Here is a 55236-nt window from a genome sequence, read left to right as displayed (position 1 = left end):
CGATTGTTTCACGTCCACCGAGGCGGCGAGGCACTTGACGGGCGCCTTATCCGGCGGCAGGGGTATTGTCAAGAGGGTTCTGCTCACCTCGGTGGGCGATTTTTATGCCGCCGGCGTGACGTTCAAGCCGTACAGACGCGACATTCAAGACGTACAAGTCATCAGACATGAGGAACGGAGTGGCACACGTGACGCGCAGCGTGTACGTGACCGGGATCGACCGCGGTGACGGCCGCCAGGTCGTGGAGCTGGGGGTCATGGAGCTCCTGACCCGGCAGGTCGACCGGGTGGGCGTGTTCCGTCCGCTCGTGCACGACGGCCCCGACCGGCTCTTCGAGCTGCTGCGGGCGCGCTACCGCCTCTCGCAGGATCCGGCGACCGTCTACGGCATGGACTACCACGAGGCGTCCGCGCTCCAGGCCGAGCAGGGCACCGACGAGCTGGTCTCCGCGCTGGTCGACCGCTTCCACCTGGTGGCGCGCGACTACGACGTCGTCCTCGTGCTCGGCACCGACTTCGCCGACACCCAGCTGCCGGACGAGCTGTCGCTGAACGCCCGCCTCGCCAACGAGTTCGGCGCCTCCGTGATCCCGGTGGTCGGCGGCCGCGGGCAGACCACCGAGTCCGTGCTCGCCGAGACCCGCAACGCCTACCGCGCCTACGACGGCCTGGGCTGCGACGTGCTGGCGATGGTCACCAACCGGGTCGCCCGCGAGGACCGCGACGAGATCGCCGAGCGGCTCGCGAACCGGCTGCCGGTGCCCTGCTTCGTCGTCCCGGACGAGCCCGCGCTGTCCGCGCCGACCGTGTCCCAGATCGCCCATGCCCTCGACGCGAGGATCCTGCTCGGCGACGACTCCGGGCTCGCCCGGGACGCCCTCGACTTCGTCTTCGGCGGCGCCATGCTGCCCAACCTGCTGGGCGCCCTGACCCCCGGCTGCCTGGTCGTGACCCCGGGCGACCGCGCCGACCTGGTCGTCGGCTCGCTGGCCGCGCACAGCGCCGGCACCCCGCCGATAGCCGGCGTGCTGCTCACCCTGAACGAGGTGCCGAGCCAGGAGATCCTGACCCTCGCCGCCCGGCTCGCCCCCGGCACCCCGGTGCTCTCCGTGACGGGCAACAGCTTCCCCACCGCCGAGCGGCTGTTCTCCCTGGAGGGCAAGCTGAACGCGGCCACCCCGCGCAAGGCTGAGCGGGCACTCGGCCTGTTCGAGCGGTACGCCGACACCACAGGGCTGGCCGCGCGCGTGAGCGCCCCCAGCAGCGACCGGGTCACTCCGATGATGTTCGAGCACAAGCTGCTGGAGCAGGCCCGCTCCGACAAGCGGCGGGTCGTACTGCCGGAGGGCACCGAGGAGCGGGTGCTGCACGCGTCCGAGGTGCTGCTGCGCCGCGGGGTGTGCGACCTGACCCTGCTCGGCCCCGAGGACCAGATCCGCAAGAAGGCCGCCGACCTCGGCGTCGACCTCGGCGACACCCGGCTGATCGACCCGGCCACCTCCGAACTGCGCGACTCCTTCGCCGAGAAGTACGCGGCGCTGCGCGCCCACAAGGGCGTCACGGTCGAGCTGGCCTACGACGTCGTCTCGGACGTCAACTACTTCGGCACCCTGATGGTCCAGGAGGGTCTGGCCGACGGCATGGTCTCCGGGTCCGTGCACTCCACGGCGGCCACCATCCGCCCGGCCTTCGAGATCATCAAGACAAAGCCCGAGTCGTCGATCGTCTCGTCCGTCTTCTTCATGTGCCTGGCCGACAAGGTGCTGGTCTACGGCGACTGCGCGGTCAACCCGGACCCGAACGCCGAGCAGCTCGCGGACATCGCCGTCCAGTCGGCGACCACGGCCGCGCAGTTCGGCGTGGAGCCCAGGATCGCGATGCTGTCGTACTCCACCGGCACCTCCGGCTCGGGCGCCGACGTCGACAAGGTGCGCGAGGCCACCGAGCTGGCGCGCAGCAGGCGACCGGACCTGAAGATCGAGGGGCCGATCCAGTACGACGCGGCCGTGGAGCCGTCCGTCGCCGCGACCAAACTGCCGGACTCCGATGTCGCCGGGCAGGCAACGGTTCTGATCTTCCCGGACCTCAATACGGGCAACAACACCTACAAGGCCGTGCAGCGCTCGGCCGGCGCGATCGCCGTCGGACCGGTCCTGCAGGGTCTGCGCAAGCCGGTCAACGACCTGTCCCGGGGCGCGCTCGTCCAGGACATCGTGAACACCGTCGCCATCACGGCGATCCAGGCCCAGACATCCGCCAACTGAGTACAGAGAGCTTTCGAATCACCGTGACCGCGACCCGTGTCCTCGTCCTCAACTCCGGCTCCTCGTCGGTGAAGTACCAGCTGCTCGACATGCGCGACGCGAGCCGGCTGGCCGTCGGCCTGGTGGAGCGCATCGGCGAGCAGACCTCCCGGCTGAAGCACACCTGCCTGGCCACCGGCGACACCCGCGAGCACACCGGGCCGATCGCCGACCACGACGCCGCCCTCAAGGCGGTCGCCGAGGAGCTGGGCCGGGACGGCCTGGGGCTCGACTCGCCGGAACTGGCCGCGATCGGGCACCGGGTGGTGCACGGCGGCATGTTCTTCACCGAGCCGACCGTCATCGACGACGAGGTGCTCGGCGAGATCGAGCGGCTGATCCCGGTCGCCCCGCTGCACAACCCGGCCAACCTGACCGGCATCCGCACCGCCCGGGGGCTGCGCCCGGACCTGCCCCAGGTCGCCGTCTTCGACACCGCGTTCCACACGACGATGCCGGAGTCGGCGGCGCGCTACGCGATCGACCCGAAGATCGCCGACCGGCACCGCATCCGCCGCTACGGCTTCCACGGCACCTCGCACGCGTACGTCTCCCGTCGGACCGCACGGCTGCTGGGCAAGGACCCGTCCGAGGTCAATGTGATCGTGCTGCACCTGGGCAACGGCGCCTCGGCCTCCGCGGTGGAGCGGGGCCGGTGCGTGGACACCTCCATGGGGCTCACCCCTTTGGAGGGGCTGGTGATGGGTACGCGCTCCGGTGACGTGGATCCGGCCGTCATCTTCCATTTGGCCCGGGTTGGGGATATGTCCATGGACGAGATCGACACTCTTCTCAACAAGAGGAGCGGCCTGTTCGGTCTGTGCGGGGACAACGACATGCGGGAGATCCGCCGCCGGATCGACGAGGGTGACCAAGAGGCCGCTCTCGCGTTCGACATTTACATTCACCGGATCAAGAAGTACATCGGCGCCTATTACGCCGTGCTCGGGAAGGTGGACGCGGTCGCGTTCACGGCCGGGGTCGGCGAGAACGCGGTGCCCGTGCGGGAGGCGGCGATCGCGGGCCTGGAGAGCCTGGGCCTGGCCGTCGACCCGGAGCTGAACGCGCGGCGCTTCGGCGAGGCCCGGCTGATCTCGCCGGAAGGCGCGCGGGTCGCGGTGGCCGTGGTCCCGACGGATGAAGAACTGGAGATCGCGACGCAGACCTACGCACTGGTCGGAAAGAACAAGTGAATAGCAGCACCTGAGCGGTGCGGCACTCATTTGTATCTTCCGCCAGACGGAATATTCCGTAGCGAAACAAACCGATAGGATCGCCCCATGCGCCGTTCGAAAATCGTCTGTACTCTCGGCCCCGCGGTCGACTCCCACGAGATGCTCGTCGCCATGATCGAGGCGGGCATGAATGTGGCCCGGTTCAACTTCAGCCACGGCACCCACGCCGAGCACCAGGCGCGGTACGACCGCGTCCGGGCCGCGTCCAAGGAGACCGGCCGGCCCATCGGCGTCCTCGCCGACCTGCAGGGCCCGAAGATCCGCCTGGAGACCTTCGCCGAGGGTCCGGTCGAGCTCGAGCGCGGTGACGAGTTCGTCATCACGACCGAGGACGTGCCGGGCGACCGGCACATCTGCGGTACGACGTACAAGGGGCTGCCGGGCGACGTAGCGCGCGGCGACCAGGTCCTGATCAACGACGGCAACGTCGAGCTGAAGGTCCTGGACGTCGAGGGCCCCCGGGTGAAGACGACCGTCATCGAGGGCGGTGTCGTCTCCGACCACAAGGGCATCAACCTGCCCGGCGCGGCCGTCAACGTGCCCGCGCTGAGCGAGAAGGACGTCGAGGACCTGCGCTTCGCCCTCCGCATGGGCTGCGACCTGGTCGCGCTGTCCTTCGTCCGGGACGCCAAGGACGTCCAGGACGTGCACCGCATCATGGACGAGGAGGGCCGCCGGGTCCCGGTCATCGCCAAGGTGGAGAAGCCGCAGGCGGTGGAGAACATGGAGGACGTCGTGATGGCGTTCGACAGTGTGATGGTCGCCCGCGGTGACCTCGCCGTCGAGTACCCGCTCGAGAAGGTCCCCATGGTGCAGAAGCGCCTGATCGAGCTGTGCCGGCGCAACGCCAAGCCGGTGATCGTGGCGACCCAGATGATGGAGTCGATGATCACCAACTCCCGTCCGACCCGCGCCGAGGCCTCCGACGTGGCCAACGCGATCCTGGACGGCGCGGACGCGGTCATGCTGTCGGCCGAGTCCAGCGTGGGCGCGTACCCGGTCGAGACGGTCAAGACGATGTCGAAGATCGTCCAGGCGGCCGAGCAGGAGTTGCTCTCCAAGGGCCTGCAGCCGCTGGTGCCGGGCAAGAAGCCGCGCACCCAGGGCGGTTCGGTGGCCCGCGCGGCCTGCGAGATCGCGGACTTCCTCGGCGGCCGGGGCCTGGTCGCCTTCACCCAGTCCGGTGACACCGCGCGCCGTCTGTCCCGCTACCGCGCGACCCAGCCGATCATCGCCTTCACCACGGACGAGAACACCCGCAACCAGCTCACCCTCAGCTGGGGCGTGGAGCCGCACGTCGTGCCGTTCGTGAACACCACGGACGAGATGGTCGACCTGGTGGACCAGGAGGTCGCGCGGCTCGGCCGCTTCGACGCGGGCGACACGGTCATCATCACCGCCGGCTCGCCCCCCGGCGTCCCCGGCACGACCAACATGCTGCGCGTCCACCACCTCGGTGGCACCCCGAACAACTGACAAGCCCCCCAAGGGCCTTGTACGGCGCTGAGGGCGCCCCCTGGAGCAGGGGGCGCCCTCAGCTGTGTGCGGCTCCCGGACGGGCTTTGCAGGACCGGTCAGCCGGTCGTGTACACATGCATGCCGGGCACGTGCAGGTTTCCGCCGAACTGTGCCGCCTGGACCACGTGGACGTTGGTGAAGTAGATCAGCGGCAGGTTCAGCGGGGGCGGGCTGTCGGGCGTGAACGTCATCGGGATCAGACCGAACAGGTTGCCCGAGATGCTCTCGGTGTACATCGTGGTGGCGCCGCCCCGGATGGTGGACGTCGAGCCCTTGGCCGCCTGCACGTGGTAGGTCTTGCCGGAGAGCTTGTCGTTCACCGTCTGGTGCAGGTCGCCGATGTCCGTGCCGTCGGAGATGACGTACTTCAGCACCTTCTTGGTGGTGCCGGACGCCGTCTTCACCTCCACGATGCCCTGGTAGTCGGCGCCCTTGAGCAGCAGCGAGCTGGCGCTGAGGTACCAGGGGTCGTCCGCCACCGGCACCTTGTTGTCGACGCCGCTCTCGTCGGTCGTGGCCGCCGGACAGTTCTCCGCCGAGGTGGAGGAGCTCGCCGACGGGCTCGACGTGACCGACCCGGCCGCGTCCTTCACCGTCTTGGTGGCGTCCCCGGCCGTCTTGGAGACCGTGTCGGTGGTCTTCTTCACCGTGTCCCCGACCGTCTTGGTGGCCTTGGAGACGGTGTCGCCCAGGGTGTCGGTGACCTTGGAACCGGACGACGACGTACCCGACGGGGACGAGGAGTCCGAGGACGCGCTCGCCGACGGGGTCGCGGACGGCGTCGGGCTCGCGGACGAGCCGCCGGAGTCCGAGCCACCGCCGAGGATGCCGCCGAGCGTGTCGCCGAGGCTGCCCAGCAGACCGCCGCTGCTCTTGGACGCGGACGGGGTGGGCGTGGCCGTGTCACCGGAGCCCGAACCCGACGAGCCCGAGCCCGAGTCCGAGCCGGAGGTCGCGGTCGGCTTCGGCGTCGCCTTGTCGCCGGAACCTGAATCCGACGAAGAGGTCGTGTCCGAACCCTTGGCGTCCTTCGTGCTCTTGGCGCTGTCGCTCGCCGACGGCGACGGCGTGGCGCTGTCACCGGCCTTGCTGTCCGAGGCGGAGGGCGACGGCGAGGACGAGGCGTCCTTGGAGCCGTCCAGCGCCTTGACGCAGTCCTTGTACTCGTCCGCCGTCAGGCTCTTGGACGTGGTCGACGGGGACGGGCTGCCGCCGTTGCCGGCCGCGAGGGCCAGCGAGGACGTGAAGCCCATGCCCATCAGCACCGCCGTCGGCATCGCCACGGAGGCGATCGCCTTGCCGGCCGGCATGTGGAACCTGGTGAACAGCGGCTTTCGGGGAGCCGCGTGGCGGGGCCCGGTTCTCTCGCGGGACCCGTCCACATCGGTCCCGCGGGTCGCCTCGTCAGCCGGCACTGTGCCTCCCGTTCGCCCCGTTGGCCGGGCTCGTTCCTGACAGGTCGTTCTTCCCGGACGCGGCGAAGCCCTGGTAGGGGACGCCGCCCACCCCGTCCGCGCGCTTTTCCAGCAGCGGCGCGGCCTGCGGGGCACCACCCTCGCCCGGGGCCGCCTCGGCGGGCGGCTGCTCCTGCGGCGGGGCGCCCGGTCCCCAGGCGATGGCCATCGCTCCGCCGACCAGCGAGAGCAGGAAGCCGATGATGAAGCCACCGATATTGGACAGCGGGATGGACACCAGCGCCAGCAGGATCGCCGCGACACCCGCGAAGACCCGGATGTGCCGCTGGAACCAGAGGGTGATGCCGAGGACGATGAGCAGCACACCGATGATCAGGGAACTGGAACCGCCGGGCGTCCCCATCGTCATCGTGAGGTGGCCCAGCTGCAGGTGTGCGTACGGGAAGTACAGGATGAGAAAGCCGCCGAGCATGACGAGGAGTCCGGCCCAGAACGGACGCGTGCCCCGCCAGGCGCGGAACTGCAGCCTCCGGCGGGTGAACTGGCCGGGTGCGGCGGCAGGAGTCTCGGCGCTCATGGAAAACAGCTCCCTGGTACGGCGTTGCTGTGGTGGTGATGTGTGCCGCGTGTGAAAACGCGGCCGTTGTGGGAACGGGCGGGGGCGCCGTCGGCTCCCCCGCCCGTCACAGAGTGCCTAGTAGCACTCGATCCCCGCGCCGTCGCCCTTGTGCAGCGACATGTGGAGACCGCTGAGCTTGAAGGTGCCGGCGGTGGTCGCCCACGCCGTCTGCCTCACGTTGCTCAGGTCCGCCGAGTCGGCCTGCTGGGCGAAGCCGAACGGGTTGGCCTGCTCGCCGTTGCCCTTCATGCCCGGACCCTTGCTGGCGTCCTTGGCGGCCACACCGATGTCGATGTTGTTGAACGTCGCGTCGGCGTTCAGGTCATCGAGGTCGATGTAGAGGTTGTGGGCCTGGACCGCGTCGTGCCCCTTGCCACCGGCCTCCAGACGGAGGGTGACATTGCCGAGGAACGGCACGTTCGGGGTGACCACGGACTGGCACATGTTGGTGATCGTGGCGTCGTTGAACGACGAGACGGCGACGGCGTGGGCCGTCTTCTGCCCGTCGAGCGTGTAGCCGCTGTCGACCGCGCCGTACTGGGCGAAGCCCTCGCCGTGCAGGTGGTCGGCCGTCACCTTGAACTGCTGGCCCGAAACGCTGAACGACGCGGCCAGAGCGCCCTGCGCGAGGGCGACACCTATACACGCCGTGGCGGCAACGCTGGGCACCATGACCACAGCGAACCGCTTCCATCTGGTCCCGCCACGCACCTGGGACTCCATATTTCCTCCTTCTCGGACGTACATCTCCTGGCCCGGGCTCGCCACCGTCCGGCGGCTCGACCAGGCAGGGATGGGAGAAGTGCTACGTCCTCGGGAAGGAGAGCGCCCGCGCTCGGTGGCGCGAACCGCGCCCGAATCACCGGCGATCACCCCCGAGCGACAACCACTGGTCGCGCCTGACACGCATCACGCACAACCTTGCTGGACAGGCTTCGCCGGATGGACGAAGACCCCCCTGCCCTAGAGCCGGCGCCACTGCCGCCGGCTCTGCTCGGTGGGGACCCAGATTCTCCCGTGACCCGACCGGCTGCCGGGGTGCGGGAATGGACCGAGCGTCGCCGATCGTGGTGCATTCTCGGCCCGGACACAAGGGGGTTCGTTACTCGCTAGTAACGGCCGGATAACCGGAGAACGACCGACCGGTCTCGGAGCGCCACGCTCGGTGGCATCCAGGGGCAGAGCAAAGCCGTTGATCTCTGGATGAAACCAGACAGACCAACGGCTCTGACTTACTCCGAGTAACAGTTTGCTCGATTACCAAGATTTGGTAAAGCAGAGTCACCGTGACGACTCGTCGGCAAACCTTTCACCCCGGCATCACAAGCCGTGGTGTTTAGCGACTGGTCAGAACAGGGCGCGCGCAAGGGCCCTTCGTGCGCCCACCACGCGCGGATCCTCCTGCCCCACGACCTCGAACAGTTCGAGCAGTCGGCGCCGCACGGTGTCCCGGTCGTCACCCACCGTACGCTGCACGGTCTCGATCAGCCTCCCGAAGGCGTCCTCGACATGCCCGCCCACCAGGTCCAGATCGGCGGCGGCGATCTGCGCGTCGACGTCCTTCGGCTTCTCCGCGGCCTCCTGACGGACCTGCTGCGGGTCGAAGCCCTGCACCCGCTGCAGCAACTCGGCCTGCGCGAGGCCGAGTTTGGCCTCGGGGTGGGCCGGGTCGTCGGCCAGCACGTTCTGGTAGGCCCGGATGGCGCCGCCCAGGTCGCCCGCGTCCAGTGCCTCGGCGGCGGCGTTCAGCGCCGCGTCGTACGGCCCCGCCTGCTCCTGTACGGGCGCCTGGCCCGGCTGCGCGTCCGGGTCCACGGTCAGACCGGTGAGGCCGAACCGCTGCTCGGCGACCTGCACCAGCTGGTCCAGGGTCTGCCGGATCTGCTCCTCGCCGGCCGCGCCCTGGAACAGCGGCAGCGCCTGTCCGGCGACGACGGCGAACACGGCCGGGATGCCCTGCACCCCGAACTGCTGCATCAGCATCTGGTTGGCGTCGACATCGATCTTGGCGAGGAGGAAGCGCCCGTTGTACTCGACGGCCAGCCGCTCCAGGACCGGGCTCAGCTGCTTGCAGGGCTGACACCACTCGGCCCAGAAGTCGATGACGACCGGCACCTCGGCGGAGCGCTGGAGGACCTCCCTCTCGAAGCCCGCCTCATCGACGTCGATGACGAGATCGGCCGGGGCGACCGCCCCCGCGCCGCCCTGCCGGGCGGCCTCGGCGCGCGCCTGCTCGGCCTTGGCCTTGGCGTCCTGGGCCGCCTTCACCGCGGCGAGGTCGACGACGCCGTTCATGGACATGTTCCGTGGCTGCATGCGTCTATCCTCCCCCGTTACCGCGCCGGAATGAAAAAGTGTCGTGCGCGGGCGCCGGGTCCCCACCCCACGCCCCCGTGGTCACCGCTCGCGTGCGCCTCGTGTACGTCCGTCACAAGCCCGCACGCGCTTTCGCTACGACTCGTAGCGTAATGCCATGCGGACCCCGCGCGACACCACTCCCCGGTGATCTCCCTCACGACCGCACAGATCTCGCCGGTTATGGTCGAGGGATGCAGAGCCGCACTCCCGCCAGCCGTACCGGGCGCCCGCGCAGCGCCGCCGCGGACACCGCGATCCTGGCCGCGACCCGGGATGCGCTGGTGGAGCTGGGCTGGTCCAAGCTCACCCTGGGAGACGTGGCGACCCGGGCGGGGGTTGCGAAGACGACGCTGTACCGCCGCTGGGCCGGCAAGCCCGAGCTGGTGTGCGACGCGGTGGCGGAACTGTTCGACGAGCTTGAGCTTCCCGACCGCGGCAGCCTGGCCGCCGACATCGAGGGCGTGGTCCTGCAGTTCGCGGCGATCCTGGCCCGCCCCGAGGCCAAGAGTGGCCTGATGGCGGTGGTCGCCGAGTCCACCCGCGACGACGCCCTGCGCGAGCGCGTCCGTGCCTCCATCGTGGAGCGCCAGATGCGTCTGGTCCTTCAGGGCCGCGCCCGCGCCCAGAGCCGCGGCGAACTCCCCCCGGAACCCGACCCGGAGGAGTCCGCCCGCACGGTGGACCTGATCTTCGACGTGGTCGCGGGCGCGGTCGTCCACCGCACCCTGGTCAGCGGCAAACCGGCGGACGAGCAGTGGGTGCGGGACTTCACACGGGTACTGCTGCTGGGGCTGACCTCGTCCGCCTGAGCCTGCTCAGAAGCCCGCGGGCTCCGTGTACACGCCCCACTCGTCCCGCAGCACCCCGCAGATCTCACCCAGCGTGGCCTCCGCCCGCACCGCGTCCAGCATCGGCTCGATCATGTTGGAGCCAGAGCGAGCCGCACCCAGCATCGCGTCCAGCGCGGACCGTACGGCCGACTCGTCACGGGTGCCCTTGCGCTCACCGAGGACACGGACCTGCTCCCGCTCCACCTCATGGCTGACCCGCAGGATCTCCAGATCCCCGGTGACGGACCCGGTGTTGACATTGACGCCGACGACCTTCTTGTCGCCCTTCTCCAGCGCCTGCTGGTACCGGAACGCCGACTCGGCGATCTCGCCGGTGAACCAGCCGTCCTCGATCCCGCGCAGGATCCCAGAGGTGATCGGCCCGATCGGGTGCCGCCCGTCCGGGTGCGCCCGCAGCCCCCGCTCCTTGATCTGCTCGAAGATCTTCTCCGCGTCGGCCTCGATCCGGTCCGTCAGCTGCTCGACGTACCAGGAACCGCCCAGCGGGTCGGCCACGTTGGCGACTCCGGTCTCCTCCATCAGCACCTGCTGGGTGCGCAGCGCGATCTCCGCCGCCTGCTCGCTGGGCAGTGCGAGGGTCTCGTCGAGCGCGTTGGTGTGCAGCGAGTTCGTCCCGCCGAGGACGGCCGCCAGCGCCTCCACGGCCGTACGGACGACGTTGTTGTACGGCTGCTGGGCCGTCAGCGACACTCCGGCGGTCTGTGTGTGGAACCGCAGCCACTGCGCCTTCTCGCTCCGCGCGCCGTACACGTCCCGCATCCAGCGCGCCCAGATGCGCCGGGCCGCCCGGAACTTGGCGATCTCCTCGAAGAAGTCGACGTGCGCGTCGAAGAAGAAGGACAGTCCGGGGGCGAAGACGTCCACGTCCAGCCCGCGGCTCAGCCCCAGTTCCACGTACCCGAAGCCGTCCGCCAGCGTGTACGCGAGTTCCTGCGCGGCCGTCGCACCCGCCTCACGGATGTGGTAGCCGGACACGGACAGCGGCTTGTAGGCGGGAATACCGGCGGCGCAGTACTCCATGAGGTCACCGATCAGGCGCAGATGCGGCTCGGGCTGGAAGAGCCACTCCTTCTGCGCGATGTACTCCTTGAAGATGTCGGTCTGGAGGGTGCCGTTGAGCACCGACGGGTCCACGCCCTGCCGCTCGGCGGCGACCAGGTACATGCAGAAGACGGGCACGGCCGGACCGCTGATGGTCATCGACGTCGTCACATCGCCCAGCGGGATGTCCTTGAACAGGACCTCCATGTCGGCGGCCGAGTCGATGGCGACACCGCAGTGCCCGACCTCGCCGAGCGAGCGGGGGTCGTCGGAGTCGCGCCCCATGAGGGTCGGCATGTCGAAGGCCACGGACAGACCGCCGCCACCGGCGGCCAGGATCATCTTGTAGCGCTCGTTGGTCTGCTCGGCGTTGCCGAAGCCGGCGAACTGCCGGATCGTCCAGGTACGCCCGCGGTAGCCGGTCGGATGGAGCCCGCGCGTGAAGGGGTACTCCCCGGGCCAGCCGATCCGCTCGAATCCCTCGTACGTGTCGCCCGGTCGGGGCCCGTACACCGGCTCCACGGGATCGCCGGAGAGCGTGGTGAAGTCTGCGTCGCGCTTGCGCGCGGCGTCGTAGCGGGCCTGCCAGCGCCGGCGGCCCTCTTCCATGGCGTGAGCGTCCATACCATCGAATTTACTTGGACGTCCTAGTAAATGTCGATGGCTGACCGCCGTACGGTGGCCGTACGGCGGTGTGACGCCGGTCGCTCTTACGCCTTGGCGACGGCCGGGGCCCGGTCGGCGACCTTGGCCTCCAGCTCGCGGCTGATCCTCCGCTCGACGAAGAAGGCGGCCGTCGGGATCGTCCCCGCGAGCAGCACCCACAGCTGCTTGCCGATCGGCATCTTCGTCTTGGAGCCCAGGTCGAAGGCGACGACGAGGTAGACGACGTACAGCCAGCCGTGGGCGATGGCGACGACGCGGGTGACGTCGGCGGCACCGCTGATGTCCAGCCCGTACTTCGCGATCATGCTCAGGCACAGCAGCACCAGCAGGACACCCGTGGTGTAGGCCATGACGCGGTAGCGGGTCAGCACGCTCTTCTTCATGCCAACGAGCGTAACCACCCGTTCCGGGAGATCTTGTCCGGGGTCAGTCGTCCTCGAAATCATGGGCCGCGATGCGCAGCGGGCGGAGCATCGCGAAGATCTCCGCGCACTCCTCCGCGTCGTACACGCCGAGCCCGAAGTCCATCGCCATCAGGTCGCGGGTGGCCGCGTCGACCACGTCTCGGCCCTTGTCGGTGATGACGGCGAGGGTGCCGCGGCCGTCGTTCGGATTGGGTCGCTTGGCGACCAGCCCCGACTTCACCAGCCGGTCGACGGTGTTCGTCACCGAGGTGGGGTGCACCATCAGCCGCTCGCCGATCTTGGACATGGGCAGCTCGCCGGCCCTGGAGAAGGTGAGCAGCACCAGCGCCTCGTACCGCGCGAACGTCAGTCCGTAGGGCTTGACCACCGCGTCCACCTCGGCGAGCAGGATCTGCTGGGCCCGCATGATCGAGGTGATCGCGGCCATGGGCGGCACGTTTCCCCAGCGCTGCTTCCAGAGCTCGTCGGCACGGGCGATGGGGTCGAAGGGGAGGCTGAGTGGCTTCGGCACGTCATCAGACCCTACCGGCCGGTCATATTCCGGGCAGCCCCGTCTCGGCTTTCGGTCGCCTCGCGGTCGCCCGCGCCGCGACGGCCAGCACACAGCAGCACAGCACCCCCGCCACACCGGCCCCGGCCACGGCCGTACGCACCCCCACCGTCTGCGCCGCCACCCCGGCCAGCGCCATGCCGACCCCCCGCACGGTCATCAGCCCCGCGCTCAGCACGGTCATGGCCCGCCCGCGCAGCTCCTCCGCAGCGAGGCGGCCAGTCCGGGGCGCAGGGCGAAGCAGAGGTTGGGCAGCAGGGTCAGGCAGAGCAGGGGCAGCGCGACGCGTTCCCTGGCCCGCGGCCCCGGCCTGGCCCCGGCGAGCAGCTCGCCGGCCACCGTGCCCACGGGCAGGGCGCACATCTGGAGGTCCTCCGCGATGCGGGCCTGCCGGCGGTCCGCCGATACGGACACCAGGTGCTGTACGAGAGGACACCGCTGGGCATGGCACTCGGCAACCCGGACGAACCCGCGCGTCGCGGCGCACCGCACCCGCCCCTCACGTGACCGGAACCGCCTCCAGCCTCCGCAGCACCCGCGGCGTACGCGCCTGAGTGACCGGCGCCCGCAGACACCGCCGAGCCGCCGGCGTCCCCGCGGACGGCGCCTTGAAGACCGCGAGCGACCCGGCGACCACCAGCACCAGCGGGCACAGATACGCCACGGTGTCCGCGAAGGACCCGAAGAGCCGCATCAGGGACTGCAGCCCCAGCCCGGTCAGACACACGGTGAGGACGACCGCACGGACCGCCAGCTCGACGATCCAGTTGACCAGGGCCCGCTCGGGCGTGATCCCCCGCTCCAGCCACAACCGGAGCCGGTCGAACGACCACCCCGTCGCCCAGCCGGTCAGCGGCCGCAGCAGCAGGCGGTCCGCGACCGCTCCGAACGCGCCCCCGCGGGCGCGGTACTCGTACCCGGTGAGCAGACGCACGCCCTGCGCGTCGGGCACGTAACGCCAGTAGGCGCTCGCCTCGGCGACCGGGGACAGCGGGTGCGCGGAGGAGAACCGCAGGGCGCACACGCGCGTGCCGTCGGGGCGGTCCCTCTCACCGGCGGCGACGCCGGTGCCGGGCACGGTGAAGAGCGGCAGCACGCGCCAGGTGCAGGTGAAGCGCCGCGGTTCGCCCGCCACGCCCGGCAGGGGGGCGATCGAGGTGAAGCGGAGGTCCCAGCGCAGGCGTGTGACGGGGTCCTGGGTGCGCGCCCACAGCTCGTCGAGGTCGGCGCGTATGTGTGTCTCTCGGTAGAGACCCATGGTGTTCCCCCAGGCCAGAACGTGAAGTTGAGCGATCGCTCGGATGATCAGGAGGGGAAGGTACACCTCCGCCTGCGACCGCTCAAAAGGGGGCCGAACTAGCGCCCCAGGTGCCGCTCGACGGTCTCGACCTTGGAGGTGAGCCCATCGGTCACGCCGGGGCGGATGTCGGCCTTGAGCACGAGCGACACGCGCGGGGCGCGGTCCTCCACGGCGGCGACGGCGCGCTTGACGACGTCCATGACCTCGTCCCACTCGCCCTCGATGGAGGTGAACATGGCGTCGGTGCGGTTGGGCAGGCCCGACTCGCGGACCACGCGGACGGCCTCGGCGACGTACTCCCCCACGTCCTCGCCGACGCCGAGGGGCGTCACGGAGAAGGCGACGATCATGCGTTGACGATTCCTTCCTTGCGCGCGCGGGCCGCGATGACGGCGTCCTCGGCCTCGCGGCGCAGCGCACGCTCGATGATGAAGCCGCCGAACGGGATGACCGAGTAGGCGAAGTAGAGGATCCCCTTGCCCTTGTTCCACTTGGTCCGGTTCCAGGCGTCCGCCAAGAAGATCACGTAGAGGATGAACAGCACGCCGTGGATCGGACCCAGCACGGGGGCGACGTTCACCGCGGAGTCGACCGTGTACTTGATGATCGTGCAGGTCGCGAGAATGAGCCAGGAGATGCCCTCCGGCACGGAGATGAGTCGGAGGCGGCGGATGGCGGAGGCTGTCTTGAGGTCCACTGGTCACCTTCGGTGGGAGAGACGTCCACAGTTTGTGAACGGAAGCACAAGCGAACCCCATTGTGGCAAACGACGCCCGTAGGGGTCCGCTCAGGGTCCGTGTCCACCCACGGGCTCTGTTCCGTCCACCCACGGCGCCGCTACCTTCACTCCGTGGCGATGTTCCGACTCCAGGGCAGCAAGGTGCTCGCCGTCGACATGACCGGGGACGCCGTGAAGGCGAAGAACGGCTCGATGGTCGCGTACGACGGGCAGATGAGCTTCAAGAAGCTGAGCGGCGGCGGGGAGGGGCTGCGCGGGATGGTGACCCGGCGGCTCACCGGCGAGCAGATGACGGTGATGGAGGTGAAGGGGCACGGCACGTGCTGGTTCGCGGACCGGGCCTCGGAGATCAACCTGGTCGGCCTTCAGGGCGACAAGCTGTACGTGGAGGCGAGCAACCTGCTGGCGACCGACGCGGGGCTGCGCACGGGCACGACGTTCACCGGGCTGCGCGGCGCCTCGCAGGGCAACGGCCTGTTCACGACGACCGTCGAGGGGCACGGGCAGGCGGCCATCATGTCCGACGGGCCGGCGGTGGTGCTCCGGGTCAGCCCGCAGAACCCGCTGATCGTCGACCCGGGGGCCTACATCGCCCACCAGGGCGATGTCCGGCAGTCCTTCCAGTCCGGCGTGACGTTCCGCACGTTCTTCGGGGAGGGCGGCGGCGAGGCCTTCCAGATCCGCTTCGAGGGCGACGGGCTGGTGTACGTGCAGCCGAGCGAACGGAACACGATCGCGGGGGATCTGTAGACATGACGTTGCGGGAGATCAACTCCAAGATGGTCGAGGCCACCGTGCTGCCCGGGCAGCGGCTGTTCAGTCAGCGCGGGGCGATGCTCGCCTACAAGGGGGACGTGTCCTTCACGCCGAACATCCAGGGCGGCCAGGGCGGCGTGATGTCCATGATCGGGCGCCGGGTGACGGGCGAGGCGACCCCGCTGATGACCGTGGAGGGCAGCGGCACGGCCTTCTTCGGGCACGGCGGCCACCACGTCCACGTCATCCACCTCACCGGCGACACCCTCTGCGTGGAGGCCGACCGTCTGCTCGCCTTCGAGGGCACGCTCCGGCAGGGCACCATGTTCATGGGCTCGCAAGGAGGGGTGATGGGCCTGGTCAGGGGGCAGGTCACCGGTCAGGGCCTGTTCACCACGACCCTGCAGGGCCAGGGCTCCGTCGCCGTGATGGCGCACGGCGGCGTCTTCGAGCTCCCGATCACCCCCCAGCGCCCCGTCCACGTCGACCCCCAGGCCTACGTCGCCCACCACGGCGAGGTCCGCAACAAGCTGTCCACCGCGCTCGGCTGGCGCGAGATGGTGGGCCGCGGCTCGGGTGAGGCCTTCCAGCTGGAGCTGAGCGGGAGCGGCACGGTGTACGTCCAGGCGTCGGAGGAGAAGCTGTGAGCGCGTACGGAACTCCGGGCGCCGGGCCGGTCGTGTACGACCCGATGAACCTGCCCGCCGACGACAACGTGAACAACTACACGTTCTGCGTCGAGCTCAAGGGCGGGCAGTGGTTCCTGCAGAAGGGGAAGATGATCGCCTACTACGGGGCGATCGAGTTCAACGGCATCGGGCACGGCCGACTCGACCGAATTGTCCGTACCTCGTTCCATTCGCCACTGCACGCGAGCGACTGGGTCGTGGCGGCCGGCTCGGGCAAGATGCTGCTCGCCGACCGGGCCTTCGACGTCAATTCCTACGACCTGGACGACGGGAACCTGACCATTCGCGCGGGCAACCTGCTCGCTTTTCAGCCAAGTCTCGCGCTCAAGCAATCGATCGTGCCGGGTTTTCTGACCCTTATCGGAACCGGAAAGTTTGTGGCCGCATCTAACGGTCCGGTGGTGTTCATGGAACCTCCGATCCGGGTCGACCCGCAGGCGCTCGTCGGGTGGGCCGACTGCCCGTCGCCGTGCCATCACTACGACCATGGCTATCTGACGGGTGTACTGGGCGGTCTACGTGCGATGACGGGCCTCGGCGGGGTATCCGGGGAGGAGCACCAGTTCGAGTTCGTGGGCGCCGGGACGGTCCTGTTGCAGTCGACGGAGACCCTCATGGAGGAGACGGCGACGGGTGTCGTTCCGTCCGAACCAGGGGTGCCCGGAGGTGGCGTTCCGGGGTCGGACGGACACGGTCGGCAACCATCGGGGGCACCGCGCCTTCCCGGACAGCTGGGGGACCTCCAGCGCCGCTTCGGGCTGTGAGCGGTAGTCTGCAGAGGGTGACGTCGAACGCGTGCGCACAGTCACACCACCCCAAGTAGTTCGCCATTCAACTTCTTAGGTAGACTTCATTCATGGAGACCGAGACGGCCACGCGCTGGCTGACCGATGCGGAGCAGTGCGCCTGGCGCACCCACCTGGAGGTCAACAGGCTGTTGACGTACCAGCTGGAGAAGGATCTGCAGCCGTTCGGCCTGACTATGAACGACTACGAGATCCTCGTGAACCTGTCCGAGTCGGACGACGTACGCATGCGGATGAGCGACCTCGCCTCCGCGACCCTGCAGTCCAAGAGCCGGCTGTCGCACCAGATCACGCGGATGGAGAACGCGAACCTGGTGCGCCGCGAGAACTGCGAGTCGGATCGGCGGGGGCTGTACGCCGTGCTGACCGAGCACGGCATGGAGACGATGAAGAAGGTGGCACCGCATCACGTCGACTCTGTGCGGCGCCACTTCATCGATCTGCTCTCACCGGAGGCGCTGACGGAACTGGACAAGGCGTTGAAGCCGATCGCCGAGCATTTGCGGGGGCAGCGAGGGCGTCCCTGAGCCTGGCCGAGAAGCCAAGGGTGCTGTAGCAGGGCGGGGTGGGTCGCGCGGCCGGCGCTGACGGGGTGCCTCCCCGGGAGTGCGGGGAACTGCGCGATCAGCCCGCCACCACCCGCACCCGGCGACGGCGGTACGCCGCCACGGCGGGCAGCACGGCCGCCGCACCCGCCAGCAGGAAGCACACCCCGAGCGGCACCCGTCCGATCAGCAGGCCCGTCACCATCGCGCCCACCGAACTCCCTGCATTCACCCCGGTGTTGACCCAGGCGCCCGCCTGTGTGCGGGCACCCTCGGGTGCTGTTTCGTCGGCCACGAGGTACGCCGTGGTCAGGGTGGGGGCGATGAACGCTCCGGCGATTCCGATGGCCCCGGCGAGGGTCCACAGCCCCGGAGCCAGGCCCGCCACCGCGATCACCAGGCCCAGAGCCACGGCGAACCCGCACAGCCGTACCCGGGCCGGTGCGCGCCACTGGACCGCCCCGTTGACCAGCCCGCCCACCGCGCTGCCCGCGGACAGGGCGCCCAGAACCCAGGGGACGAGGGCACGGTCGTACGCGTGCTCGGTGACGAAGGCCAGGACCAGCAACTCCACGCCGCTGAGCGCCAGTCCGGCGCCCGTGGCCACGGCGACCGGAGCCGGCAGCCCGCCGAGCATGCCCCGTCCCTTCTCGGGGCGCCCGGGGCGGGGTCCCGGCAGGGCGGGGGACGTGACGAAGACGCAGGTGCCGCCGATGATCAGCAGCGCGCTCAGCAGGATCCCGGACGCCGGCGGCGCGAAGCCCAGCAGCACGCCGACCAGGGCGGGGCCGGAGACGTACAGCAGCTCCTCGGCGACGCCGTCCAGGCTGTAGGCGCGGGCCAGCGTGCCCGGGTCCGGGGCCAGTCCGGCCCACACCGCGCGCATGGTCGGCCCCAGCGGAGGCGCACACGCGCCGGCGAGGGCCGCCGCGGCGCCGATGGCCGCCGGCGGTGCTCCGGGCCGCCAGGTCAACGCGGCCAGGACACACAGCAGGGCGCCGTAGAGCACCGCCATGGGCAGCAGGGCCCTGCGCGCCCCGTACCGGTCGATCAAGGCCGCCCTGAGCGGCATCAGGAAGACCGTCGCGCCGAACAGGGCCAGCACGGCGCCGGAGACGGCGTAGGAGCCGGTGGACCGGATGACGGACAGCATGACCGCCAGGGACACCGTGCCGTAGGACAGGCGGGCGGTGAGGGCGGAGGCGAAGGTGCGGCGCGCGTGCGGGAGGCGCAGCACGGCGGCGTACGAGGGCCGCCCAGGGGCATGCGTGGACATGCTGATGTTCCTCTGATGGAGGCGGAAGAGCGGACACCGAGGGACGCGAGGGCCTTCTCGTCGGCCTCGCGATCCGGTGCGCGCTCTACGCCAAGGTGAGGAACATGCGGCTCAAGATAACGGCCCGGTGCGGGAGTTGACCAGGGTCAGCCCTGCGTCAGGCCCGCCACCAGCTGGTCCGCGGCACGGTACGGGTCCAGCTCGCCCGCGACGATCCGCTCCGCGAGCGCGCCGAGGCGGCGGTCGCCGTGCAGGTCGCCGATGCGTTCGCGCAGGGCCGTCACCGCGATGGTCTCCACCTCGCGGGCTGCCCGGGCCGTGCGGCGCTCCGCGAGGACCCCGCGCTCCTCCATCCACGCGCGGTGCTTCTCCAGGGCCTCCACGACCTCGTCGACGCCCTCGGCGCGGGCCGCGACCGTCTTCACGATCGGGGGGCGCCAGTCGCCGGGGCCGCGGGACTCGCCGAGGCCCAGCATGTGGTTCAGTTCGCGGGCCGTGGCGTCGGCGCCGTCCCGGTCCGCCTTGTTGACCACGTACACGTCGCCGATCTCCAGGATGCCCGCCTTCGCCGCCTGGATGCCGTCGCCCATGCCCGGGGCCAGCAGCACCACGCTGGTGTCCGCCTGGGAGGCGATCTCGACCTCCGACTGGCCGACGCCGACCGTCTCCACCAGGATCACGTCACAGCCGGCCGCGTCCAGCACGCGGATCGCCTGGGGCGCCGCCCAGGCCAGGCCGCCCAGGTGGCCCCGGGTGGCCATCGAGCGGATGTAGACGCCGGGGTCGGAGGCGTGCTCCGACATGCGGACGCGGTCGCCGAGCAGGGCGCCGCCGGAGAACGGCGAGGACGGGTCGACGGCCAGGACGCCGACCCGCTTGCCCTGCTTGCGGTACGCCGTGACGAGCGCGGAGGTGGAGGTCGACTTGCCGACACCCGGGGAGCCCGTCAGACCGACCACATAGGCGTTGCCGGTCAGCGGGGCCAGGGCCGCCATGACCTCCCTGAGCTGCGGGGACGCCCCCTCCACGAGGGAGATCAGCCGGGCCACGGCCCGCGGCCGGCCTTCCCTGGCCCGGGCCACCAGAGAGGAGACGTCCTGCATCAAACAGCTCCGTTCGGTTCACAGACGTACAGACACGTACAACGAGGATGCTTATGCCTTCGGTACCCGCACGATCAGTGCGTCACCCTGGCCGCCGCCACCGCACAGCGCGGCCGCACCGACCCCGCCGCCGCGCCGCTTGAGCTCCAGCGCCAGGTGGAGGACGAGACGCGCGCCGGACATGCCGATCGGGTGGCCCAGCGCGATCGCGCCGCCGTTGACGTTCACCTTTTCCGTGGACACGCCGAGGTCCTTCATTGACTGCACGGCGACCGCGGCGAAGGCCTCGTTGATCTCGATGAGGTCGAGGTCGGAGACCTCCAGGCCCTCCTTCTTCAGGGCGTGCCCGATGGCGTTGGACGGCTGGGACTGCAGGCTGTTGTCCGGTCCCGCCACATTGCCGTGCGCGCCGATCTCGGCGAGCCAGCTCAGCCCCAGCTCCTCCGCCTTGGCCTTGCTCATCACGACCACGGCGGCCGCGCCGTCCGAGATCTGCGAGGAGGTGCCGGCGGTGATCGTGCCGTCCTTGCTGAAGGCCGGGCGCAGCTTGCCCAGGGACTCCACGGTGGTGTCGCCGCGGATCCCCTCGTCCTTGCTGAACAGGACCGGGTCGCCCTTGCGCTGCGGGATCTCCACCGGGGTGATCTCGGCCTCGAACAGGCCGTTCTTCTGCGCGGCGGCGGCCCGCTGGTGGGACAGGGCGGCGATCTCGTCCTGCTCGGCGCGGCCGATGCCGAGGCGGGTGTTGTGCTTCTCCGTGGACTCGCCCATGGCGATGCCCTCGAAGGAGTCGGTCAGGCCGTCGTACGCCATGGCGTCCAGCATCTGGACCGCGCCGTACTTGAAGCCCTCGCGGGACTTCGGCAGCAGGTGCGGGGCGTTGGTCATGGACTCCTGGCCGCCGGCCACGACGATGTCGAACTCGCCGGCGCGGATCAGCTGGTCCGCGAGGGCGATGGCGTCGAGGCCGGAGAGGCACACCTTGTTGATGGTGAGCGCCGGGACGCTCATCGGGATCCCCGCCTTCACGGCGGCCTGGCGGGCCGGGATCTGACCGGCGCCGGCCTGGAGCACCTGGCCCATGATCACGTACTGCACCTGGTCGCCGCCGATTCCCGCACGGTCGAGGGCGGCCTTGATCGCGAAGCCGCCGAGGTCGGCTCCGGAGAAGGACTTGAGAGAGCCGAGCAGTCGTCCCATGGGGGTGCGTGCACCCGCGACGATCACCGAGCTGTTCGTTCCAGAAGGCATGAGCTGCGATCCCCTTACCGGCCTGCCCAGGCCGAGGAGTGAACGAGGGTTTACTTCGAATGTACTGAGTGGCACTCCGTGCCGTCATCGGGCTGTCAGTGTGATCGCTCGCACGTTGCGTAACCGGTGCCGTGGCGCTGCACTGAATCCATGCTGACGCGAATCGACCACATCGGGATCGCCTGCCACGACCTCGACGCCACCGTCGAGTTCTACCGGGCCACCTACGGCTTCGAGGTGTTCCACACCGAGGTCAACGAGGAACAGGGCGTGCGCGAGGCCATGCTCAAGATCAACGAGACCTCGGACGGCGGCGCCTCCTACCTCCAGCTGCTGGAACCGACCCGCGAGGACTCCGCGGTCGGCAAGTGGCTGGCGAAGAACGGGGAGGGCGTCCACCACATCGCCTTCGGCACGGCGGACGTGGACGGGGACGCCGCGGACATCCGCGACAAGGGCGTGCGCGTGCTGTACGACGAGCCACGGCGCGGCTCCATGGGGTCGCGGATCACCTTCCTGCACCCCAAGGATTGCCATGGCGTGCTCACAGAACTGGTCACTTCGGCCCCGGTTGAGTCCCCTGAGCACTGACCCCCGTACATAAGGGCCGGTAGGGTTGGGGGCGGTCGTCCCTGAAACGGGGACGACCGCATGCCGGGGTCCGGGTTTCGGGGGACGAGCGTCGGGGCAGCAGCCCGTGCTCCGCCGTTGATCTGACACCATTCCCCGGGGGCCCCGTTCGGCGGAGGACGAGGCTCGTTGGAGAAGCTGACCAGGGGACGGATGGGACCGCGCAGTGCGGGGCTACGAGAGCCAGGAGCGAGAGCCGGCGGCTGACGTCGACCACCTCTCTCGGTTCGAGGCCGAGATGAAGCGGCTGAAGACCGAGCGGGAAAAGGCGATCCAGCACGCCGAGGACCTCGGCTACCAGGTCGAGGTGCTGCGCGCCAAGCTGCACGAGGCGCGCCGCACCCTGATGACCCGGCCCGCCTTCGACGGCGGTGACATCGGCTATCAGGCCGAACAGTTGCTCCGCAATGCCCAGATGCAGGCCGACCAGCTGCGCCAGGAAGCCGAGCGGATGGCCGCCGAGGCCCGCGCGCAGACCCAGCGGATCCTGCAGGAGCACGCCGAGCAGGCCGCCCGCCTCCAGGCCGAGCTGCACCAGGAGGCCGTGACCCGGCGCCAGCAGCTGGACCAGGAGCTGGCCGAGCGCCGCGCCACCGTCGAGTCGCACGTCAACGAGAACGTCGCCTGGGCCGAGCAGCTGCGCGCCCGCACCGAGCAGCAGGCCCGCCGCCTCCTCGACGAGTCCCGCACCGAGGCCGAGCAGGCGCTTGCCGCCGCCCGCGCCGAGGCCGAGCGGCTGACCCGGGAGGCCCGCGAGCGGCTGCAGCACGACGCCGAGGCGGCCCGCGCGGAGGCCGAGCAGCTCCTGCGCCGCGCCCGCACGGACGCCGAGCGCCTGCTGAACGCCGCCTCCACGCAGGCCCAGGAGGCCACCGACCACGCCGAGCGGCTGCGCACCGACGCGGCCGGCGAGTCGGACACCGCCCGCCGGCAGGCCGCCGAGCTGAGCCGGGCCGCCGAGGAGCGGATGGCGGCGGCCGAGGAGGCGCTGCGCAAGGCGCAGGCCGAGGCCGAGAAGCTGCAGACGGAGGCCGAGCAGGCCGCCGCCAAGACCCTCGCGAGCGCCGAGGCCTCGGGCGAGGCACGCACGCGTACGGCGAAGGAGCAGGTCGCCCGGCTGGTCGAGGAGGCCACCAAGGAGGCCGAGACCACCCGGTCCGAGGCCGAGCAGCTGGTCGCTGACGCCCGTGCCGAGGCCGAGAAGGTCCTCGCGGAGGCGTCCGAGAAGGCCCGGGCGATCACCGCCGAGGAGAGCGCGACCCAGCTGTCCAAGGCGGCCAAGACCGCCGAGGACGTGCTCAACAAGGCGTCCGAGGAAGCCAAGCGGACCACCAGGGCGGCCGCCGAGGAGGCCGAGCGGATCCGTACCGAGGCCGAGGCCGAGGCGGACCGGCTGCGCGCCGAGGCGCACGACATCGCCGCGCAGCTCAAGGGCGCGGCCAAGGACGACACCAAGGAGTACCGGGCCAAGACGGTCGAGCTGCAGGAGGAGGCCCGCCGGCTGCGCGGCGAGGCCGAGCAACTGCGCGCCGACGCGGTCGCCGAGGGCGAGTCGATCCGCGCGGAGGCCCGCCGGGAGGCGGTCGCGCAGATCGAGGAGGCGGCCAAGTCCGCCGAGGAGCTGCTGGCCAAGGCCAAGGCGGACGCCGACGAGCTGCGGCAGACCGCGACCACCGACAGCGAGAAGGTCCGCACCGAGGCCATCGAGCGGGCCACCAGCCTGCGCCGACAGGCCGAGGAGACCCTGGACCGGGCCCGCAAGGAGGCCGAGCGGCTGCGCGCCGAGGCCGACGAGCAGGCCGAGTCGGTCAGGTCGGACGCCGAGACCGCCGCGCGCGAGCTGCGCGAGGAGACCGAGCGCGGCGTCGAGGCCCGCCGCGCCGAGGCCGCCGACGAGCTGACCCGGCTGCAGACCGAGACGCAGGACCGCCTGGAGTCGGCCGAGCAGGCGCTCACGGACGCCCGCGAGGAGGCCGCCCGGATCCGCCGCGAGGCCGCCGAGGAGAGCGAGCGGCTGCGCGCCGAGGCCGCCGAGCGCATCCGCACCCTCCAGCAGCAGGCCGAGGCCGAGGCCGACCGGCTGCGCACCGAGGCCGCGTCCGACGCGTCCGCCTCCCGCGCCGAGGGCGAGGCCGTCGCCGTACGGCTGCGCTCGGAGGCCGCCGCCGAGGCCGAGCGGCTGAAGGCGGAGGCCCAGGACACCGCCGACCGGGTGCGTGCGGAGGCACAGGCCGCCGCCGAGCGGCTCGGCACCGAGGCGTCCGAGACACTGGCCGCCGCCCAGGAGGAGGCCGTCCGGCGCCGCCGCGAGGCCGAGGAGACCCTCGGTTCCGCGCGGGCCGAGGCCGACCAGGAGCGCGAGCGGGCCCGCGAGCAGAGCGAGGAGCTGCTGGCCTCGGCGCGCAACCGGGTGGAGGAGGCGCAGGCCGAGGCGGTCCGGCTGGTCGAGGAGGCCGACCGGCGCGCCACCGAGATGGTCTCCGCCGCCGAGCAGCACGCCCAGCAGGTACGGGACTCCGTCGCCGGGCTGCACGAGCAGGCGCAGGAGGAGATCGCCGGGCTGCGGTCGGCCGCCGAGCACGCGGCGGACCGTACGCGGCGGGAGGCCGAGGAGGAGGCGGACCGGGTCCGCGCCGACGCCTACGCCGAGCGGGAGCGGGCGAGCGAGGACGCGAGCCGCGTCCGGCGCGAGGCGAACGAGTCGTCGGAGGCCGCCAAGGCGCTGGCCGAGCGTACGGTCGCGGAGGCGATGGCGGAGGCCGAGCGGCAGCGCGCGGACGCCGGCGACTACGCCCAGCGGGTGCGCACCGAGGCCTCGGACGCGCTCGCCGAGGCCGACCAGGCGGCCGCCCGCACCCGCGCGGACGCCCGTGAGGACGCCAACCGGATCCGCTCGGACGCGGCCACCCAGGCGGACACCCTCATCACCGAGGCCCGCAACGAGGCCGAGCGGCTGCAGACCGAGACGATCGCCGAGGCCGAACGGCTCCAGACGGAGACCGCCGCCGAGGCCGAGCGGGTGCGCGCGGAGGCCCTGGCGGCCGCCGAGCAGCTCCTCGGGGAGGCCACCGACGAGTCCGAGCGGCTGCGCGCCGAGGCCGCCGAGACGGTCGGCTCCGCGCAGGCGCACGCGGAGCGGGTGCGGGCGGAGGCCCAGCAGCTCAGGGCGGACGCGGAGGAGGCGGCCGAACGGCTCGTCAACTCCGCCCGCGAGGAGGCCGAGCGGACGCTCGACGAGGCCCGCAAGGAGGCCAACAAGCGGCGTTCGGAGGCGGCCGAGCAGGTCGACACGCTCATCACCGAGACCACGGCCGAGGTCGACAAGCTGCTCGGCGAGGCGCAGGAGCAGGCGCTGAAGACCACCGCGGACGCCGAGTCGCAGGCCGACACGATGGTCGGCGCGGCCCGCAGCGAGGCCGAGCGGATCGTCGCCGAGGCGACCGTGGAGGGCAACTCCCGGGTGGAGAAGTCCCGTACGGACGCCGACGAGCTGCTGGTCGGCGCCCGCCGGGACGCGACCGCGATCAGGGAGCGCGCGGAGGAGCTGCGCGACCGCCTCACCACCGAGATCGAGGAGCTGCACGAGCGGGCCCGGCGCGAGGCCGCCGAGACGATGAAGTCCACCGGCGACCGCTGCGACGCCCTCATCAAGGCCGCCGAGGAACAGCTGGCCAAGGCGGAGGCGAAGGCCAAGGAACTGGTGTCGGAGGCGAACTCCGAGGCGGGCAAGGTGCGCATCGCCGCTGTCAAGAAGGCGGAGGGGCTGCTCAAGGAGGCCGAGCAGAAGAAGGCCAGCCTCGTCAAGGAGGCCGAGGAGCTCAAGGCCGAGGCGATCCGCGAGGCCCGGCGCACGGTCGAGGAGGGCAAGCGCGAGCTGGAGATCCTGGTGCGCCGGCGCGAGGACATCAACGCCGAGATCTCCCGGGTCCAGGACGTCCTGGAGGCGCTGGAGTCCTTCGAGGCCCCGGCAGGCAAGGAGGGCTCGGTCAAGGCCGGTGCGACGGTGGGCGCCCCCCGATCGGGTGGCAAGGCGTCAGACGGCTAGTCTGAGCGGTGCGTTCCGGTAACGTCTGGGGGCTTTGCCCGAGTCGTTGGCAAGCCGTCCGGCGGTCAGCCACTCAAAAGAGGTGTCATTCTCCAGATCAAACACGTATCCGCTCGATGACACACCGCTTCGGCCCCTAGGATTCCCCCTATCACCTCACCGGTCTCATTGACAGGAACCCCATGAGCGACACTTCCCCCTACGGCTTCGAGCTTGTGCGGCGTGGGTACGACCGCGCTCAGGTGGACGAACGTATCTCCAAGCTCGTCTCCGACCGTGACAGTGCTCTCGCCCGCATCACCGCCTTGGAGAAGCGCATCGAGGAGCTCCACCTCGAGACGCAGAACGCCCAGGCCCAGGTCACCGACGCAGAGCCGTCGTACGCGGGTCTCGGTGCCCGGGTCGAGAAGATCCTGCGCCTGGCCGAGGAAGAGGCCAAGGAGCTGCGTGAGGAGGCCCGGCGGGCGGCCGAACAGCACCGCGACCTCGCCGAGTCCGCGGCCCAGCAGGTGCGCAACGACGCCGAGTCCTACGCCGCCGAGCGCAAGTCCAAGGCCGAGGACGAGGGCGTCCGGATCGTCGAGAAGGCGAAGGGCGACGCCTCGCAGCTGCGTGCCGAGGCGCAGAAGGACGCGCAGTCCAAGCGGGAGGAGGCGGACGCCCTCTTCGAGGAGACCCGCGCCAAGGCCGCGCAGGCCGCCGCCGACTTCGAGACGAACCTCGCCAAGCGCCGCGAGCAGTCCGAGCGCGACCTGGCCTCGCGTCAGCAGAAGGCCGAGAAGCGGCTGGCGGAGATCGAGCACCGCGCCGAGCAGCTGCGCCTGGAGGCCGAGAAGCTGCGCACCGACGCCGAGCGCCGCGCCCGCCAGACGGTGGAGACCGCCCAGCGCCAGGCCGAGGACATCGTGGCCGACGCCAACGCCAAGGCCGACCGGATCCGCTCGGAATCCGAGCGCGAGCTCGCTGCGCTGACCAACCGCCGCGACTCGATCAACGCCCAGCTGACGAACGTCCGGGAGATGCTGGCGACGCTGACCGGTGCGGCTGTGGCTGCCGCCGGCACGACGACCGACGACGAGCCCATTTCTCGTGGGGTGCCGGCGCAGCAGACCCGGTAACGCTTCGGCGTGCGCCGCCTGAGCACGTACGTTCACTGAACATGGGGAAGCCCCCTGTCACTCCGGTGGCAGGGGGCTTTGTCCCGTTTTAGCGTGGCCGCATGATCGAGCTGGAGGGGCTGACCAAGCGGTACGGGGAGAAGGTGGCCGTGGACCGTCTCACCTTCGCGGTCACGCCCGGCGTGGTGACCGGGTTCCTCGGGCCCAACGGGGCCGGGAAGTCCACCACCATGCGGATGATCCTCGGGCTCGATCACCCCACCGCCGGCGACGTCCGGATCGACGGCAAGCACTACGACCAGCTCAGGGATCCGCTGACGTACATCGGAGCGCTGCTGGACGCCAAGGCCGTGCACGGCGGGCGCAGCGCCTACAACCATCTCCTCTGTCTCGCGCAGAGCAACGGCATCCCCAAGCGCCGGGTGGGCGAGGTGCTGGACACCGTCGGGCTCACCGCCGTGGCGCGGAAGAAGGCGAAGGGGTTCTCGTACGGCATGGGGCAGCGGCTGGGGATCGCGGCGGCGCTGCTCGGGGATCCGCGGATCCTGATGTTCGACGAGCCGGTCAACGGGCTGGACCCGGAGGGCATCCACTGGATCCGGAACCTGATGAAATCGCTGGCCGCGCAGGGGCGGACGGTGTTCGTGTCCAGCCATCTGATGAGCGAGATGGCGCTGACCGCCGATCATCTCGTCGTCATCGGGCAGGGGCGGCTGCTCGCGGACACCTCCATGGCCGACTTCATCCGGGAGAACGCGCGCAGTGACGTCCGGATCCGCTCCCCGCAGCGCGAGCGCCTGCTCGATGTGCTGCACGAGGACGGGATCACCGTCGTGGAGGCCGGCGGGGGCGTGCTGGAGGTGGAGGGCGGCAAGGCCGAGCGGATCGGCGAGCTGGCGGCGCGGCACGGGATCGTGCTGCACGAGCTGAGCCCCCGGCAGGCCTCGCTGGAGGAGGCGTTCATGCAGCTGACGGCGCAGGCGGTGGAGTACCACGCGCACGCCGGGCCGGAGGGCGCCCCGCAGGACTGGGGCACCGGCTGGAAGGGAGCCTGACGTCCATGGCAGCGGTGCAGGTCATCCGGTCCGAGTGGACCAAGATGCGGTCGGTGGCGTCCACGGTGTGGACGCTGTCCCTGGCCGTGGTGGTCACCATCGCGCTCGGGATGCTCATCTCCGCGCTCTCCCGGAACCAGTTCGACTCGATGCCGGTGCAGGACCGGCTGACCTTCGACCCGACGTACGTCAGCTTCGCGGGCATGAGCCTGGGCCAGCTCGCCATGATCGTGTTCGGGGTGCTGGTGGTCTCGAACGAGTACAGCACCGGCATGATCCGGGTCTCGCTGGCCGCCGTACCGCAGCGCGGCACCTTCCTGTTCGGCAAGATCGCGGTGGCCGGCGCGCTCGCGCTGGCGGTCGGCATGGTCACGAGCTTCGCCGCGTTCTTCCTCGGCCAGGCGATGCTCGGGCCGCACGGGGCGCGGCTCGGCGACCCGGGCGTGCTGCGCGCGGTCGTCGGCGGCGGGCTGTACATGACGCTGATCGCGATGTTCTCCATGGGCGTGGCCGCGATGCTCCGCTCGCCGATGCTGTCGCTCGGCATCCTGATGCCGTTCTTCTTCCTGATCTCCAACATCCTCGGCAACGTCGACGCCACGAAGAAGGTCGGCCGGTTCCTTCCGGACCAGGCGGGCAGCCGGATCATGCAGGTGGTCCCGACGGCCGACGACACGCCGTACGGGCCCTGGGGCGGGCTCGGGATCATGGGGCTGTGGGTGATCGCCGCGCTCGCCGGCGGGTACGTCGTCCTCAAGCGCCGGGACGCCCAGTAGCGGTTTCGGTCACGGCAGCGGTTTCGGTCACGTACCGTAGCGCTTTGGCTTTACCGTCCTTTGGGCGGAACCGTCAGCGCCCCGATATCCTCCTAACCCTTACGGGGGCGGGTCCCCGCTGTCCTGAACCTTTCGATGGGTGCGGAGCATGATCGAGGCTGTCGGCCTGACCAAGCGCTACGGCGACAAGACCGCCGTGTACAACCTTTCCTTCCAGGTGCGGCCGGGTGCCGTCACCGGCTTCCTCGGGCCGAACGGCTCGGGCAAGTCGACGACGATGCGGATGATCCTCGGGCTGGACAACCCCACGTCCGGATCGGTGACGATCGGCGGCCATCCGTACCGCAAGCTGCCCAACGCGCCCCGCCAGGTCGGCGCGCTGCTCGACGCCAAGGCCGTGCACGGCGGCCGGACCGCCCGCAACCATCTGCTGAGCCTCGCCCAGCTGTCGGGCATCCCGGCCCGCCGCGTGGACGAGGTGCTCGGCGTGGTCGGCCTGCAGGACGTGGCGCGCAGGCGCTCCAAGGGCTTCTCGCTCGGCATGGGCCAGCGCCTCGGCATCGCCGCAGCGCTGCTCGGCGACCCGCAGGTGCTGCTGTTCGACGAGCCGGTCAACGGCCTCGACCCCGAGGGCATCCTCTGGGTGCGCAATCTGATGAAGGCCCTGGCCGCCGAGGGCCGTACGGTCTTCGTCTCCTCGCACCTGATGAGCGAGATGGCGCTGACCGCCGACCACCTCATCGTCATCGGACGCGGCCAGCTGCTCGCCGACATGAGCGTGACGGACTTCATCTCGGCGAACTCCGCCGACTTCGCCCGGGTGCGCACCCCGGACACCGAGCCGCAGCTGCGCGAGAAGCTCGGCACGACGCTCGCCGAGGCGGGCGGCCATGTGCTGCCCGAGCCGGACGGCGCGCTGCGCGTGACCGGGCTGCCGCTGCCCCGGATCAGTGACCTCGCGCACGAGGCGGGTGTCCGGCTGTGGGAGCTGTCCCCGCACCAGGCCTCGCTGGAGGAGGCGTACATGCGGATGACGCAGGGCGCCGTCGACTACCGCTCGTCCATCGACCAGAAGGCGGGCCTGCAGCAGCCGCTGCCGCCGGGCGCCCAGCCGCCCATGCCGGTGCCCGGCCAGGGCCAGCCCGGCTGGTACGCCCCGCCGCCGCCCCAGCAGGGCGGACAGCCCTTCGCGATGCCCCAGGCACCCGCCGGACCGTACGGCGGCCCGCAGGCGCCCGGTTACGGCGCTCCCGTCGCCCCGGGCCCCGGCGCTCCCGTCTCCCCCGGCCCCGGCGCCCCCAACCCGTACGCCCAGCCGGCCGCTCCGGCCCCGCAGGCGCACGAGACGCAGCCCTCGGCCGGGGCGCCCGGTGGCCCTCAGGGTCCCGCCGTGCCGTCGGCTCCCGCCGCCCCGCAGGCCCGGCCGGCCGCTCCGGCGCCGCAGGACCAGCCGCCGCTCCCGGCCGCCGCGGCACCGCCCGCGCCGCGGCAGGCGCCCGCCGCCGCTCCCCCGGCCCCGGCCACCGCCCCCGCCGACCTGACCAAGCCCGAGGACGCCCGATGAGCACCCACCAGCCCCCGATGCCGCAGGCCCCGGCCGCCGCGCCCGACTGGCAGGCGGCGCCCGGCGGGTCGTACCCCGCCTACACCTCGCCGATCCCGGTCGTGCGCACCCACCTCGGGCACGCGCTCGCCTCCGAGTGGACCAAGATCAAGTCGGTGCGGTCGACGATGTGGACGCTCGGCGTGTTCGTGGTGCTCGTCCTCGCGATCGGCCTGCTGGCCGGCTCGGTGGTCAAGTCCAACTCCAGCCCGGAGACCATGTCCGACCAGAACCCGCTCCAGTTCGGGTTCTTCGGCCTGCTCCTCGGCAGCATGTGCATCATCACGCTCGGCGTGCTGACCACGGCCTCGGAGTACGGCACCGGCATGATCCGCACGACGATGACCGCGTGCCCGAGCCGTGGCCGGGTGCTGGCGGCGAAGTCGATCGTGTTCTTCGTCGTCGCCTTCGTCGTCACCCTGGCCACGTCCGGCCTCATGGCCATGATCCACGCGTCCATGCTGAAAGGCGTCGGCGGCGCCCGCACGCCCTCCGGCGGCGACTGGCTGATGGCGACCGTCGGCATCAGCCTCTATCTCGCGCTGCTCGGACTGTTCTCGCTGCTCATCGGCTCGGTCATCCGGCACTCCGCCGGCGCCATCACCATCATGATCGGCGCGGTCCTGGCCCCGCTGGTGATCGCGCTGTTCATGGCCTCACAGTCGCTGTCCAAGGTGCGGGAGTGGCTGCTGGAGTACTCCATCCCGAGCCAGATGAGCTGCTTCTACGACAACTCCCTGAGCAGCTCCGGCCCCACGGGCTGGGACCCCCTGTGGATCATGCTGGGCCTGTCGGCGGCCGCGTTCGCCGGCGCCTACGCGCTGCTGGAGAAGCGGGACGTGTGAGGTCCCGGCCACACTGACCGGCCGCCCCACGGCGGCCGCCCACTCGACGCTCTCAGGGCCTTCCGGGCTCGTGATGGATATCGCCATCCACCATCACCCCCGGAAGGCCCGTTGCGTTGCCGCATACGCGCCAAGAGCCCGGTGCCCACCTCGACAGGGGTCGAGAACCGGCCATTTTCTCTGCGCCCAACCAGTGCCCCGGCTCCAGTCGTGCACACAGAAAAGCCACAGAAGGGCCATAAGCAAGCGGAAGTTGTAACGGCCCGGCCGATCTGCCGCCCGCGCTACGGCCCACCTACGTCCCACCAGCACGTCGGCCGCGAGGCGACTGGCTAGAACCTCGGCGCGTTACGGGACCGCGGCACCCGGGTGGTGCGGCGGTCCTTCGCGTTCCAGCAGGCCTTGTGCCAGTGGCGCCGGTCGTCCACGCCCGCGTGCTCGGGCCAGGCCACCACGTGCGGGACACCGGAGGGGATCAGCTGGTCACAGCCGGGGCAGCGGTAGGTCTTGCCCTCCGCGCTCGACCCGGCGACATGGCGCACGCTCCACTCCTCGCCCTGCCAGGTCTCGGTCGACTGCCAGCCGCCGTACCGGCCGGCGCGGTCGTCCTCGGCGCTGCGGCCCGACGATCCGGCGGTCTTCGGTCGGTTGCGACGCGGGGACACGGAACACCTCTCGGGGCTATACAGGAAGCACGGGCTGCATCCAGCCTACGCGCCGCCATGCGGGGTACCCGTACGGACCAACCCACACAAGTCCCCCTCCACGGCGCCCCATTCTGCAGACAATCCGCAAATCTCTCCGCCAGGCCGTGTCCTGGGCACGTGTCGGACGGTTATGCCGGGTGGGGGAGCTCCGCGTCGGAGCCAAGGAAGCAGGAAACGAGATGTACGTAGGAAGTTTTGTGCTGGGCGCCCAGTTCCCGGGCCAGGGCCCCGGGGAGGCCCTGCACCGGGCGGTCCGCTCGGCGGAGGTCGCCGAGGAGGCCGGTCTCGACGCCGCCTGGCTGGCAGAGCACCACTTCGTGCCGTACGGCACATGCCCGTCCGCCGTCACCCTGGCCGCCCTGCTGCTCGGCCGCACCCGCCGTATCCGGGTGGGCACGGCAGTCAGCGTACTGCCCACCGCCCACCCCGTGGCCCTCGGCGAGCAGGCCGCGCTGCTGCACCTGACGAGCGGCGGACGGTTCACGCTCGGCGTCGGCCGCGGCGGGCCCTGGGTGGACCTGGAGGTCTTCGGTGCGGGCCTGGAGGCGTACGAACACGGATTCCCCGAATCACTCGATCTGCTGCTGCGCTGGCTGCGCGAGCCACGGGTGTCGGCGTCCGGCGAGCGGTTCAGCTTCCGCGAGGTGCCCGTCGTACCGCGGCCGTCGGAGGCGCTGACGGAGACCCCGGGCCCCGAGGTCGTCGTCGCCTGCACCTCCCCGGCGAGCGTACGGCTGGCCGCCGAGCGCGGGCTGCCGATGCTGCTCGGCATGCATGTCGGGGACGAGGAAAAGGCCGAGATGGTGGCCCTCTGGCGGCGCTGCGCCCGCGCGGCGGGCCGGCCGGCCGAGGAGATCGCGGGCGCCGCGCATGTCTCGGCCGGGGTGTGCCAGCTCGCCGACCGGCGCACGGACGCGACGGAGACGCTCCTGAAGGCCATGCCGGGCTGGCTGAAGCAGGGCCTGGAGGCGCATGTGACGGTCGACGGCCGTAAGCGTGCGATGCGCGACCCGCACGCCTACACGGAACTGCTCTGCGGGCTGCACCCGGTCGGCACCCCGCGGCTGGCCGCCGACCGGCTCGCGGCCACCTCGGAGCGCACCGGTATCTCCCGCTTCGCCCTGCTCGTGGAGGGCTCGGGCGATCTCGCCGCGACCGAGGAGAACCTGCGGCGGCTGGGTGCCGAGGTGCTGCCCCAGCTGCGCTGAGCCGCCCCACAACTCCCCGGCCGCCTTGGGGGCTTGCCGCCCCAGTACTGAATGCACCTCCCCGTGGGTGGAGCGGCAAGCATGTGGCTCACAGCGTCTGCCGTACCGGCACTGCCCGTCAGCAGTCCCGGAGCTCCGGCGACTGGTTCAGCAACTGGCTGCGTACCGAGGTGAAGCGGGCCAACGTCTCGTCGACCGAGGCGTCCAGCGGGAACACCGCCACCCGGTGGCAGTTCTGGAAGGCCAGCCGCACACCGAAGTGCCGCTGCAGGGCGCCGCGGATGGCGTCACTCGCGAGCGCACGCAGCAGCTGACCGCGTGCCTGCTCGTCCGGCGGGGGCGTCTGGTTGTCGGCGAACGGTCCGCCGTCGACCTTCAGCTGGGCCACCAGGGAGCTGATCATCTCCCATGCGTAGGGCAGGGAGGTCCGGACGCAGTCGACGAATGCTGCTTCGTCGACCTCGCCTCGCTCGGCCTGTTCGAGTAGGGCCGGTGAGACGTCGAGCGACATGGGTTCTCCTCTCGCACCCCCACGGAGCAGGGGTTGCCGGACAGGTAAGGGAGTTCGCGATATCGAACACTCTCAGTAGATAGGCGGCGACCTCCCGTTTACTACGGTAGGCAACGGTCGGTGACGGCACCAGCAGAATGCGTATATGGAACGGTCCCGTTACGGGCACAATCGGCCAGGGATGAACAAGAGTTTCCAGGGACAATTGGGACGATCGATCGGGAGCGGGGTGGGCGAATCGCGCGCACCTCGGGGCGTCGAGTAGCGTTGCCGACCATGCGTCTCGTCATTGCCCGATGCTCGGTCGACTACGCCGGCCGGCTCACCGCCCACCTGCCCTCGGCGCCCCGCCTGATCCTGGTCAAGGCGGACGGCAGCGTCTCCATCCACGCCGACGACCGGGCCTACAAGCCCCTCAACTGGATGTCGCCGCCCTGCACGCTGAAGGAGGGCACGGGCGACGACGAGGGCGTGTGGACGGTCGTCAACAAAGCGGGCGAGAAACTGATCATCACGATGGAGGAGATCCTCCACGACTCCTCGCACGAACTCGGCGTGGATCCCGGTCTGATCAAGGACGGCGTGGAAGCGCACCTGCAGGAGCTGCTCGCCGACCGCATCGAGACGCTCGGCGACGGCTACACCTTGATCCGCCGCGAGTACATGACGGCCATCGGCCCGGTGGACATCCTGTGCCGGGACGCGGACGGGCAGACGGTCGCGGTCGAGATCAAGCGCCGGGGTGAGATCGACGGCGTCGAACAACTCACGCGCTACCTGGACCTCCTGAACCGCGACCCGCACCTCGCCCCGGTCCGCGGCATCTTCGCCGCCCAGGAGATCAAGCCCCAGGCCCGCGTCCTCGCCACCGACCGCGGCATCAACTGCCAGCTCCTCGACTACGACGCCCTGCGCGGCCTCGAGGACGACAAGCTCCGCCTGTTCTGAGCTTTTACCCAGGGCGCGTCACATCACCGTGCCCGAGCTGCTCGGCGTTCCCGTGCCCGTGCTCTGGGATGCGCTCGCGGGGCTGCTGGACGCCGGTCCGCTGGCCGTGTCCGTCGTGGACGGGGTCGTACCGCCCGTCGGGGTCGGGGTGGGCGAGGTCGGTGTGGGGGACGTCGGCGTGGGCGAGGTCGGTGTGCCCGAGGGTGTCGTCTTCGTCGGTGTCGGTGTGGGCTTGGTCGTATGGGACTTGGACGGCGTCGGTGTCGTACTCCCACTGCCCGTGCCCTTGGTGTGGCTCGGGTCGGCCGAGGGGGACGTGGCCGGCTGGGACGGGGTCGGATCGTCCGTCGTGCCGTACGTGCCGTCGGGGCCCGGGTTCGTCGGGCTGCTGGTGGGCGGGTGGGATCCGCTGCCCGCGGAAGGGGTCTGGTTCGGGTCCGCGCCGAGGGTGCCGTCGTCCGTGCCCTGGCTCGCCGAGGGGTTGACGTCGACCTTGCCGGCCGGGTTCTTGTCGGCGTTGTCGTTGGACGTCATGCCGAGCGTGACGACCGTACCCAGCACGGCGGCCAGCAGCGCCCCGGAGCCGACCGCGACGAGGTTGCGCCGGGCCAGCCGCCGGAAGCCCCCGCCCCGCTCCGTGGCGGCCGGAAGCCGGGTCGTGACCAGGGCGTCGCCGAGGGGCACGTACGGCGGTGGCGCCGACTCCTCGTGCCGTACCTCCGGCAGCTCCTCCCCCGCCGGCGCCGGCATCCAGGGCACCTCGCCCGAGCGGTCGGCGACCAGCGCGAGGGCGCGGCGCCCGGCGACGGTGCCCCGCTTGTCGGCGAGCGCCCCGCGCAGCCCGATGGACGCCTCCAACTCGGCGCGGGCCCGGTCGAGCTGCCCGCCGCACAGCGCGAGGACACCCAACTCATGGTGGAAATAGGCTTGTTCGTGCACTTCGCCGGCCAGCCGGGAGGCCTCAGCGCCGGAGCGCAGGGCGCGTTCCCAGGCGCTGAAGTGCAGCCCGGCGGCGAACGCGGGCGCGGCCGTACGGGCGAGCCGTACCGCGGGGCTCTCCTCCCCCTCGGCGGACGGAGCCGTGTGCGGGACGATCACGGCGAGCGCGGCCAGCACGGCGTCCGCCTCGGCGCACACCCGCTCGGGCGTGACCGACGGATGCCCGGCCCACCAGGCGTAGTGCTCGGCGGCGGCCAGCGCCTGGGCCCGGGCGTCGTCGGCGTACCCGGCGGCCTCCAGCTGGGCCGGCACACCGGCCGCGAGCCGGTAGCGGGCACCGACCGGGGAGACCAGTCCGCACGCGGCCAGCTCGCCGAGGGCGGCGTCGGCGTGCGTGTCGCCGATCAGCGCCGGCAGATGCGCCTGGTGCGGCACCTCGCCGCCCAGGGCGACGGCGAAGCGCAGGGTGGCGCGCGCGGAGGCGCTGAGCCGGGCGGCGAGCAGCGGGGCGGGCGCGGCGGCCTCGCCGAGGGAGGGCAGCGGGACCTCGTCCGCCGGTTCCAGGGACAGCTCGCCCGGTTCGCGTACGTCCTCGAAGACGCCGTACTCGTCCACGGCTCCCGCGCTGGCCCGCAGTCCCTCGCGCTGCCGGAGCAGGGCGCCGGCCTGGACGAAGCGCAGGGGCAGCCCCTCGGACTCGAACCACAGGTCGCCGGCCCAGTTGGCCTCCTCCTCGGTGAGGACCCGGCCGACGGTCCGCTCCAGGATCTCCACGCCGGCCGCGCGGTCGAGGCCGCTCAGGAAGACCTCCTCGACCTCGGAGCCGTCCGTGGGGGCGGGCACGTCGGGGGTGGCGCCGATCAGGAACGCGCACTCGGGGGTGGCGTCGAGGAGCTCGTCGAGGGCGGCGCCGCCGAACTCGATGTCGTCCAGGACGACGACCGCGCCGATCTCGCCGACGAACGCGCGCAGTTCGTCCGGATCGGGGCGGTGGTGCGGGGCGTCGTACACGGCGTGGAAGAGGTCGTACAGGAGGTCGCCCACCGTGCGGCGGAAGCCGTTCAGGCGCACCACGCCGTCGGGGGCGAGGTCCAGGCAGTCCTCGGCGACCAGCTCCAGCAGGGCGCTGCGGCCGGATCCGCCGGGCCCGGTGAGCCGTACCGAGCGGCCCCGGGCCAGCAGCCGGACCAGGCGCTCGCGTTCGTCCTGGCGTTCCAGCAGGGAGAGCACCGGCTGGGCGGGGCCGGGCGGCACGGGCGGCCGGGCGGCACGGGCGGCCTCGGCGCGCTCGGCGACGGTGCGCTTGCGGGGCCGCGCCGGCCGCTCTACGGGCGGGCAGGGCTCTATCTCGCTGCCGTCGACGGGGTTCACGGTCAGCAGCAGATCGCCGGCCACGACGTGCGCCGTACGGGCGAGCGCGGGCGTGCTCTGGCCGAAGTCGGAGGTCAGGGATTCCCGTGGCGGGCGGCGGCTCGCCGCATGTCCGTGCTCCTCGGGTCCCCGGTCGATCGGGTCCATGGGTTCCATGGGTTCATGCCCCCCAAAAGCGTCGTGTGCCCGGATTCCGGCCCCTCCCGGCCTTGTCGCACACCGCGCTGTCGCTTCTGGTCCGGGCCCGCTCGGTCGAGGGTTGCGAGGCGGCGGGCGACCGAACCCTAAACCTTCGCTCAGTATCTCCGACAGGGCGGGGTGCCGTGCGGTCCGAGACGTCACAGTCCGGTGAGGATTGCCCCCGTCGCACCCTTCGGCGGCTGCGTCCGGGTCTCGCCTGCCGCAGCGGTCTCCGTCCGGCTCATGCCCGTCCGTACCTCACACCTGTACGCGCCACCTCACGCCCGCACGCACAACCTCACACCCGGGGCAGTGAGTCGACCCCGATGCCGCCCTCGATGGCGAGGATGCGGTGCAGCCGGGTGGCCACCAGCAGGCGCTGCATCTGCGGCGGGACGCCGCGCAGCACCAGGCGGCGCCCGCAGCGGCCGGCCCGCCGATGGGCACCCATGATCACCCCGAGTCCGGTGGCGTCCCAGGAGTCCAGTTCGGACAGGTCGAGCACCAGGTCGCCGGCTCCGTCGTCGACGGCCGAGTGCAGGGCCGTACGGGCGTCCGCCGCGCTGCGGACGTCGAGGCGGCCCCCGACGACCAGCTCGGCGTGGTCGCCCCTGATGTACATATGCGCTCCCCGTTGAGTGCGGTTGGCGTACTCCGTGACGTTGCAACGTCTGACTGTGTGAGTGGTGGTGCGGTTGCTGTTTGTAAGCGAACCGATACCGAATTCACCCCTGGGAGTGATACTCCCGGGGGTGATGTCCGGCGGATGTCCGTACGGAAGATGCTCAGTACTTGTAGAAGCCCTGCCCGCTCTTGCGGCCGATGTCACCGGCGTCCACCATCCGGCGCATCAGCTCCGGCGGGGCGAACTTCTCGTCCTGGGACTCGGTGTAGATGTTGCTGGTGGCGTGCAGCAGGATGTCCACGCCGGTGAGGTCGGCGGTGGCCAGCGGGCCCATGGCGTGGCCGAAGCCCAGCTTGCAGGCGAGGTCGATGTCCTCGGCGGTGGCGACGCCGGACTCGTAGAGCTTGGTCGCCTCCACCACGAGGGCGGAGATGAGACGGGTGGTGACGAAGCCGGCCACGTCCCGGTTCACGACGATGCAGGTCTTGCCGACCGACTCGGCGAACTCCCGTGCGGTGGCGAGGGTTTCGTCACTGGTCTTGTAGCCGCGGACCAGCTCGACGAGCTGCATCATCGGGACCGGAGAGAAGAAGTGGACGCCGACCACCCGCTCGGGGTGCTCGGTGGCCGCCGCGATCTTGGTGATCGGGATGGCGGAGGTGTTGGAGGCGAGCACGGCGTCCTCGCGCACGAGCTTGTCGAGCGCGCGGAAGATCTCGTGCTTGACCTCCAGCTTCTCGAAGACGGCCTCGACCACGATGTCGGCGTCGGCGGCGGCGTCCAGGTCGGTGGTCGGGGTGATGCGGGCGAGGGCGGCCTCGGCGTCGGCCGCCGCCAGCTTCCCCTTGCTCACGAACTTGTCGTACGAGGCCTTGATGCCGTCGGTCCCCCGCTGGAGCGCCTCATCGGTGACATCACGCAGGACGACGTCCCAGCCCGCCTGCGCGGCGACCTGAGCGATCCCGGACCCCATGAGACCGGCCCCGATGACGGCGAGCTTCCGTGCCACTCCGACTCCCTTGAACGCGCTCCAAGTCTGCTTCTCCGGCGGACCATAGCGCTCCGGCGGCGCTGTGTGAGCGGTTAGTAACGCGTGTCACGGTCTCAGAGCGTGAGACACCCGTCACGTCTCGGTCGGCGAACTCGGCGGTCCTCCTTGGCGCTTCGGAAAGCGCGCTCAGACCGCTCCCCGGACGGCGTGGTTCAGGACCCGTTCGCTCAACAGGTCCTCGATGTCGTCGAGGAGGGCGAGCACCTCTCGGGATACTTCGCGCGGTTCGCGGCCCTTGACCCTTTCGCGGCCGATGACCTGGATGACCGTGCCGTGGATCCAGTCGATCTGAACGACCGTCAGGTGATGGCCTTCATGAAGGCGGCATAACCGGGAAGCAGGCCCAGCGGGCCGGCCGGTCGACCAACCACCCCCTCAGGTTGACCCAAAGCCTGCACGACCTGGCGACGGATCCGGCCGGGATGCGTGCGGTGAGCGGGTACGTCGCCCAGTCCGGCGGGGCCGATCCGCGGATCACCGTCCGGGAGGAGCTGGCCGCCGTGCGGGAGGAGCTGGTCACCCAGGGGCGGATGTACCGCCTGGCGAAGGGCGAGGCCACAGCGCGTGCGGAGGGCCGGCGCGGGCGCTCGGCCTCACCGGGTTCCTCGACCGGAAGGCCGGCGCACTCCCCGGCGGTCAGCGGCGTCGGCTGGACATCGCGATGGCACTCACACACCGTCGACCGGGGCACGGTCGCCGCCGAGGGCACGCCGAGCGCGCTCAAGTGCGGCGCGGCGGCTCGATCGACGCCCCCCTCCAGGACACCTTCCTCGCCATCACCGACCGCGGGCCCGCCCCGGCCGACGCCGTATCTGCTCTTCGGCCCGCTGATCAACATGGTGTCGATGCCGTCGATGCTGCTGTCCGGCCTGATGTTCCCGATGAGCCTCGCGCCCGCCTGGCTGAACGTGCTGCCGGCGTCCCCATCGCCGTCCCCGTCGGCTTCGCGGCGCCGGCGGTGACGGTGGGCACACGAGTGTTCCGGACGGCCGGGGCGTAACTACGCTGGTCGCATGGTCAATCTGACGCGCATCTACACCAGGACCGGCGACAAGGGCACCACCGCGCTCGGTGACATGAGCCGGGTCGCCAAGACCGACCTCCGGATCTCGGCCTACGCCGACGCCAACGAGGCCAACGCGGTGATCGGCACCGCGATCGCGCTGGGCGGTCTGGACGCGGAGGTCGTCAAGGTCCTCACGCGCGTCCAGAACGACCTGTTCGACGTGGGTGCGGACCTGTCGACGCCGGTGGTGGAGAACCCCGGGTTCCCACCGCTGCGGGTCGAGCAGTTCTACATCGACCGGCTGGAGGCGGACTGCGACCGGTTCAACGCCGAGCTGGAGAAGCTGCGCTCCTTCATCCTGCCCGGCGGCACGCCCGGCGCGGCCCTGCTGCACCAGGCGTGCACCGTCGTACGCCGTGCCGAGCGCTCCACCTGGGCGGCCCTGGAGGTGCACGGCGAGGCCATGAACCCGCTCACCGCGACCTACCTCAACCGCCTGTCCGACCTGCTGTTCATCCTGGCCCGCACCGCCAACAAGAGCACCGGTGACGTGCTCTGGGTGCCGGGCGGGGAACGCTAGCTCAGTTGCCGTCGCGGGCCGCGTCGCGGTCCGCGGCGGCCGCCTCGGACTCCGCCGCGTTCACCTTCTTCACCATGTCGGTGTAGCCCGAGGGCGTGCCGGACGCGGACGGCGGCTTCGCGGACGCCCCGTCGTGGTGCGCGCAGCCTGCGGTGAGCGCCACCAGCAGGGCCACCACCGGCAGGGCCACCACCGATGGCACCGCCCGCCGGGCCCGCATCAGCTCGCCGCCTTCCCGCCACCGTTGTCCTGGCACCAGGTCCGGACGTCGTTCAGGTCCTTCTGCCGCTTCTGAAGGTTCGTGACCAGCGACTTGCGGAAGTCCAGCCGGTCCTGGAGGAAGGTGGCGATCTGGGTGTGGCCCGCGGTCTTCGCGTTGTCCACACGCTGCTGCAGGCGGGCGATCGAGCCACGGGTGCCGGGCCCGGCGTCCAGCCGCTTCAGGGCCCGCTCGATCCGACGGTCGATCTTGGGCACCCGCTTGCACAGGGCGTGGGCCCCGTCCCCGGTGGGCCCCGGCGCGGGGGTGCTGCTGTCGGCCGAGGCCACTCCGGCGGTGCCGGCCAGTACGGCCGCCACGGCGCACCCGGCGACCAGGGTGCGCGTCCTTCGACGTGCGTTCATCGGTGTCTCCGTTCCCTTTCCGGACGGGCCCGTCGTCCGTCCGACGCAACGGAGGCTAGGAAAGGTCTTTGGGGAAACTCTGTGACCGGTTTGTCCCGGCTGTACCGATCAGCCAGTCCCGGCGGCCGGGCAGGGTCGCGCCGCCCGACGGCAGCCGTACCTCGAAACGCGCCCCGGTGCCGTCCGGCCCCTCGCTCACGGTGACGCGCCCCCGGTGCAGTGCCGCCTGCTGGGCGACCAGGGTGAGGCCGAGCCCGGAGCCCGCGCTGTCCGGGCCCCGCTGGAACCGCTCGAAGATCCGGGCGCGGGCGGCGGGCGGCACGCCGGGCCCGTGGTCGTCGACGGTGATGCGGACGTGATCGGCGGCGCCGCGCACCCCGACCCGCACCCGTGCCCGGCCCGCCGCGTCCCGGCCGTGGGCGAGGGCGTTGCCGAGCAGATTGTCGAGCAGCAGCCTGAGACCCGGTTCCCAGCCGTGCACGCGGAGACCGGGTGCCGCGTCCAGGGCGATGTCGGCGTCCGGGGCGCGGCGGCGGGCCTCGGCGACGGCCGCGTCGGCGACCTCGGACAGGTCGACGTCCCGGAACGCCTCCGCCTCCACCAGGTCCCCGCGTCCCAGCTCGCGCAGCATCACCAGCAGGCCCTGCAGCCGGGCGTGCTCGCGGCGCAGGTCGCCGAGCACCTCGGTGCGGTCGGGGTCGGGCAGGTCGGGGTGGTCGGCGAGGATGTCCAGGTTGGTGCCCATGCTCATCAGCGGGGTGCGCAGTTCGTGCGCGGCGGCGGAGGAGAAGGACCGGGCGGTGTCGAGGGCCTCGGCGGTGCGGGCGGCCTGCTCGTCGTAGCGGGCGAGCACGGTCCGCACCGTGGCGGCCAGCTCGTCCACCTCCCGCACTCCGGTCCGCTCCTCCGGGATCCGGGCCGTGCTGGTGCGCGGGTCGAGGCCGGCGGTACGGCGGGTGAGGCGGGTGAGCGGCGCGCTCGCACCGGCGGCCAGACCCCAGGCGAGCAGCCCGGACAGGGGTGCGGCGAGTACGGCGCTGAGGATCACCCGGCGCCGGACGAGGCGGAGTTGGGTGCGGTCGGCGGTGTCGGGCGAGAACACCCACAGCGTGCCGGAGGCGGTGGGGCCCTTCAGGGGCCGGGCCAGGGCCCGCCAGCCGCGGGCGCCGTCGCGGACGGTGACGAAGCCGGAGGACCTCTGGGGCAGGGCCACGGACGGGCCGGGCTGAGGTCCGCCGCTGAAGTCCGCGCCCGGTCCGACGACGCGTACGCCGACGTCGAGCGCGGCGCTGAACAGCTGCCGTTCCCGGGTGTCCGCGGCCTTGGGCCTGCCGTTCGCCGTGGCCCGCAGCAGGGCCCGGGCCTGAGGGGCGACGGCCACCGCGCGCTGCCGCAGATGCTGGTCCTCGGCGCGGTGCAGATCGCGGGCGACCAGGTGCAGCAGCAGCCCGCCGGCGGCGAGCACGAGCAGCGGGACGGTGCAGCCGACGGCGAGACCGACACGGGTGGAGAGTCTCACGGCGTGTCCCGCCGTTCCCTGAGCACGAAGCCGACGCCCCGTACGGTGTGGATCAGCCGGCCGCCGCCGTCCGCCTCCAGTTTGCGCCGCAGATAGCTGACGAAGGTGTCGACGGCGTCCGTGCGCACGTCGACGTCGTAACCCCACACCCGTTCCAGGAGCTGGTCGCGGGTGAGGACCAGTCCGGCGTTGCGGGCGAGCACCTCCAGCAGCTCGAACTCGCGCCGGGTGAGGTCGAGGGGGCGGCCGTCCCGCTCGGCGGTGCGGGCGGCCGGGTCGATCACCAGGCCCGCGACCCGCAGGTGCGCGTGGCCCGTGGGCGGACGGCGGCGCAGCAGGGCGCGCAGCCGCAGCACCAGTTCCTGCAGGGCGAACGGTTTCACCAGGTAGTCGTCGCCGCCCGCCTGGAGCCCGGCTATCCGGTCGGCGGTCTCGTCCAGCGCGGACAGCATCAGGACGGGCAGGTCCCGGCCCTCGTCACGCAGCCGGGTGCACACCTCGATGCCGCTCATGCCGGGCATCGACACGTCGAGCACCAGCACGTCGGGCGGCGCGTCCCGGACCGCCGTCAGCGCCTCGGGACCGTCGGCGGCGGTCCGCACCGCGAAGCCGCTCAGCCTGAGTCCGCGCTCCAGCGAGCGCCGGATCGCCGCGTCGTCGTCGACGACCAGCACCGCGCCGGAGCCCGCCGTGTCCGTCATGTCACTCCCCTCATCGCCGGGTCAGCGTACGGCCCTTCACCGGACCCGCGGCAGTGGCGTCGGGCGGATCAGGGGCGGCGCTGGAACTCGCGCCGAGGGCGCCGTCCGGCCGGCTCCCGTTTCGGGAACACCGTGTAGCTGACGGCGATGACCAGGTTGACGGCGAGGACCACGAGCAGCCGCAACTGCCAGGCCCGCAGCGGACCGGTGTCGCGGCCGTCGCCGACGTACCAGGCGGCGGCCTGGAGCAGCGCGAGGCCGACCGCGCAGGCGAGGATCCAGCGGCCCGCGACCTTCCACTCGTGGACGGCGCGTGCCGTGCCGTACCGCGGGGGCTTGACCGGGCGGGGGCCGCCCGCGAACCGGTGGGCCACCCAGGCGTCCGCCCACGTGATGGTGGAGTGGCCGAGTCCGACCGTGAAGCCGATGTAGACGGCGGCCAGTCCGTGCCGCCAGTCGGGTTCGACGCCGTGCTTCAGGTCGATCGCGGTCACGACGAACAGCACCAGTTCCAGCAGGGGCTCGCACAGCAGCAACACCACGCTCGTACGGCGCCTTTTCAGCAGGTACCGCACGGCCAGGCCGGCCGCCAGCAGCACCCAGAACGCCACCTCGCAGGCGATGATCAACCCGACGATCACGATTCGCTCCCCTCGCTCACCCGTCAAGGCTCCCGGCGGCGAGGGCGCGGATCGTCGTCGGCGCGGTCGAAACCGGAGGTAAGCGAAAGTCGCAGTCCAGGACCGTGCCCAGGGAGCAAGCGGGGCGACCGTGGGCCGTGTTGGATGGGGTCATGGCCCTCGCACTTCCCCGCCCCCACCGCGACGACGTGCGGATCGCCGTGGGCGGGCTGCTCGGCGGGGTGCTGCTGTGGGCACTCGGGCTCCATCCGCGCGTGCCCTCGGCCCCGGTCGTGCTGTGGGCGGCGCCGTGGGCCCCACTGGTGCCGCTGGCGGTGACGGCCGCGTGCGAGCCACTGCGCCGCATCCGGCCCCGCCTCGGCCTGCTGGCCGGCACGCTCGCGCTGGCGGCGGACACGGTGACGGTCGGCAACATCGCCACCGTCGTGCTGTACACCGACCTGATGTACGCGGCCGTCCTGTACGGCACTCCGTCCTCAGCCCGCCGCATCCCCTGGATCACCGGGCTGCTGACGGTGCTCGGCGGGGTCGTTCCGGCCGCGCTGTGGCGCGACCCGGCGGCGCTGCTGATCGGTGTGGGCATCGGCGTGGTCGCGCTGGCACCCGCCGCGACCGGCTGGGTGGTGCGCGACCACCGTGACGCCGCCGAGGCCGCCCGGCTGCGCGCCGAACAGACCGCACTGCTCGCCGAGATGGACCGCACCCAGGCGGTGACCGCCGAGCGGGCCCGGGTGGCACGGGAGTTGCATGACATGGTGGCGGGCCGGCTGTCCGCCATCGCCATCCACTCCACGGCCGCGCTGTCCCTGGACGATCCGCGGACCTCCCGGGACGCGCTGCGCGTGATCCGGGAGAACAGCGTGGACGGGCTGGCCGAGATGCGCCGGCTGATCGGCATCCTGCGGGACAGCGGCGGCGACCTGGAGCCGGCCGCCACGCCGACGCTCGACGGTCTGGCCGCTCTGGTCGAGGGCGCCCGCGCGGGCGGCCTGGACGTCCGCCTGGAGGCGGGTCACGGCCGGGTGCCCGCGCCGGTGGAGCTGGCCGCCTACCGGATCGTGCAGGAGTCGCTGACCAACGCGCTCAAGCACGCGGCGCCGGGGCCCGTCCGGGTCGCCCTGCGGCAGGCCGGGGGCACCCTGCACATCCAGGTCACCAGCCCCTACCGGCCCGGCGACACCTCCCGCGCCCCCGGCTCGGGTTCCGGGCTCATCGGGATGCGGGAGCGGGTGACGCTGCTCGGCGGCACCTTCGCGGCCGGTCCCGAGGCCGGCCGGTGGACCGTACGCGCCGGCCTTCCGCTGACCGAAGGAGCCTCTCCATGAACCGGACCGTTCGTGTGCTCGTCGCCGAGGACCAGTCCGCCGTCCGCGCCGGACTCGTCCTGATCCTGCGCAGCGCGCCCGACATCGAGGTGGCCGGCGAGGCGGCGGACGGTGGACGGGCGGTGGAGCTGGCCCGGCAGATCAGGCCGGACGTGGTGCTGATGGACGTGCAGATGCCGGGTCTGGACGGGGTGTCGGCGACCCGGCAGATCGTCGCCGAAGGGCTCGCGGACGTCCTCGTGCTGACCACCTTCGACCTGGATGAGTACGTCTTCGGGGCCTTGCGGGCCGGGGCGGCCGGGTTCCTGCTGAAGAGCACAGAGGCCAGGGACCTGTTGGCGGCTGTGCGTACGGTGGCGGACGGGGAGGGGATCGTCGCGCCGGCTGTCACGCGGCGCCTGATCGCCGAGTTCGCGGCGGGCCCGGTGCGCGAGGCGAAGGCCGATCCTGCGGTGCTGGACGCGCTGACCCGGCGCGAGCGCGAGGTGTTGTCCTGCGTCGGGCAGGGGCTGTCGAACGCGGGGATCGCCGAGCGGCTGGGGATGGCGGAGGGCACGGTGAAGACGCACGTCAGCCGGATGCTGGCCAAGCTGGAGCTGCGCAGCCGGGTCCAAGCGGCGGTACTGGCACAGGAGTTGGGGATCTAGGGGCAACCGCCGGAGAATTGGTCCAGACCTATTGACCTGTGGTCCAGACCTTTCTACTCTCGCAGCACCGTGGGCGTGAAGGCTCAGTCATGCCCCTGACACCCCCAACCCACAACCCCATAACGAGGAGGCGCAGCATGCGCTTCAGACACAGAGCCGCGGCAGGGTTCGCGACCCTGTTGCTCCCCCTGGCCGGCCTCGTCGGACTCGCGAGCCCCGCCCAGGCCGCGACCAACGCCACCGCCACCTACACCAAGACCAGCGACTGGGGAACCGGCTTCGGCGGTCAGTGGACCATCAAGAACACCGGTACCAGCAGCATCAGTTCCTGGACCGTCGAGTGGGACTTCCCCTCCGGTACGTCCGTCACCTCCGCCTGGGACGCGGACGTGACCAGCTCCGGCACCCACTGGACCGCCAAGAACAAGTCCTACGACGGCACCATCGCCCCCGGTGCCTCGGTCTCCTTCGGCTTCAACGGCGCGGGTCCGGGATCACCGAGCAACTGCAAGCTCAACGGCGACAGCTGCGACGGTACGACCGTCCCCGGCGACGCCGCCCCGAGCGCCCCCGGCACGCCCACCGCCTCGAACGTCACCGACACCTCGGCTCAGCTCTCCTGGGGCGCGGCCACCGACGACAAGGGCGTCAAGAACTACGACGTGCTGCGCGACGGCAAGGTCGTCTCCACCGTGACGACGACCTCGTACACGGACAGCGGTCTGACCGCCGGCACCGACTACTCCTACACCGTGCAGGCCCGGGACACCGCCGACCAGACCGGCCCGGTCAGCGGCGCGGTCAAGGTGCACACCACCGGCAGCGGCACCAATCCCCCGCCCAGCGGCGACAAGGTCAAGCTCGGCTACTTCACCGAGTGGGGCATCTACGGCCGCAACTACAACGTCAAGAACCTGGTGACGTCCGGCTCGGCCGCGAAGATCACACACATCAACTACGCCTTCGGCAATGTGACGAACGGCCAGTGCGCCATCGGTGACGCCTACGCCGACTACCAGAAGACGTTCACCGCCGACCAGTCGGTCAGCGGCGCCGCGGACACCTGGGACCAGCCGCTGGCCGGCAACTTCAACCAGCTGCGCGAGCTGAAGGCCAAGTACCCGAACCTCAAGGTGCTGTGGTCCTTCGGCGGCTGGACCTGGTCCGGCGGCTTCGCCCAGGCCGCGGCCAACCCCACCGCGTTCGCCGACTCCTGCTACAACCTGGTGGAGGACCCGCGCTGGGCCGACGTCTTCGACGGCATCGACATCGACTGGGAGTACCCGAACGCCTGCGGCCTGTCCTGCGACACCAGCGGGGCGGCGGCCTTCAAGAACGTGATGGCCGCGCTGCGCGCCAAGTTCGGCAGCAGCAAGCTGGTGACGGCCGCGGTCACCGCCGACGGTTCCGCCGGCGGCAAGATCGAGGCCGCCGACTACGCCGGTGCGTCCCAGTACGTCGACTGGTACAACGTGATGTCGTACGACTTCTTCGGCGCCTGGGACGCGCAGGGGCCGACCGCCCCGCACTCCCCGCTGACCTCGTACAACGGGATCCCGAAGGCCGGGTTCGACACGGCCGACGCGATCGCCAAGTACAAGTCCACGGGGGTCCCCGCGTCCAAGCTGCTCATCGGCATCGGCTTCTACGGCCGCGGCTGGACCGGCGTCACCCAGGACGCCCCGGGCGGCACGGCCACGGGACCGGCGGCCGGCACCTACGAGCAGGGCATCGAGGACTACAAGGTGCTCAAGACGTCCTGCCCGGTCACCGGCACCGTAGCGGGTACCGCGTACGCCCACTGCGGCAGCAACTGGTGGTCGTACGACACCCCGTCGACCATCGCCGGGAAGATGAGCTGGGCCAAGTCCCAGGGCCTCGGCGGCGCGTTCTTCTGGGAGTTCAGCGGCGACACCAGCGACGGCGAGCTGGTGAACGCCATCAGCAGCAACCTGTAGGCGAGCGAACTCCGCTCACAGCCACATTCGCTCCCCCTCGGCTTCGTCTGGGGGAGAGTGAATGTGGCTACGCCACATTCACTCGCTGTCCGGGCGGGGCTGCCTCCAGCCACGCGAGGAATCCGGTCAGCGCGTCTTCGCTCATGGCGAGTTCGAGGCGCGTGCCCCGATGTGTACAGGCGAGGACCACCGCGTCGGAGAGCAGTGCCAGTTCCTCCTCGCCCTCGGGAAGCCGGCGGCCGGCCACCTCGATCTGGGCGCGCTCCAGGGTGCGGCGCGGGCGGAAAGCGTAGGAGAAGACGCGGTACCACTCGATGCGGTCGCCGTTGTAGCGGGCGACGCCGTAGGACCAGCCCTTGCCGTTGGCGTCCGGTTTCTCGGCCACGTCCCAGCGCAGGGAACAGTCGAAGGTGCCGCCGGAGCGCTGGATGAGTCTGCGGCGCAGCCCGAACAGGAACAGTCCCACCACCACGAGCGCGATCACGATCCCGCACACAGTCAGAGCGAGGACCATCGGCACCGACCTCCTCGTCTCCTAGGTAATGGAACGGAAAAAACACCCACATCTACCTCAGCCGCGGCTGGGACCCGAAGGTCCCAGCCGCGGCTGAGTCACATCACCGCACAGCGCTTGGCGTCAGCGGGCCGCCGCCGCACGCAGGCGGACGTCCGCGCGGCGCTCGGCGGCGGCGTCGCCCTCCGCCTTCGCGCGCTCCAGGTCCCGCTCCGTGCGCTGGACATCGATCTCGTCCGACAGCTCGGCGATCTCCGCCAGCAAGGACAGCTTGTTGTCCGCGAACGAGACGAAACCGCCGTGCACCGCGGCGACGACCGTTCCACCGTCACTCGTACGGATGGTCACCGGGCCCGACTCCAGCACACCGAGCAGCGGCTGGTGACCGGGCATGACGCCGATGTCGCCGGACGTGGTGCGCGCGACGACCAGGGTGGCCTCGCCGGACCAGACCTGGCGGTCGGCGGCGACCAGCTCGACGTGCAGCTCAGCAGCCAAGGGTGGCTCCTCGGGTCACCACCCGGCAGGGGCGCCGGGTGTTGGGGTCAATTCTAGTGGGCGTGACGGAGGGGGCGGGACGCACCCGCCCCCTCACATGAACTCAGGGAGTTCAGGAGACGCCCAGCTCCTTGGCGTTGGCCTTGAGGTCCTCCAGGCCACCACACATGAAGAACGCCTGCTCCGGGAAGTGGTCGTACTCACCGTCGATGATCGCGTTGAACGCGGCGATCGACTCGTCCAGCGGCACGTCCGACCCGTCGACGCCGGTGAACTGCTTGGCGACGTGGGTGTTCTGGGACAGGAAGCGCTCCACGCGACGGGCACGGTGGACGACGAGCTTGTCCTCCTCGCCGAGCTCGTCGATACCGAGGATCGCGATGATGTCCTGGAGGTCCTTGTACTTCTGCAGGACCGTCTTCACGCGCATGGCGGCGTTGTAGTGGTCCGCGGAGATGTAACGCGGGTCCAGGATCCGGGACGTGGAGTCCAGCGGGTCCACGGCCGGGTAGATGCCCTTCTCGGAGATCGGACGGGACAGAACCGTCGTCGCGTCGAGGTGGGCGAAGGTGGTCGCCGGGGCCGGGTCGGTCAGGTCGTCGGCGGGGACGTAGATCGCCTGCATCGAGGTGATCGAGTGACCGCGGGTCGAGGTGATGCGCTCCTGCAGGAGGCCCATCTCGTCGGCCAGGTTCGGCTGGTAACCCACCGCGGACGGCATACGGCCGAGCAGGGTGGAGACCTCGGAACCGGCCTGCGTGAAGCGGAAGATGTTGTCGATGAAGAACAGCACGTCCTGCTTCTGGACGTCACGGAAGTACTCGGCCATGGTCAGGCCGGCCAGCGCGACGCGCAGACGGGTGCCCGGGGGCTCGTCCATCTGACCGAAGACCAGGGCGGTCTTGTCGATGACGCCGGAGTCCGACATCTCCTCGATCAGGTCGTTGCCCTCACGGGTGCGCTCACCGACACCGGCGAACACGGAGACACCGTCGTGGTTGTTGGCGACACGGTAGATCATCTCCTGGATGAGCACCGTCTTGCCGACACCGGCGCCGCCGAACAGGCCGATCTTGCCGCCCTTGACGTACGGGGTGAGCAGGTCGATGACCTTGACGCCCGTCTCGAACATCTCGGTCTTGGACTCGAGCTCGTCGAAGTTCGGGGCCTTGCGGTGGATCGGCCAGCGCTCGCCGTCGTAGGTCTCGTCGACGTTCAGCACCTCACCGAGGGTGTTGAACACCTTGCCCTTGGTGAAGTCGCCGACCGGCACGGAGATGGAGGCGCCCGTGTCGGTCACCGGGGCCTGGCGGACCAGACCGTCGGTCGGCTGCATGGAGATGGTGCGGACCAGGCCGTCGCCCAGGTGCTGGGCGACCTCCAGGGTCAGCGTCTTCTTCTCGCCCGCGTTCGCCGGGTCGGAGACCTCGACGTGAAGGGCGTTGTAGATTTCCGGCATCGCGTCGACGGGGAACTCCACGTCGACGACCGGGCCGATGACCCGGGCGACGCGGCCCGTAGCCGTCGCGGTCTCAACAGTGGTGGTCATTATCGGTCACTCCCCGCGGTCGCGTCGGCCAGGGCGCTCGCGCCACCGACGATCTCGCTGATTTCCTGGGTGATTTCGGCCTGGCGGGCCGCGTTGGCAAGACGGGAGAGCGTCTCGATGAGCTCGCCCGCGTTGTCGGTGGCCGACTTCATCGCGCGCCGCGTGGCGGCGTGCTTCGAAGCGGCCGACTGGAGCAGCGCGTTGTAGATACGGCTCTCCACGTAGCGCGGCAGCAGGGCGTCGAGGACGTCCTCCGCCGACGGCTCGAAGTCGTACAGCGGGAGGATCTCCCCCTTGGGGTGAGCCTCCTCGGCGACCTCTTCGAGGCGCAGCGGAAGCAGCCGGGCGTCCAGCGCCGTCTGCGTCATCATCGAGACGAACTCGGTGAACACGATGTGGAGCTCGTCCACGCCACCGTCCGCCGTCTCCTTCTCGATGGCCTCGATCAGGGGCGCCGCGACCTTCTTGGCGTCCGCGTACGTCGGCTCGTCCGTGAAGCCCGTCCACGACTCCGTGACCTTGCGCTCACGGAAGTTGTAGTGGGCGACACCGCGCCGGCCGACGATGTACGTGTCGACCTGCTTGCCCTCGCGCTCCAGGCGCTCGGTCAGCTGCTCCGCCGTCTTGATGGCGTTGGAGTTGAAGGCGCCGGCCAGACCGCGGTCGCTCGTGAGGAGCAGGACCGCGGCACGGGTCGGGTTCTCCGTCTCCGTGGTGAGCGGGTGCTTGGTGTTCGAGCCGGTGCCGACCGCCGTGACCGCGCGCGTCAGCTCGGTCGCGTACGGCGTGGAGGCCGCCACCTTGCGCTGCGCCTTGACGACGCGCGAGGCGGCGATCATCTCCATCGCCTTGGTGATCTTCTTGGTCGCGCTGACGGATCGGATGCGACGCTTGTAGACCCGGAGCTGGGCTCCCATGAGTCAGGTCCCTTCCTTACGTCACTTGGCGGCAGCGGCAGGAACGTCCTCGCCGAGCAGCTTGCCGTCCGAGGTCTCGAACTGCTTCTTGAACTCGGCCACCGCGTCGTCGATCGCCTGGATCGTGTCGTCCGACATCTTGGCGCCCTCCCGGATGGAGGTCATCAGGCCCTGGTGCTTCCGGTGCAGGAAGTCGATCAGTTCCTTCTCGAAGCGGCGGATGTCGGCGACCGGGACGTCGTCCATACGGCCGTTGGTGCCGGCCCAGACGGAGACGACCTGGTCCTCGGTGGCCATCGGCTGGTACTGGTCCTGCTTCAGCAGCTCGACCATGCGCTGACCGCGCTCCAGCTGGGCCTTCGAGGCCGCGTCCAGGTCGGAACCGAAGGCGGCGAACGCCTCCAGCTCACGGAACTGGGCGAGGTCCACACGAAGGCGGCCGGAGACCTGGCGCATCGCCTTGTGCTGGGCGGAACCACCGACTCGGGAGACGGAGATACCGACGTTCAGCGCGGGGCGCTGACCGGCGTTGAACAGGTCCGACTCCAGGAAGCACTGGCCGTCGGTGATGGAGATGACGTTGGTCGGGATGAACGCCGAGACGTCGTTGGCCTTGGTCTCGACGATCGGCAGACCGGTCATCGAACCGGCACCCATGTCGTCGGAGAGCTTGGCGCAGCGCTCCAGCAGCCGGGAGTGCAGGTAGAAGACGTCACCCGGGTAGGCCTCGCGGCCCGGCGGACGGCGCAGCAGCAGCGACACGGCGCGGTAGGCGTCGGCCTGCTTCGACAGGTCGTCGAAGATGATCAGGACGTGCTTGCCCTGGTACATCCAGTGCTGGCCGATGGCCGAACCGGTGTACGGGGCGAGGTACTTGAAGCCGGCCGGGTCGGACGCCGGGGCGGCGACGATGGTCGTGTACTCCAGGGCGCCGTTCTCCTCCAGCGCGCGGCGCACGCCGGCGATGGTGGAGCCCTTCTGGCCGATGGCGACGTAGATGCAGCGGACCTGCTTCTTCGGGTCGCCGGTGCGCCAGTTGTCGCGCTGGTTGATGATCGTGTCGACGGCCAGGGCGGTCTTGCCGGTCTGGCGGTCACCGATGATCAGCTGACGCTGACCACGGCCGATCGGGGTCATCGCGTCGACGGCCTTGTAGCCGGTCTCCATCGGCTCGTGCACCGACTTGCGCTGCATGACCGTGGGGGCCTGCAGCTCAAGGGCACGGCGGCTGTCGGTCTCGATCTCGCCGAGGCCGTCGATCGGGTTGCCGAGCGGGTCGACGACACGGCCGAGGTAGCCCTCGCCGACCGCGACGGAGAGGACCTCACCGGTGCGCGTGACCGGCTGACCCTCCTCGATGCCGCTGAACTCACCGAGGACGATGGCACCGATCTCGCGCTCCTCGAGGTTGAGGGCGAGGCCGAGGGTGCCGTCCTCGAACTTCAGCAGTTCGTTGGCCATGGCCGAGGGAAGACCCTCGATCTTCGCGATGCCGTCGCCGGCAAGGGTGACCGTACCGACCTCCTCGCGCGAGGCCGCGTCCGGCTTGTACGACTGGACGAAGGTCTCCAGTGCGTCCCGGATCTCCTCCGGCCGGATCGTGAGCTCCGCCATCTGGGTTCCCTGCTCTCCTTGTTGGGCCCGAAGTTTCACTTGGGGGGGATGGGGACTCCCCCCTGTAAGAGGTGAATCCTCTGCACGGCCCAACCAGGGCCGTAATTACGTACTGCTTTTCTCGAGATATCGAGTTGTCTCGAATACCGAGCTGTCCCGAATATCGAGTTGCTGCTAGCTCGCCATGCGGCGGGCGGCGTCGTCCAGCCGGTCCGCGAGGGAGCCGTTGATGACCTCGTCACCGACCTGCACCCGGATACCGCCGATGACCTCGGGGTCCACGTCCAGGTTGAGGTGCATCCGGCGGCCGTACAGCTTGGCGAGGGCGGCGCCGAGGCGCTGCTTCTGGCCGTCGGTCAGCGGCACCGCCGAGGTGACGACGGCGACCACGCGGTCCCGGCGCTCGGCGGCCAGCTTGGACAGGGACTCCAGTCCCGCTTCCAGGCTACGTCCACGCGGCGCGGTCACAAGGCGCGTCACCAGACGCTCGGTGACCGGCTTGGCCCGTCCGCCGAGCAGCCGGTGCAGCAGCTCGGTCTTGGCGGCCGCGCCGGCGGCACGGTCGGTCAGCGCGGCGCGCAGCTCGGTGCTGGAGGAGACGATCCGGCCGAACCGGAACAGCTCGTCCTCGACGTCGTCGAGGGTGCCCGTCTTCTCCGCGGCCGTGAGGTCGGCGATGCTCGCCAGCTCCTCCAGCGCGTCCACCAGGTCGCGGGACTGCGACCAGCGGGAGCGCGCCATCCCGGCCACCAGGTCGGCGGCGGACCCGCTGACCTGGCCACCGATGAGACGCTGGACCAGCTCCGCCTTGGCCTCTGCGGGCTGCGCCGGGTCGGTGAGGACCCGGCGCAGGCCGGCCTCGCGGTCGAGCAGCGCGGTGACGGCGGCCAGCTCGTCGGCGAGCGAAGCGGCGTCGACGGACGTGGAGTCCGTCAGCGCGTCGAGACGCTCACCTGCGGCTGCCAGGGCCTCGCGGCTCGCTCCGTTCATCGCGTGGCCTCGGCCTTCTCCTCGAGCTCGCCGAGGAAGCGGTCGATCACACGGCTCTGCCGGGCGTGGTCCTCGAGGGACTCACCGACGAGCTTGCCGGCCAGTTCGGTGGCGAGCTTGCCGACGTCCTGCCGGAGCGTGGCAGCGGCGACCTTGCGGTCGGCCTCGATCTGGGCGTGCCCGGCGGCGACGATCTCCTCGCGCTGCCGCTGGCCCTCGGCCCGCATCTCGGCGATGAGCGCGGCACCCTGCTCCTGCGCCTCCTGGCGCAGGCGCGCGGCCTCGTGCCGGGCCTCGGCGAGCTGGGCCTTGTACTGCTCAAGGACGCTCTGGGCCTCGACCTTCATGGCGTCGGCCTCTTCGATACCACCTTCGATCGCCGCGCGGCGCTCCTCCAGAACCTTGTTGATGTTCGGAAGCAGCTTCTTCCAGAAGAAGAAGAACACGATGGCGAAGGCGATGGTGCCGACGAGCAGCTCGGGACCCTCGGGAACGAGCGGGTTCCCGCCCTTCTCCGGGGCCGCCAGCTGAACCAGGTTGGCGATCACATCAGTGCCTTTCGTCGATACGTGTGGGTACGGAGGTCTTACTTCGTACCGAACACGAACGGCATGACGATGCCGATGAGGGCGAGCGCCTCACAGAAGGCGAAGCCGAGGATCTGGTTGGCGCGGATCAGGCCCGCGGCCTCGGGCTGACGGGCGAGCGCCTGGGTGCCGTTGCCGAAGATGATGCCGACGCCGATGCCGGGGCCGATGGCGGAGAGGCCGTAACCGACGGAACCGATGGAACCGGAGACAGCGGCGAGGGTCTCAGTGGCAGCCATGCTGAATCTTCCTTCTCTTTACGGACCGGTGGGGGTTGGCCACCGGACGACCGGGGGTGTGGTGGGGCTCAGTGGTGCTCGGCGAGAGCGCCCTGAATATAGGAGCAGGCCAGCAGTACGAAGACGTACGCCTGGACGGCCTGGACGAAAAGCTCGAAGCAGATCATGGCCATCGTCATCACGAAGGAGACGCCGGCGGCCGGGATCATCCAGCTGTTCAGCAGGTACCAGGAGGCGACGGTGAACATCACCAGCATCAGGTGACCGGC

General features: G+C 70.9%; 56 protein-coding genes and 2 pseudogenes (1 of these 58 cut by a window edge). 24 read left to right on the top strand and 34 right to left on the bottom strand.

Annotation, left to right across the window (positions count from 1 at the left end; translation table 11 throughout):
* Positions 1-188: 188 nt before the first annotated feature.
* The 3 genes from pta to pyk all read left to right on the top strand — a co-directional run bounded on the left by pta (position 189) and on the right by pyk (position 5014).
* On the top strand, positions 189-2264 hold the full coding sequence (gene pta, locus SRB17_RS40725; protein ID WP_323377422.1) for a phosphate acetyltransferase: 2076 nt from the start codon (positions 189-191) through the stop codon (positions 2262-2264).
* A gap of 23 nt (positions 2265-2287) precedes the next feature.
* Complete coding sequence (locus SRB17_RS40720) at positions 2288-3496, top strand: acetate kinase (protein ID WP_323377421.1); 1209 nt, start codon at positions 2288-2290, stop codon at positions 3494-3496.
* An 87-nt stretch (positions 3497-3583) separates the two neighbouring features.
* Positions 3584-5014, top strand: a complete 1431-nt coding sequence (pyk, locus tag SRB17_RS40715; RefSeq protein WP_153546605.1) for a pyruvate kinase — start codon at positions 3584-3586, stop codon at positions 5012-5014.
* Positions 5015-5112: 98 nt separating this feature from the next.
* Here the strand turns inward: pyk and SRB17_RS40710 are convergent, their stop codons facing one another.
* From SRB17_RS40710 to SRB17_RS40695, 4 genes are all read right to left on the bottom strand, one after another.
* Positions 5113-6471, bottom strand: a complete 1359-nt coding sequence (locus tag SRB17_RS40710; RefSeq protein ID WP_323377418.1) for a hypothetical protein — start codon at positions 6469-6471, stop codon at positions 5113-5115.
* Positions 6461-7048 (bottom strand): DUF6114 domain-containing protein, encoded by a 588-nt coding sequence (locus SRB17_RS40705; protein ID WP_153546601.1) that lies wholly within the window; start codon positions 7046-7048, stop codon positions 6461-6463. Before SRB17_RS40705 ends, SRB17_RS40710 begins: the two co-directional genes overlap by 11 nt.
* Before the next feature lie 117 nt (positions 7049-7165).
* Positions 7166-7813: a DUF6230 family protein gene (locus SRB17_RS40700; RefSeq protein ID WP_153546599.1), complete on the bottom strand. Its 648-nt coding sequence runs from the start codon at positions 7811-7813 to the stop codon at positions 7166-7168.
* A 624-nt stretch (positions 7814-8437) separates the two neighbouring features.
* Complete coding sequence (locus tag SRB17_RS40695; protein ID WP_153546597.1) at positions 8438-9406, bottom strand: tetratricopeptide repeat protein; 969 nt, start codon at positions 9404-9406, stop codon at positions 8438-8440.
* Between the two features lie 233 nt (positions 9407-9639).
* On the opposite strand from SRB17_RS40695, the gene SRB17_RS40690 reads away from it, so the two are divergent.
* A complete protein-coding gene (locus SRB17_RS40690) occupies positions 9640-10257 on the top strand; it encodes a TetR/AcrR family transcriptional regulator (RefSeq protein WP_153546595.1) in 618 nt (205 codons plus the stop codon).
* Positions 10258-10263: 6 nt separating this feature from the next.
* Here SRB17_RS40690 and SRB17_RS40685 read toward each other — a convergent pair whose 3' ends face one another.
* The 8 genes from SRB17_RS40685 to SRB17_RS40655 all read right to left on the bottom strand — a co-directional run bounded on the left by SRB17_RS40685 (position 10264) and on the right by SRB17_RS40655 (position 14978).
* Complete coding sequence (locus tag SRB17_RS40685) at positions 10264-11964, bottom strand: acyl-CoA mutase large subunit family protein (protein WP_153546593.1); 1701 nt, start codon at positions 11962-11964, stop codon at positions 10264-10266.
* 86 nt (positions 11965-12050) lie between these two features.
* Entirely contained in the window at positions 12051-12389 is a 339-nt protein-coding gene (locus tag SRB17_RS40680; protein WP_153546591.1) for a DUF3817 domain-containing protein, read from the bottom strand.
* A 43-nt stretch (positions 12390-12432) separates the two neighbouring features.
* Entirely contained in the window at positions 12433-12942 is a 510-nt protein-coding gene (locus tag SRB17_RS40675; RefSeq protein WP_323377416.1) for a MarR family transcriptional regulator, read from the bottom strand.
* 22 nt (positions 12943-12964) lie between these two features.
* Complete coding sequence (locus SRB17_RS48305; RefSeq protein WP_194294297.1) at positions 12965-13165, bottom strand: hypothetical protein; 201 nt, start codon at positions 13163-13165, stop codon at positions 12965-12967.
* Positions 13162-13395, bottom strand: a complete 234-nt coding sequence (locus SRB17_RS48300) for a hypothetical protein (protein WP_194294296.1) — start codon at positions 13393-13395, stop codon at positions 13162-13164. Before SRB17_RS48300 ends, SRB17_RS48305 begins: the two co-directional genes overlap by 4 nt.
* 85 nt (positions 13396-13480) lie before the next feature.
* Complete coding sequence (locus SRB17_RS40665) at positions 13481-14239, bottom strand: hypothetical protein (protein WP_153546589.1); 759 nt, start codon at positions 14237-14239, stop codon at positions 13481-13483.
* A gap of 98 nt (positions 14240-14337) precedes the next feature.
* The gene (locus tag SRB17_RS40660) at positions 14338-14631 is read right to left on the bottom strand and encodes an MTH1187 family thiamine-binding protein (RefSeq protein WP_153546587.1); all 294 of its coding nucleotides are present in this window, start codon (positions 14629-14631) and stop codon (positions 14338-14340) included.
* On the bottom strand, positions 14628-14978 hold the full coding sequence (locus SRB17_RS40655; RefSeq protein ID WP_323377414.1) for a DUF3817 domain-containing protein: 351 nt from the start codon (positions 14976-14978) through the stop codon (positions 14628-14630). The genes SRB17_RS40660 and SRB17_RS40655 overlap by 4 nt, the downstream gene beginning before the upstream one ends.
* 159 nt (positions 14979-15137) lie before the next feature.
* Here SRB17_RS40655 and SRB17_RS40650 point away from each other — a divergent pair, with 159 nt between their 5' ends.
* The 4 genes from SRB17_RS40650 to SRB17_RS40635 all read left to right on the top strand — a co-directional run bounded on the left by SRB17_RS40650 (position 15138) and on the right by SRB17_RS40635 (position 17798).
* A complete protein-coding gene (locus SRB17_RS40650) occupies positions 15138-15770 on the top strand; it encodes an AIM24 family protein (protein ID WP_153546665.1) in 633 nt (210 codons plus the stop codon).
* Between the two features lie 2 nt (positions 15771-15772).
* The gene (locus SRB17_RS40645; protein ID WP_153546586.1) at positions 15773-16423 is read left to right on the top strand and encodes an AIM24 family protein; all 651 of its coding nucleotides are present in this window, start codon (positions 15773-15775) and stop codon (positions 16421-16423) included.
* Positions 16420-17229, top strand: coding sequence for an AIM24 family protein (locus SRB17_RS40640; protein ID WP_323377412.1), 810 nt, complete (start codon positions 16420-16422; stop codon positions 17227-17229). Before SRB17_RS40645 ends, SRB17_RS40640 begins: the two co-directional genes overlap by 4 nt.
* Positions 17230-17321: 92 nt before the next feature.
* Positions 17322-17798, top strand: coding sequence for a MarR family winged helix-turn-helix transcriptional regulator (locus SRB17_RS40635; protein WP_153546584.1), 477 nt, complete (start codon positions 17322-17324; stop codon positions 17796-17798).
* Positions 17799-17895: 97 nt separating this feature from the next.
* Here the strand turns inward: SRB17_RS40635 and SRB17_RS40630 are convergent, their stop codons facing one another.
* The 3 genes from SRB17_RS40630 to SRB17_RS40620 form a co-directional block, all read right to left on the bottom strand.
* Complete coding sequence (locus SRB17_RS40630) at positions 17896-19092, bottom strand: MFS transporter (RefSeq protein WP_153546582.1); 1197 nt, start codon at positions 19090-19092, stop codon at positions 17896-17898.
* Positions 19093-19238: 146 nt separating this feature from the next.
* Entirely contained in the window at positions 19239-20195 is a 957-nt protein-coding gene (gene meaB / locus SRB17_RS40625) for a methylmalonyl Co-A mutase-associated GTPase MeaB (RefSeq protein WP_153546580.1), read from the bottom strand.
* Between the two features lie 51 nt (positions 20196-20246).
* On the bottom strand, positions 20247-21446 hold the full coding sequence (locus SRB17_RS40620; RefSeq protein ID WP_153546578.1) for an acetyl-CoA C-acetyltransferase: 1200 nt from the start codon (positions 21444-21446) through the stop codon (positions 20247-20249).
* 150 nt (positions 21447-21596) lie between these two features.
* Between SRB17_RS40620 and mce the strand changes: the two genes are divergently transcribed.
* From mce to SRB17_RS40585, 7 genes are all read left to right on the top strand, one after another.
* Positions 21597-22037 carry a methylmalonyl-CoA epimerase gene (mce, locus tag SRB17_RS40615; protein ID WP_055704832.1) on the top strand — a complete coding sequence of 147 codons (441 nt, stop codon included), beginning with the start codon at positions 21597-21599 and terminating at the stop codon, positions 22035-22037.
* 205 nt (positions 22038-22242) lie between these two features.
* Entirely contained in the window at positions 22243-26121 is a 3879-nt protein-coding gene (scy, locus tag SRB17_RS40610) for a polarized growth protein Scy (RefSeq protein WP_323377410.1), read from the top strand.
* 182 nt (positions 26122-26303) lie between these two features.
* A complete protein-coding gene (locus tag SRB17_RS40605) occupies positions 26304-27239 on the top strand; it encodes a cellulose-binding protein (RefSeq protein WP_153546576.1) in 936 nt (311 codons plus the stop codon).
* Between the two features lie 101 nt (positions 27240-27340).
* Positions 27341-28294, top strand: a complete 954-nt coding sequence (locus SRB17_RS40600; protein WP_153546574.1) for an ATP-binding cassette domain-containing protein — start codon at positions 27341-27343, stop codon at positions 28292-28294.
* A gap of 5 nt (positions 28295-28299) precedes the next feature.
* Positions 28300-29070 (top strand): ABC transporter permease subunit, encoded by a 771-nt coding sequence (locus SRB17_RS40595; RefSeq protein ID WP_153546572.1) that lies wholly within the window; start codon positions 28300-28302, stop codon positions 29068-29070.
* 148 nt (positions 29071-29218) lie between these two features.
* Positions 29219-30634 (top strand): ABC transporter ATP-binding protein, encoded by a 1416-nt coding sequence (locus SRB17_RS40590; RefSeq protein WP_153546570.1) that lies wholly within the window; start codon positions 29219-29221, stop codon positions 30632-30634.
* Complete coding sequence (locus tag SRB17_RS40585; RefSeq protein WP_153546568.1) at positions 30631-31518, top strand: ABC transporter permease; 888 nt, start codon at positions 30631-30633, stop codon at positions 31516-31518. The genes SRB17_RS40590 and SRB17_RS40585 overlap by 4 nt, the downstream gene beginning before the upstream one ends.
* Positions 31519-31850: 332 nt before the next feature.
* On the opposite strand, the gene SRB17_RS40580 is transcribed toward SRB17_RS40585, so the two are convergent.
* Entirely contained in the window at positions 31851-32183 is a 333-nt protein-coding gene (locus SRB17_RS40580; RefSeq protein WP_323377409.1) for an ATP/GTP-binding protein, read from the bottom strand.
* Positions 32184-32404: 221 nt separating this feature from the next.
* Between SRB17_RS40580 and SRB17_RS40575 the strand changes: the two genes are divergently transcribed.
* The gene (locus SRB17_RS40575) at positions 32405-33433 is read left to right on the top strand and encodes an LLM class flavin-dependent oxidoreductase (protein ID WP_153546564.1); all 1029 of its coding nucleotides are present in this window, start codon (positions 32405-32407) and stop codon (positions 33431-33433) included.
* A gap of 118 nt (positions 33434-33551) precedes the next feature.
* Here the strand turns inward: SRB17_RS40575 and SRB17_RS40570 are convergent, their stop codons facing one another.
* Positions 33552-33944, bottom strand: coding sequence for an SCO5389 family protein (locus tag SRB17_RS40570; protein ID WP_030656147.1), 393 nt, complete (start codon positions 33942-33944; stop codon positions 33552-33554).
* 276 nt (positions 33945-34220) lie between these two features.
* Here SRB17_RS40570 and nucS point away from each other — a divergent pair, with 276 nt between their 5' ends.
* On the top strand, positions 34221-34892 hold the full coding sequence (gene nucS / locus SRB17_RS40565; RefSeq protein WP_153546562.1) for an endonuclease NucS: 672 nt from the start codon (positions 34221-34223) through the stop codon (positions 34890-34892).
* Between the two features lie 18 nt (positions 34893-34910).
* Here the strand turns inward: nucS and SRB17_RS40560 are convergent, their stop codons facing one another.
* The 3 genes from SRB17_RS40560 to SRB17_RS40550 form a co-directional block, all read right to left on the bottom strand.
* Positions 34911-37349 (bottom strand): ATP-binding protein, encoded by a 2439-nt coding sequence (locus SRB17_RS40560; protein WP_153546560.1) that lies wholly within the window; start codon positions 37347-37349, stop codon positions 34911-34913.
* A gap of 331 nt (positions 37350-37680) precedes the next feature.
* Positions 37681-38004, bottom strand: a complete 324-nt coding sequence (locus SRB17_RS40555; RefSeq protein WP_153546558.1) for an STAS domain-containing protein — start codon at positions 38002-38004, stop codon at positions 37681-37683.
* 163 nt (positions 38005-38167) lie between these two features.
* Positions 38168-39016: a 3-hydroxyacyl-CoA dehydrogenase family protein gene (locus SRB17_RS40550; protein WP_323377407.1), complete on the bottom strand. Its 849-nt coding sequence runs from the start codon at positions 39014-39016 to the stop codon at positions 38168-38170.
* A 189-nt stretch (positions 39017-39205) separates the two neighbouring features.
* Here SRB17_RS40550 and SRB17_RS48710 point away from each other — a divergent pair, with 189 nt between their 5' ends.
* The 4 genes and pseudogenes from SRB17_RS48710 (at position 39206) to SRB17_RS40530 (ending at position 40644) form a co-directional block, all read left to right on the top strand.
* Positions 39206-39388, top strand: a complete 183-nt coding sequence (locus SRB17_RS48710) for a hypothetical protein (RefSeq protein ID WP_153546556.1) — start codon at positions 39206-39208, stop codon at positions 39386-39388.
* Between the two features lie 68 nt (positions 39389-39456).
* Positions 39457-39866, top strand: a pseudogene (locus tag SRB17_RS40540) (ATP-binding cassette domain-containing protein); the annotation flags it as partial.
* 10 nt (positions 39867-39876) lie between these two features.
* Positions 39877-40058: pseudogene (locus SRB17_RS40535) on the top strand (ABC transporter permease); the annotation flags it as partial.
* Positions 40059-40071: 13 nt separating this feature from the next.
* The gene (locus SRB17_RS40530) at positions 40072-40644 is read left to right on the top strand and encodes a cob(I)yrinic acid a,c-diamide adenosyltransferase (RefSeq protein WP_153546554.1); all 573 of its coding nucleotides are present in this window, start codon (positions 40072-40074) and stop codon (positions 40642-40644) included.
* A gap of 1 nt (position 40645) precedes the next feature.
* On the opposite strand, the gene SRB17_RS40525 is transcribed toward SRB17_RS40530, so the two are convergent.
* The 5 genes from SRB17_RS40525 to SRB17_RS40505 form a co-directional block, all read right to left on the bottom strand.
* Positions 40646-40864 (bottom strand): hypothetical protein, encoded by a 219-nt coding sequence (locus tag SRB17_RS40525; protein WP_153546552.1) that lies wholly within the window; start codon positions 40862-40864, stop codon positions 40646-40648.
* A complete protein-coding gene (locus SRB17_RS40520) occupies positions 40864-41268 on the bottom strand; it encodes a hypothetical protein (RefSeq protein WP_153546550.1) in 405 nt (134 codons plus the stop codon). The genes SRB17_RS40525 and SRB17_RS40520 overlap by 1 nt, the downstream gene beginning before the upstream one ends.
* A gap of 55 nt (positions 41269-41323) precedes the next feature.
* Complete coding sequence (locus SRB17_RS40515) at positions 41324-42787, bottom strand: HAMP domain-containing sensor histidine kinase (protein ID WP_323377405.1); 1464 nt, start codon at positions 42785-42787, stop codon at positions 41324-41326.
* A complete protein-coding gene (locus SRB17_RS40510; protein ID WP_153546549.1) occupies positions 42784-43488 on the bottom strand; it encodes a response regulator transcription factor in 705 nt (234 codons plus the stop codon). Before SRB17_RS40510 ends, SRB17_RS40515 begins: the two co-directional genes overlap by 4 nt.
* A 68-nt stretch (positions 43489-43556) precedes the next feature.
* Positions 43557-44129 (bottom strand): hypothetical protein, encoded by a 573-nt coding sequence (locus tag SRB17_RS40505; RefSeq protein WP_323377403.1) that lies wholly within the window; start codon positions 44127-44129, stop codon positions 43557-43559.
* A gap of 152 nt (positions 44130-44281) precedes the next feature.
* Here SRB17_RS40505 and SRB17_RS40500 point away from each other — a divergent pair, with 152 nt between their 5' ends.
* From SRB17_RS40500 to SRB17_RS40490, 3 genes are all read left to right on the top strand, one after another.
* A complete protein-coding gene (locus tag SRB17_RS40500) occupies positions 44282-45454 on the top strand; it encodes a sensor histidine kinase (RefSeq protein WP_153546545.1) in 1173 nt (390 codons plus the stop codon).
* Positions 45451-46101, top strand: a complete 651-nt coding sequence (locus SRB17_RS40495; RefSeq protein ID WP_153546543.1) for a response regulator — start codon at positions 45451-45453, stop codon at positions 46099-46101. Before SRB17_RS40500 ends, SRB17_RS40495 begins: the two co-directional genes overlap by 4 nt.
* A 137-nt stretch (positions 46102-46238) precedes the next feature.
* Positions 46239-48059: a glycoside hydrolase family 18 chitinase gene (locus tag SRB17_RS40490; protein ID WP_153546541.1), complete on the top strand. Its 1821-nt coding sequence runs from the start codon at positions 46239-46241 to the stop codon at positions 48057-48059.
* Positions 48060-48126: 67 nt separating this feature from the next.
* Here the strand turns inward: SRB17_RS40490 and SRB17_RS40485 are convergent, their stop codons facing one another.
* The 9 genes from SRB17_RS40485 to atpB form a co-directional block, all read right to left on the bottom strand.
* The gene (locus SRB17_RS40485; protein ID WP_153546539.1) at positions 48127-48573 is read right to left on the bottom strand and encodes a DUF2550 domain-containing protein; all 447 of its coding nucleotides are present in this window, start codon (positions 48571-48573) and stop codon (positions 48127-48129) included.
* Positions 48574-48696: 123 nt separating this feature from the next.
* Positions 48697-49071: a F0F1 ATP synthase subunit epsilon gene (locus tag SRB17_RS40480; protein ID WP_153546537.1), complete on the bottom strand. Its 375-nt coding sequence runs from the start codon at positions 49069-49071 to the stop codon at positions 48697-48699.
* A gap of 112 nt (positions 49072-49183) precedes the next feature.
* Positions 49184-50620: a F0F1 ATP synthase subunit beta gene (gene atpD, locus SRB17_RS40475; protein ID WP_153546535.1), complete on the bottom strand. Its 1437-nt coding sequence runs from the start codon at positions 50618-50620 to the stop codon at positions 49184-49186.
* Positions 50620-51537, bottom strand: coding sequence for a F0F1 ATP synthase subunit gamma (locus SRB17_RS40470; RefSeq protein WP_153546534.1), 918 nt, complete (start codon positions 51535-51537; stop codon positions 50620-50622). The genes atpD and SRB17_RS40470 overlap by 1 nt, the downstream gene beginning before the upstream one ends.
* Before the next feature lie 21 nt (positions 51538-51558).
* Positions 51559-53151 carry a F0F1 ATP synthase subunit alpha gene (atpA, locus tag SRB17_RS40465; protein ID WP_153546532.1) on the bottom strand — a complete coding sequence of 531 codons (1593 nt, stop codon included), beginning with the start codon at positions 53149-53151 and terminating at the stop codon, positions 51559-51561.
* A gap of 174 nt (positions 53152-53325) precedes the next feature.
* Positions 53326-54141 (bottom strand): F0F1 ATP synthase subunit delta, encoded by an 816-nt coding sequence (locus SRB17_RS40460; protein WP_153546530.1) that lies wholly within the window; start codon positions 54139-54141, stop codon positions 53326-53328.
* A complete protein-coding gene (locus SRB17_RS40455) occupies positions 54138-54689 on the bottom strand; it encodes a F0F1 ATP synthase subunit B (RefSeq protein ID WP_323377401.1) in 552 nt (183 codons plus the stop codon). Before SRB17_RS40455 ends, SRB17_RS40460 begins: the two co-directional genes overlap by 4 nt.
* Positions 54690-54727: 38 nt before the next feature.
* Entirely contained in the window at positions 54728-54967 is a 240-nt protein-coding gene (locus SRB17_RS40450) for an ATP synthase subunit C (protein WP_053670587.1), read from the bottom strand.
* A 68-nt stretch (positions 54968-55035) separates the two neighbouring features.
* On the bottom strand, positions 55036-55236 hold the 3' end of the coding sequence (gene atpB / locus SRB17_RS40445) for a F0F1 ATP synthase subunit A (protein WP_153546655.1). The gene runs 570 nt beyond the window's last position; only the last 201 of its 771 coding nucleotides appear in the window; the start codon falls outside the window, past its right edge; the stop codon is at positions 55036-55038.

The sequence above is a fragment of the Streptomyces sp. RB17 genome (assembly GCF_009604455.1).
Lineage (GTDB): Bacteria > Actinomycetota > Actinomycetes > Streptomycetales > Streptomycetaceae > Streptomyces.
Note: the sequence above shows the minus strand (reverse complement) of the source record. Positions and strands in the feature narration are given on the sequence as shown.

What these genes read in the sequence shown, in the direction of transcription:
- pyk (WP_153546605.1), top strand. Translation starts at nt 3,584, where the DNA reads ATGCGCCGTTCGAAAATCGTCTGTACTCTCGGCCCCGCGGTCGACTCC.
- SRB17_RS40705 (WP_153546601.1), bottom strand. Translation starts at nt 7,048, where the DNA reads ATGAGCGCCGAGACTCCTGCCGCCGCACCCGGCCAGTTCACCCGCCGG.
- SRB17_RS40700 (WP_153546599.1), bottom strand. Translation starts at nt 7,813, where the DNA reads ATGGAGTCCCAGGTGCGTGGCGGGACCAGATGGAAGCGGTTCGCTGTG.
- SRB17_RS40695 (WP_153546597.1), bottom strand. Translation starts at nt 9,406, where the DNA reads ATGCAGCCACGGAACATGTCCATGAACGGCGTCGTCGACCTCGCCGCG.
- SRB17_RS40690 (WP_153546595.1), top strand. Translation starts at nt 9,640, where the DNA reads ATGCAGAGCCGCACTCCCGCCAGCCGTACCGGGCGCCCGCGCAGCGCC.
- SRB17_RS40685 (WP_153546593.1), bottom strand. Translation starts at nt 11,964, where the DNA reads ATGGACGCTCACGCCATGGAAGAGGGCCGCCGGCGCTGGCAGGCCCGC.
- SRB17_RS40680 (WP_153546591.1), bottom strand. Translation starts at nt 12,389, where the DNA reads ATGAAGAAGAGCGTGCTGACCCGCTACCGCGTCATGGCCTACACCACG.
- SRB17_RS48305 (WP_194294297.1), bottom strand. Translation starts at nt 13,165, where the DNA reads ATGACCGTGCTGAGCGCGGGGCTGATGACCGTGCGGGGGGTCGGCATG.
- SRB17_RS40665 (WP_153546589.1), bottom strand. Translation starts at nt 14,239, where the DNA reads ATGGGTCTCTACCGAGAGACACACATACGCGCCGACCTCGACGAGCTG.
- SRB17_RS40660 (WP_153546587.1), bottom strand. Translation starts at nt 14,631, where the DNA reads ATGATCGTCGCCTTCTCCGTGACGCCCCTCGGCGTCGGCGAGGACGTG.
- SRB17_RS40650 (WP_153546665.1), top strand. Translation starts at nt 15,138, where the DNA reads ATGTTCCGACTCCAGGGCAGCAAGGTGCTCGCCGTCGACATGACCGGG.
- SRB17_RS40645 (WP_153546586.1), top strand. Translation starts at nt 15,773, where the DNA reads ATGACGTTGCGGGAGATCAACTCCAAGATGGTCGAGGCCACCGTGCTG.
- SRB17_RS40635 (WP_153546584.1), top strand. Translation starts at nt 17,322, where the DNA reads ATGGAGACCGAGACGGCCACGCGCTGGCTGACCGATGCGGAGCAGTGC.
- SRB17_RS40630 (WP_153546582.1), bottom strand. Translation starts at nt 19,092, where the DNA reads ATGTCCACGCATGCCCCTGGGCGGCCCTCGTACGCCGCCGTGCTGCGC.
- meaB (WP_153546580.1), bottom strand. Translation starts at nt 20,195, where the DNA reads ATGCAGGACGTCTCCTCTCTGGTGGCCCGGGCCAGGGAAGGCCGGCCG.
- SRB17_RS40620 (WP_153546578.1), bottom strand. Translation starts at nt 21,446, where the DNA reads ATGCCTTCTGGAACGAACAGCTCGGTGATCGTCGCGGGTGCACGCACC.
- mce (WP_055704832.1), top strand. Translation starts at nt 21,597, where the DNA reads ATGCTGACGCGAATCGACCACATCGGGATCGCCTGCCACGACCTCGAC.
- SRB17_RS40605 (WP_153546576.1), top strand. Translation starts at nt 26,304, where the DNA reads ATGAGCGACACTTCCCCCTACGGCTTCGAGCTTGTGCGGCGTGGGTAC.
- SRB17_RS40600 (WP_153546574.1), top strand. Translation starts at nt 27,341, where the DNA reads ATGATCGAGCTGGAGGGGCTGACCAAGCGGTACGGGGAGAAGGTGGCC.
- SRB17_RS40595 (WP_153546572.1), top strand. Translation starts at nt 28,300, where the DNA reads ATGGCAGCGGTGCAGGTCATCCGGTCCGAGTGGACCAAGATGCGGTCG.
- SRB17_RS40590 (WP_153546570.1), top strand. Translation starts at nt 29,219, where the DNA reads ATGATCGAGGCTGTCGGCCTGACCAAGCGCTACGGCGACAAGACCGCC.
- SRB17_RS40585 (WP_153546568.1), top strand. Translation starts at nt 30,631, where the DNA reads ATGAGCACCCACCAGCCCCCGATGCCGCAGGCCCCGGCCGCCGCGCCC.
- SRB17_RS40575 (WP_153546564.1), top strand. Translation starts at nt 32,405, where the DNA reads ATGTACGTAGGAAGTTTTGTGCTGGGCGCCCAGTTCCCGGGCCAGGGC.
- SRB17_RS40570 (WP_030656147.1), bottom strand. Translation starts at nt 33,944, where the DNA reads ATGTCGCTCGACGTCTCACCGGCCCTACTCGAACAGGCCGAGCGAGGC.
- nucS (WP_153546562.1), top strand. Translation starts at nt 34,221, where the DNA reads ATGCGTCTCGTCATTGCCCGATGCTCGGTCGACTACGCCGGCCGGCTC.
- SRB17_RS40560 (WP_153546560.1), bottom strand. Translation starts at nt 37,349, where the DNA reads ATGGACCCGATCGACCGGGGACCCGAGGAGCACGGACATGCGGCGAGC.
- SRB17_RS40555 (WP_153546558.1), bottom strand. Translation starts at nt 38,004, where the DNA reads ATGTACATCAGGGGCGACCACGCCGAGCTGGTCGTCGGGGGCCGCCTC.
- SRB17_RS40530 (WP_153546554.1), top strand. Translation starts at nt 40,072, where the DNA reads ATGGTCAATCTGACGCGCATCTACACCAGGACCGGCGACAAGGGCACC.
- SRB17_RS40525 (WP_153546552.1), bottom strand. Translation starts at nt 40,864, where the DNA reads ATGCGGGCCCGGCGGGCGGTGCCATCGGTGGTGGCCCTGCCGGTGGTG.
- SRB17_RS40520 (WP_153546550.1), bottom strand. Translation starts at nt 41,268, where the DNA reads ATGAACGCACGTCGAAGGACGCGCACCCTGGTCGCCGGGTGCGCCGTG.
- SRB17_RS40510 (WP_153546549.1), bottom strand. Translation starts at nt 43,488, where the DNA reads ATGACGGACACGGCGGGCTCCGGCGCGGTGCTGGTCGTCGACGACGAC.
- SRB17_RS40500 (WP_153546545.1), top strand. Translation starts at nt 44,282, where the DNA reads ATGGCCCTCGCACTTCCCCGCCCCCACCGCGACGACGTGCGGATCGCC.
- SRB17_RS40495 (WP_153546543.1), top strand. Translation starts at nt 45,451, where the DNA reads ATGAACCGGACCGTTCGTGTGCTCGTCGCCGAGGACCAGTCCGCCGTC.
- SRB17_RS40490 (WP_153546541.1), top strand. Translation starts at nt 46,239, where the DNA reads ATGCGCTTCAGACACAGAGCCGCGGCAGGGTTCGCGACCCTGTTGCTC.
- SRB17_RS40485 (WP_153546539.1), bottom strand. Translation starts at nt 48,573, where the DNA reads ATGGTCCTCGCTCTGACTGTGTGCGGGATCGTGATCGCGCTCGTGGTG.
- atpD (WP_153546535.1), bottom strand. Translation starts at nt 50,620, where the DNA reads ATGACCACCACTGTTGAGACCGCGACGGCTACGGGCCGCGTCGCCCGG.
- SRB17_RS40470 (WP_153546534.1), bottom strand. Translation starts at nt 51,537, where the DNA reads ATGGGAGCCCAGCTCCGGGTCTACAAGCGTCGCATCCGATCCGTCAGC.
- atpA (WP_153546532.1), bottom strand. Translation starts at nt 53,151, where the DNA reads ATGGCGGAGCTCACGATCCGGCCGGAGGAGATCCGGGACGCACTGGAG.
- SRB17_RS40460 (WP_153546530.1), bottom strand. Translation starts at nt 54,141, where the DNA reads ATGAACGGAGCGAGCCGCGAGGCCCTGGCAGCCGCAGGTGAGCGTCTC.
- SRB17_RS40450 (WP_053670587.1), bottom strand. Translation starts at nt 54,967, where the DNA reads ATGGCTGCCACTGAGACCCTCGCCGCTGTCTCCGGTTCCATCGGTTCC.